We start from the raw sequence: 56425 nt of genomic DNA, 5'->3' as shown, positions 1-56425 counted from the left end.
ACCGTACGGCGGTTGGCGACGGAGGCGACGGGGTTGGTGCAGATGATCCAGCACGCCTTGATGTCCCCGGCCGCCATCCGCTCGAACATCTCGACGGTGCCCCGGCCGCACTCGTCCTTGCGCAGGGTGCCGGGGGCCAGCCCCCACAGCTCCTCCGTGAAGGCCCGGTCCTCGTCGTCCAGGAGTGAGCGCTGCCCGGGGAGCCCCGGCCCCATGTAGCCCATCTCGCGGCCGCCCATGGCGTTGGGCTGACCGGTGAGCGACAGGGGGCCGCTGCCCGGGCGGCAGATCGCGCCGGTCGCCAGGTGCAGGTTGATCAGCGCGTTGGTGTTCCAGGTGCCGTGCGTGGACTGGTTGAGCCCCATCGTCCAGCAGCTCGTCCACTCCCCCGCCTCGCCGATCCACCGGGCGGCGCGGCGGATGTCCTCCTCCGGGATGCCGGTGATCGCGGCGACCGCGTCCGGCGGGTAGTCCGCGAGGAACTCCGGCATCGCCTCCCAGCCCTCGGTGTGCTCCGCGACGAACGCTGGGTCGGTGTGGCCGTTCGCGTGGAGCAGGTGCAGGAGGCCGTTGAGGAGGGCCAGGTCGGTCCCGGGGTTGATCCGCAGGAAGAGGTCGGCCCTGTCGGCGGTGGCGGTGCGCCGGGGGTCGACGACGATCAGCTTGGCGCCCGCCTTGACCCGGTCGAGCAGCCGCAGGAAGAGGATGGGGTGGCAGTCGGCCATGTTGGCGCCGATGACCAGGAAGACGTCCGCGCGGTCCAGGTCGTCGTAGGAGCCGGGCGGGCCGTCGGCGCCGAGCGACAGCTTGTAGCCGCTGCCCGCGCTCGCCATGCACAGCCGCGAGTTGGACTCGATGCGGCTGGTCCGGACGAACCCCTTGGCCAGCTTGTTCGCCAGGTACTGCGCCTCCAGGCTCATCTGCCCGGACACGTACAACGCGAGCGCGTCCGGCCCGTGCTCGTCGACGATCGCCCGCAGCCGCCGCGCGGTCGACGCGACCGCCTCGTCCACGGCCACCGGCACCGGCTCCGCGCCCCGCTCGGGCCGCATCAGCGCGGTGGTCAGCCGGCCGGGCGCGGCGAGCATGTCGGCGGTCGTCGCGCCCTTGGTGCAGAGCCGCCCGGAGTTCGCGGGGTGCGCCTTGTCCCCCGACGCCTTGAGGACCTTACGGCGCCCGTCGGGCCCGGACGCGATGTCGAGGACCATGCCGCAGCCCACCCCGCAGTACGAGCAGACCGTACGGACCTGAGTGGCGTCGGCCGACGAGCTCTGTGGGGGCACCGGGGAGACCTTCCGTGAATCGGATCGTCCCCCGACCGTAGGAAGGCGCCGTTACGCCGGTGTGGCCCCGGCCGATCATGGGCGGTAACGCTCGCCGCACACCGCGCGGGCGGGCGGTGTGAGAAGCCCGGCGCGTCAGGTCTCCTCGGTGAGCTGTTCGTCCAGGTCGTCGAAGAGGAGTTCCGCGTGGTCGACCTGGCCGGTGCGGTAGGCGGAGCGGGCGACCAGGTGAGCCGCCACCGGGCCGGTCATCATCTGGAAGAAGCCGATCAGCGCGAGCGTCGCCAGGTCCATGCCGCTGCGCAGCCGCAGTGCCACCCCGGCGAGCACGATCAGCATGCCCAGCGCCTGCGGTTTGGTCGCGGCGTGGCTGCGGGAGAGGACGTCCGGCAGTCTCAGCATGCCGACCACGCCGAGCAGGCAGATCGCGGCGCCGAGGAGCACCAGCGCCGCGCCCGCCGTGTCGAGGATCTGGAGCCAGACGCTCATGGCCCCTCCTCCCCGCCGTGCCCGGCCCGCTCCCCTTGCGGACTGCCCGGCGGCCGGTCGCGTACGGCGATGAAGCGCGCGATGCCGACCGAACCGGTGAAGCCGAGGAAGGCCAGCACCAGCATGATCGGGAAGTAGAACGGGTCGCGGGCGAGTGCCGACTTGGCGCCGAGTCCGGCGATGATCAGGGCGGCGCAGACGTCCAGGGCGATGGCCCGGTCCAACATGGAGGGCCCGCGCCAGACGCGGGCGAGCAGAGCCGCCCCGGCGATCAGGATCAGGACGACGGCTGCGACGATCAGCACCCGGTCCACGGTCTGGGGCGCGCTCATGGCCTGTCCTCCTGGTCGGCCTGCGGTGGGCCGGTGTGCGGTGCGGGCGGGGGCGGGGCGGCGACGCGCTCGATCTCGTCGCGGGTGCCGAAGGCCCGTACGATCAGCTCTTCCGTGCGCCAGACGGACCGCTGGGCCGCCGCCAGTTCGGCGGGCCGGCCGTCCAGGATGTGCACGAAGACCGTGGCGGTGGCGCGGCGCACCTCGACGACGGAGCTGTCGGGCGCGTTGGACACCGCGACGGCGACGGCGGTCAGCATCAGGTCCGAGCGGCAGCGCAGCGGTACGGCGATGACGGCCGCCCGGCGCGGCTGCCGGCCGTGGATCTGCCGGGTGACCTTCAAGCCGGAGGTGTACATGTCGTAGAGCAGATAACCGGCCAGCCGCACGATGCCCCAGGGGTGCAGCCGCAGCCCGAGGTCCACCGTGGGCAGCGGGAAGGCCAGGCAGACGATCACCGCGACCACGGCCCCGGTCAGCAGGTTGGCCCAGTTGAGGCTGGACCAGAGCAGCACCCAGATGACGGTGAGCCAGGCGATCAGCGGGAGGTCGAGCACCCGCCGGCGCCGCCCGCGGAACGCGGCGCTGAACGGCGGCAGGTCCTTGTTCCGGAACGAGAAGGTGATCAGGCGCCTCACCGGCCGAGGGGGTGTCTGACAAATTCCCGCGGCGTCGCGTCGCCTGGCACGCACGCTCGCGGCGTTGCCGAAAAGCCCTAGTAGCTCCGCTACAAGGACTCTCCGGCGCCTTGCGATCGCACGCACCAGACGCCGCTCCTTCCTCCACGGGCATTTGTCAGACACCCCCGAGCACCTCCTCGATGTAGGGCCTGCGGGCGATGAGTTCGGCGGCCGAGCGGTCGGTGTACGAGGTCAGCGGGCCGGCGAACACGGTGAAGGCGAGGCCGAGGGCGACCGCGGCGGCCGTGGCCCAGGTCATCGGGCGGGGCAGCACGCTGGTGGTGGTGACGGCGTGGCCGTGGAGGGTCGCGGCGACGGCGAGCCCGGCGGGCTGGTGGCGGACGCGGACGCCCTCGTCGCCGGTGCCCGCCATCCGGTCGGGCCCCTCGTCGGCATCGTCGTCGTCGCTGTCGTCGTCCGACTCCAGGACCGTGCCGGCGGCGGCCTGGCCCGGGGGCGCGGCCCGCCAGAAGGCCAGGTTCCAGACCTTGGCCATCACGTACAGCGTGAGCAGGCTCGTCGCGGTCGCCCCGGTGACGAGGATCCACGCCCACACCCCGCCGTCGGCGACACCGGCGCGCATGAGGCCGAGCTTGCCGATGAAGCCGGAGAGCGGCGGGATGCCGGCGAGGTTCATCGCGGGGACGAAGAAGAGGACGGCGAGGGCGGGGGCGGCGCGGGCGAGGCCGCCGATCCGGGTGAGCTCGGTGGTGCCGCTCCGGCGTTCGATGAGCCCGGCGACCAGGAACAGCGTGGTCTGGACGGTGATGTGGTGGACGACGTAGACGATCGCTCCGCCGTACGCCTGCCGGGTGGCGAGGCCGATGCCGAAGACCATGTAACCGATGTGGCTGATGAGGGTGAAGGAGAGCAGCCGCTTGAGGTCGGTCTGCGCCACGGCCCCCAGAATGCCGACGATCATCGAGGCGAGCGCCGCCGCCATCAGCAGGTCACCGAGCCGGTTGCCGGGGAAGAGCAGGGTCTCGGTCCGCAGCATGCAGTAGACGCCGACCTTGGTCAGCAGCCCGGCGAAGACGGCGGTGACGGGGGCGGGCGCGGTCGGATACGAGTCGGGCAGCCAGGCGGCGAGCGGGAAGACGGCCGCCTTGATCGCGAAGACCGTCAGCAGCATCGCCTGGATCAGGGTCTGGACGCCGAGCGGGAGAGCGCCCAGGCGTTCGCCGAGCTGGGCGAAGTTCGCGGTGCCGGTCGCCGCGTACGTCATGGCGATGGCGGTCAGGAAGAGCATCGAGGAGAACAGCGAGATGATCACGTACGTGGAGCCCGCCCGGATGCGCGGTCCGGTGCCGCCGAGGGTCAGCAGGACGAAGCTCGCGACGAGCATGATCTCGAAGCCGACGTAGAGGTTGACCAGGTCACCGGCGAGGAAGGTGCAGGAGACGCCCGCGACCAGGATCAGATAGGCGGGGTGGAAGACCGCGACGGGCGTCTCCTCGTCCCGGTCGGCCATGCCCTGGCCCAGGGAGTAGACGAGCACGCACAGGGTGATGGCCGAGGAGACCGTCAGCATCAGCCCGGAGAGCCGGTCGGCGACCAGGGTGATGCCGAGCGGCGGCGCGAAGTCGCCCAGGTGCACGGAGAGCGGGCCGTCCCGGTCGGCGGCGATCATCAGGGCGACCGAGAGGCCGAGTACGGCGGTGAGCACGACGACGCTGATGAAGCGCTGGATCTGTTTGAGCCGGGTGCCGAAGGCGAGGCTCAGTCCGGTCGCGCAGAGCGGCAGCAGCACCGGCAGCGGGACGAGGGCGTTCATCCGGTGTCTCCTGGGTTCTGGGCGTCGGTGCCGGGGCCCTGCGGGTCCTCGGTGCTCGCGTAGTCCTCCGGGTCCGCCCCCAGCACGTCGTGCCACAGGTCGCCGGTGGCGTCGCGGCCCCTGGCCTGGAGGGCGCGGTCGGCGCGCAGCCGGGCCCGCAGGCGGCGGCGCTCCTCGCGGTAGGCGTGGCGGGCCTCGGCGCTGCGGTCGCCGTCGGCCCGGAACCGGGCGCGCAGTTCGTCGCGTTCGTCCAGCACTTCGGCGCGGAGCACGATGCGCCGGTCCTCCAGGTCGTCGTGGACCTCGTCGGTGCCGGTCAGCTGGTGGCTGCGGTAGGCCATGGCGAGCAGGAACGCGGTGGTGGCCAGGGTGATGACGATCGCGGTGAGGGCGATGGCCTGGGGCAGCGGGTCGGTGACCCTGGCGAGGTCGACCCCGTACAGCAGCGGTTCACGGCCGGCCGTGCCGGTGGCGGACAGGATGAACAGGTTGATGCCGTTGCCGGCGATGACCGCGCCCAGCAGGATGCGGGTGAGGGGCCGGGTCAGCATGAGGATGCCGCCGACCGCGCAGAGGACCGCCGCGGTGGCCAGGAGCGAGGCGCTGACGGTCACGGGGTGGCCTCCCCGGTCTCCGGTCCGGCCCCGCGGGCGGCCGCCTTGTCGGCCGCGGCCCGCTCGATCTGGCGGTCGATCTTCGCGCCGAGGGCCCGCACGATGTCGAGGACGACGCCGAGGACCAGCAGGTACACCCCGCAGTCGAAGATCACCGGGGTCCCGAACTCGAAGTCGCCGATGAACGGCAGATGGCCGTGGTACGTCCAGGCGTGCAGGACCGTTCCGTCGGAGAGGCCGAACAGGGCGACGCCGGTGGAGACGAAGAGCCCCAGCCCGGTGAAGAGGCCGGGCTGCAGGGGCGCGGCCTCGGCGAGTTCGAAGCGCCCGCCCGCCAGGTAGCGGGTGATCAGGGCGAGGCCCGCGACCAGCCCGCCGACGAATCCGCCGCCCGGCATGTTCTCGGCGCAGAACAGCAGGTAGACCGAGAGCACCAGGATCGGGTGGAACAGCAACCGGGTCACCACCTCGAAGACGACGGACCGGTGCTCGGGCGCCAGCGTGGCCCCGGCCGCCAGCCAGCCGCGCTCGGGCGCCCCCTCGTCGCCCTGCGGCACCCCGGTCAGCGGCTCGGCGGTCACGGACCAGGCGGTGCGGCCCCGTGCCTCCGTGGGCGTCGCCGTCCCCTCGGCGCGGCGGTGCAGGTAGATGAGGCTGGTCACGCCGACCGCGGCGGCGGCGAGGACCGCGGACTCCCCCATCGTGTCCCAGGCGCGCAGGTCGACCAGGATCGTGGCGACGACGTCCTTGAGGCCGTGGTGGGCGGTCTCCTCGACCATGGCGGCGCCGGCCGGGGGCGCGGTGCGCGCGGCGGCGGCGACCCAGACCACCACGCCGAGGGTGGCCGCGGCGGCCAGGGCGACCGGGATGCGCACGGCCCGCCGCCAGGTGCTGACGGACTCCTGGAAGTGCACCGGCATGCGCCGCAGCACCAGCACGAACACGATCATCGACACGGTCTCGACGCAGAACTGGGTGAGCGCCAGGTCCGGGCCGCCCTGGACGACGAACAGCAGCGCGGTCCCGTATCCGGTCAGTCCGGCCAGCACCACGGCCTTCATGCGCCGTCTGACGGTGAGACACAGGAGCGCCGCCGCACAGGTCAGGGCGGCGACCGCGCCCTGGAGCGGTACGTCCCATAGCCGGGGCGCGGACGCGCCCTGCCAGGGCCGGTCCGCGATGAGCACGGCGAGCTGTCCGGCGAGCATCACCAGCAGTGTGGTGGCGAGGTACACGGAGAGCGAGCCGCGCTGGACGAAGCCGGTGGCCTGGAGGGAGAGGCGTTCCAGGCCCAGGAGCAGCCGGCCGAAGACGCCGTCGGCGGTGGGCCAGGCGACGCGCCGGGAGAGCCGGGCGACCCGGTCGCGCGCGGCGAAGAGGACCGCGCCGCCCAGGGTGGCGACGGCGGAGAGGAGCAGGGCGGTGCCCCAGCCGTGCCAGAGCGCGAGGTGGTACGGGTGGGCGGGGGCTGGGAAGGCGTCGGCGTAGGCGCTGAGCAGCCGGTCGGTCCAGCCGACGCCGGGTCCGAGCGCCAGGCCGCAGAGGGCGAGTACGGCGGGCGCGGCGAGGAAGGCCGGGCCGACCCGGTGCACGGGGGTGTCGGCGACCCCGGGTTTGCGCAGGAAGCCGCCCCAGACGAAGCGGGCGGTGTACGCCACGGTGAGCGCCGAGCCCGCGACCGTGATGCCCAGCGCCCAGCGGTCCGCCGTGTCGCCGTGCAGCAGCGCCTCGAACGCCGCCTCCTTCGCGGCGAAGCCGAGCAGCGGGGGCAGGGCGGCCATGGAGAGGGCGGCGAGGACGGCGACGGCGCACACGTGGGGCAGTGCGCGTCCGACGCCCGAGAGCTTGCGCAGGTCGCGGGTGCCGGCCGCGTGGTCGACGATGCCGGTGACGAGGAAGAGCGGGGCCTTGAAGAGGGCGTGGCCGAGGATCATGACGGCGGCGGCCAGCGCGGCGTCGCGGTTGCCGACGCCCGCGAGGAGGGTGAGGAAGCCGAGCTGGCTGACGGTGCCGTAGGCGAGGACGATCTTGAGGTCGTGCAGCCTGAGGGCCCGCCAGCCGCCGAGGAGCATCGTCGCGGCGCCGAGGACCATCACGACGGGCCGCCAGCCGGGCACGTCGGCGAAGGCGGGCGCGAGCCGGGCGACCAGGTAGACCCCGGCCTTGACCATCGCGGCGGCGTGCAGATAGGCGCTGACGGGGGTGGGCGCGGCCATGGCGTTGGGGAGCCAGAGGCTGAACGGCCAGACGGCGGACTTGGACAGGGCCCCGCACAGGATGAGCAGGACGGCGACCTGGACGGCGGTGGTCGCCGGGGGCGGGTCGGCGAGGATCGCGGAGATGCGGTAGGTCCCGGCTTCCTGACCGACGATCAGGAAGCCGACGAGCATGGCGAGGCCGCCGAGCGTGGTGACGGTCAGCGCCTGGAGGGCGGAGCGTCTGCTGTGGCGCTGCTCGCTGTCGTACCCGATGAGCAGGTACGAGAAGACGGTGGTGAGCTCCCAGAAGACGTAGAGGGAGATCAGGTCGTCGCTGAGGACGAGGGCGAGCATGGCACCGGCGAAGGCGAGCAGGTTCCCGGCGAATCCGGCCAGGCGGGGTGTCGTGTCGTTGAAGTAGGAGGCGCAGTACAGCAGGACGAGCGTGCCGACGCCGGAGGCGAGCAGCACCATGAGTTCGGCCAGCGCGTCCAGGCGCAGGTCCACGGAGACGCCGTAGTCGGGCATCCAGGCCCACGACCAGTCGACCGAGGAGCCGGATGCGGCCGTGTCCCACTGGGCGAGGGCCCAGCAGGTGGTGGCGGCCGGCGGCAGCGCGAGGACGAGGAAGGCGCGCGCCCCCAGCCCTCGCACCAGCGGACGCGCGAAGGCCGCGAGGACGAAGTGGCAGACGATGAGCGCGGTCATGCGGCGGGGCGGTGGGGCGCGGCGGCGGGTGACGGGGTGCGCGGGGCTGCGGAACGGACGAGGGGCACTAAATACAGATATATCCCCGGCCGTGCTTCACCCGTACGGCGCGCCGCGTCCGGGCCGGATCAACGGGTTCGTGGCGATCATGTGCGTGACCGGTGTTGCACATGTGAGCCCGCTTCCATTCCGTTTTTGCACTGTGACTAATATCTATCCGTCCTGGTACTCAATGGATTTGACCGGTCGTGAGACTGGCACCACGTCAAGGAGCATGCCCTGCGCACGCGCGTGTCACGGCGGAGCAGCTCGACCACAATGTCGCTGCGGACGGCCCTGCTCGTACTGGCAGTCGTCCCCGGTGTAGCCCTGGCAGCCCTCTGGGCCGTCACCAGTGGTCAGACTCTGCTCGACTTCCAGAAGCAGGCGGCCCAGGGGCAGTTGGCCCAGAAGGCCGGCCAGCCGTCCAACATCGTGTACTACAACCTCCAGGAGGAACGGCGGCTCAGCGCCGATGCCCTGGCCCGGGGCGGAGGCCCCACCGACGCACTGCGCGAGCAGCGCAAGCTGACCGACAAGGCGATCGCCGACTTCCAGTCGCTGTCCGACATCGCCACCGACGACGCCCCCGGCGAGGTGCGTGACGCGGTCCGCTCGGCGCGTACGGCGATCACCCAACTCCCGGCGCAGCGCACGCTCGTCGACGAGGGCGACAACGACCAGCAGAAGGCCGTGTACGGCTACTACACGGACCTGATCGCCGTGGACATGAAGCTCTTCACCGCACTCAGCCATGTGGACAACGGCCGGATCACCACGATCTCGCAGCCGCTGGTCGACCTCTTCTGGGCCAAGGAGATGATCTCCCGCTCGGACGCGCTGCTCGCCCGCGGCTGGACCAAGGGCAAGCTGAGCACCGCGGACCTTCAGGAGGTCCGGCAGGCCGTTTCCGCCCAGTCCCTCCAGTACTCGACGCAGATCATCCCCTTCCTCTCGGCGGACGAGAAGGCCAGGTGGGAGGAGCTCTTCGACGGCTCCGCCTGGAAGGCCAAGACCCGGGTGGAGAAGCAGGTGCTGCGGCCGGCCGGCCCGGACGGGTCCGGCTACGTCTCCCTGGGCGCCAAGGAGGCGGACTGGCGCGGCGCGATGGACGAGCTCACGCCCCAGCTGGTGAAGCTGATGGAGCAGCGCACCGACCTCGTGGTCGCGGAGGGCAAGGACAGCGTCGTCTCGCTGCTGATCAAGGTCGTCGTCACCACGGTCGTCGGCCTCGCCGCCGTCGTCGCGGTCATCTGGTTCACCTGGCGCCTCTCCCGCACCCTGCGCCGCCGGATCAGCCGGCTCCAGGAGCGGGCCGAGGAGCTGGAGCGCGCGCTGCCCGACGTCGTCGAGCGGCTCGGCAGGGGCGAACGCATCGACGTCGAGACCGAGGCCCGCGCCATCGGGCACAAGAGCGAGAGCGGTACGTCGGACGAGCTGGCGCAGCTCGGCAACGCGCTCGACCTGGCCCGTACCAGCGCCCTGCGCGCGGCCGTCGAACAGGCCGACCAGCACCGCGGCTTCGAGCGGCTGCTGCAGCGCATCGCGCGACGCACCCAGCAGCTGATCGGCCAGCAGCTGAAGAAGCTGGACGAGCTGGAGCGCAAGCACGAGGACCCCGAGGTGCTGGACGGCCTCTTCGACCTCGACCACCTCACCGCCCGCCTCCGGCGCTACGAGGAGAACCTCGTGATCCTCGCGGGCGGTGCCCCGCACCGGCGGTGGCGCAAGCCCGTACCGCTGCTGGACGTCATGCGGTCCGCCCAGGGCGAGGTGCAGGACTACCGGCGCGTGGTGCTGGACCTGGACGGCTCCCCGTGGCTCGCCGAGCGGGCCGTGGGACCGGTCTCCCACGTCCTGGCGGAGCTGATCGAGAACGCCCTCACCTTCTCCGGGCCGCCCAGCCCCGTCGAGGTCAGGGCGGCCCACGTGAGCCGGGGCCTGGCCATCGAGGTCGAGGACCGCGGGCTCGGCATGGACGAGGAGCAGCTGGCCGCGGCCAACGAGCTGATGAGCCGGCCGCCCCGGATGGACGTCCTGGCGCACGCCGACGACATCCGGCTGGGCCTGTACGTGATCGCGCGCCTCGCCGGCCAGCACGGCCTGCGGGTGGAGTTCCGGCAGTCGGCCTTCGGCGGCACCCGGGTCGTCGTGCTCGTCCCCGACGAGCTCACCGTCCCCGGTCCGCACTCCGGTCCGGTCGCCGTCCCGGCCCCCGCGGCCGAGGACGCCGCCCCCGCGCCGGCCCCCGCCCCGCTCCGCGACACCGACGCCCTGCCCAGCCGGGGCCGCGGCCAGGCGCTCGCCGGGGTCACCGCCCTGCACACGTCCCGGGCGCCGTTCGAAGCGGACGCCCCGCCCCGCCCGGCGGCGCAGGAGCCCTTCCCGGACCGGGAGGAGCAGGCACCGCCGGCCCCCGTCGACCATCCGTTCGGCGACCTGGAGCACCCGGACCCGCAGTACGCGGACGGGTACGGCCACGGCGCGGACGGCCGGGGCTACGCACCCGGCGGCGCCCACCAGGAGGGGTACGACAACACCTCGTACGGCGACAACGCGTACGCGGGCGCCGGGCAGCCGTACATGACGGCCGAGGGGCAGTACCCGGTGGCGCACCAGGCGTACCCGGAGCCCGGGGCACCGTACGGCGCGCCGCAGCAGTCCTACCCCGACACGTATCTGCCGGGCGCCCTGGACGCGGACGGCTTCCCGCTCACCCTGCCTCCGCAGCCGGAACCGGCCGCCGGGCACCCCGGGCAGCCGCAGGCCGGGCCGGGCCTCCCGGTCTCCCCCCAGATGGCCTCGCCCGGCACGGGTTCGCCCGGCGCGGGTGGCACCGGTCCGGAAGCCGGTCCGGGGAGCCTCGCGCTGCCGGTGGCGCCCGGCGGAGAGCCCCCGCTGCCGCGCCGGGTCCGTCAGGCGAGCCTCGCGGACGAACTGCGGATCACCCCCGCCGCCCCGGCCGCCGCCGGCCTGCAGCCGGGCCGGTCCGACAGCCCGCCGCAGCCCCGGACGGCCCCGCATCGCGCCGGTGCCGCCATCGGAGCCTTCCAACGCCGGTCCCGCGCCGCCCGCGGGACCGAAGAGCCGCCGAAGCAGCCCGATCCCTCCGCCCCCCTCTTCATGGGAGAAGAACGGACATGACACGCACAACCGCCACTCGCCAGGACCTCGACTGGCTGCTCGACGGCTTGGTGGACTCGGTGGCCGAGACCAGGAACGCCGTGCTGCTCTCCGACGACGGCCTGGTGGTCAGCCACTCGCGCACGGTCGAGCGGGCCGACGCCGAACGGCTGGCCGCGATATGCACCGGCCAGCAGAGCCTGGCCCGCGGTGTGGGCCAGCTCTTCGGGGGCGGCGGCGTGCACCAGGTGATCGTCGAACTGGCGGACCTGTGGCTCTTCATCATCTCGGCGGGCCAGGGCACGCACCTGGCCGTCGTCGCCTCCCAGGAGGTGGACGCCGAGGTCATGTCGCTCGCCATGCACAACCTCGTCCTTCAGGTCGGCCAGAAGCTCAGCACCCCGGCCCGGAGCGACTTCGACGCCTTCGGCACCGGAACCGGGCCGCGCGCGTGACCGCGCACTGGCCCTACCGCGAGGACGAGTTCGAGGACGAGGAGGACGGGGCGGGCACAATGGTGCGCCCGTACACCATCACCCACGGCCGGACCGCGCCCGAGCGGGACGACCTCACCCTCATCACCGTGCTGACGACCGCGGACGATCCGCGGGACGCACACGGGGCGGCGGTCCGGCCGGGCCGGCTCCAGCCGGAGCACCGGCTGATCCTGGAGCGCTGCCGGCGCCCCGCCGCGGTCGCCGAGGTCTCCGCGGGCCTCGACCTGCCGGTCTCGGTGACCAAGATCCTGCTGGCGGATCTGGTCGCCTCCGGCCTCCTGATCGCCCGGGCGCCGCTGTCGGTGGCCCGGGCGTCCGGCGGGGCCCACATGAGCGTACTGGCCGCTGTTCGCGACGGACTCCGGAGACTCTGAGCCAAGATGACCACCAGTCAGACGGCGCCCACCGCCGTGAAGATCCTGATAGCCGGCGGCTTCGGCGTCGGCAAGACCACCCTCGTCGGTGCCGTCAGCGAGGTCGCCCCGCTGCGCACCGAGGAGTTGCTCACCCAGGCCAGCGTCGGCGTCGACGACCTGGCCGGCGTCGGGCAGAAGGAAACCACCACCGTGGCCCTGGACTTCGGCCGGATCACGGTCAGTCCGGAGCTCGTCGTCTACCTGTTCGGCACCCCGGGCCAGGAGCGCTTCTGGTTCATGTGGAACGACCTGGTCAACGGGGCACTCGGCGGCGTCGTGATCGCCGACACCCGGCGGCTGGAGACCAGCTTCGCCTCGATCGACTTCTACGAGAGCCGGGACATCCCGTTCGTCGTGGCGATCAACTGCTTCCACGGCCACAACACCCGTACCGCGGAAGAGATCCGGGCCGCCCTCGACCTCGATCCGCACGTCCCGCTGCTGGTCGGTGACGTACGCGAGCGGCCGTTCGGCCGTGACGTGCTGCTGGCCCTCGTGGACCACCTGATGAGCCTGCCCGTGGCGGCCGGCTGAACGCCGCCCTCCCCCTTTCCCTTCCTCCCTATCTTCTCGCTCTGGAGAGAATCCGACATGGCTACACCCCTGCGCGTCCTGATCCACGGCGGCGGCATCGGCGGGCTGACGCTCGCCACCGCGCTGGCCCGGCGCGGTCACACCGTCGAGGTCGCCGAACTCCGCGACGAGCTCGACGCCCTCGGCGTGGGCATCATCCAGCCGTCCAACGCCCTGCACGTCATGCGCGAGATCGGGGTGCTCGACGACTGCCTCAAGGCGGGCTTCGAGTGGGAGATCCTGACCATCGCGGACCCGGCCGGCAACACAGTGGCCGCGATACCGCAGCCCAGCATGGGCGACGTCCCGTCCAACAACGGCATCCCCCGCCCGGCGCTTGCCCAGGTGCTGGGCGCGGCGGCCACCTCGGCCGGTGCGACGATCCGGTTCGGCACGACCATCACCGGACTCACCGACGACGGCGAGGGCGTGGACGTCACCCTGTCCGACGGTACGGCCGGCCGCTGGGACCTCGTCGTCGGCTTCGACGGCATCGGCTCGCCGCTGCGCACCCGGCTGTACGGCGACCGCTACACCCCCGAGTACACCGGCTTCGCCAACTGGCGTGTAACCGTGCCCCGCCAGGAGCAGGTGCGGGGAGTCGTGATGGGCACCGCGGGCCAGGCCGCGAAGGCGCTGCTCACCCCGATCACGGACGAACTGATGTACCTGGGCACGGTGTTCCCCGAGGCCGCGGACTTCCGGCCGGACCCTTCGAGCGCGCACGAGCAGCTCAAGGAGCGGCTGGTGATGTTCTCCGGTTCGGTCGCCGAGGCGCTCGACGCGGTCACCGGGCCGGAGGCGGTCGTGTACTCGCGGATCTCCCAGGTGACCGTCGAGGAGCCGTGGCACGTCGGCCGGGTCGTCCTGGCCGGGGACGCCGCACACGCCAGCACCCCGCACATCGCGCAGGGGGCGGCGATGGCCGTGGAGGACGCGCTGGTGCTCGCCGAGTCGCTGGACGCCGAGGCGGACGTCGCGGCGGCCCTGGACGTGTGGGAGGCCCGGCGCCGCCCGCGCGCCATGTGGGTGCAGGCGATGTCGCGCGCCGTGCTCAAGCAGGAGACGGGCGGGGAGACGACGCCCGAGGAGGACGAGCTGCTGAAGGTCGGCATCCCGGGCGCGGCCCACGTGCTGGTGCAGCCGTACTGATTCTCTCTCCGTACGCCCCCGCCGGGCCCGGTTTCCGGAGCCGGCGGGGGCGTACGTCGCTCAGGGCAGCACCGCCGTGCCGTCGATCTCGACCAGGGCCTGCTCGTCCCAGAGCCGTGCCGCCCCGATGACCGCCATCGCCGGGTAGTCGCGGCCCGCCAGCCGGCGCCAGATCCGGCCCAGTTCCGGGGCGTGCGCCCGGTAGTCGGCGACGTCGGTGGCGTACACCGTGACCCGGGCCAGGTCCGCCGGGGAGCCGCCTGCGGCGCGCAGGGCGGCGAGGAGGTTGCCCAGCGCGGTCGCGAACTGCTCGGGCAGGCTGTCGCCGACGACGGTGCCGTGCTGGTCCAGGGCGGTCTGTCCGGCCAGGAACACGAGCCGGCCGCCGGTGGCGGTGACCGCGTGGGAGAAGCCGGTGGCGGGCGAGAGTTCATGCGGGTTGATGCGGTGGATCGGGCTCATGCGGTCGGCTCCCGGTTCGCGTACAGCTCCTTGGCGATGATCGTGCGCTGGACCTCACTGGCGCCCTCGTAGATGCGCGGGGCGCGGACCTCCCGGTAGAGGTGTTCGAGCAGGTGGCCCCGTCGCAGGGCGCGGGCGCCGTGCAGCTGGACGGCCGTGTCCACCACGAACTGCGCGGTCTCGGTGGCGTACAGCTTCGCCATGGCGGCCCGGCGCGGCACCCCGGGCTCCCCCGCGTCGTGGGCGGCGGCCGCCGCGTAGACCAGCAGCCGGGCGGCCTCGGTGCGGGTGGCCATCTCGGCGACCTGGTGGGACACGGCCTGGAGGCCGGACAGGGGCCCGCCGAACGCGGTACGGGTCGCGGTGTGCTCCACCGTGGCGTCGAGGGCCGCCCGGGCCATGCCGAGGGCGAAGGCGCCGACGCTGGGGCGGAACAGGTTCAGGGTGTCCATGGCGACCGCGAAGCCCTTGTCCGGTTCGCCGAGCACGTCGTCGGCGGTGACGCGGACCCCGTCGAAGGCGAGGGCGCCGATGGGGTGCGGGGAGAGCATCTCCAGGGCGGTCCCGGTCAGGCCCGGGCGGTCTGCGGGCACCAGGAACGCGGTGACGCCACGGGCCCGGGCGCCCGGGGTCGTGCGGGCGAAGACCGTGTAGAAGTCGGCCTCCGGCGCGTTGGAGATCCAGCACTTCTCGCCGGTCAGCCGCCAGCCGCCGGAGTCCGGGGCGGCGTCCAGCGCGAGGGCCGCCGCGTCGGAGCCCGCGCCCGGCTCGCTGAGCGCGAACGCGGCGACGGCCCGGCCGGCGCGCACCTCGGGCAGCCACCGCTCGCGCTGGACGGCGGTGCCCGAGCGGAGGACCGGGAAGCCGCCGAGGCCCTGGAGGGCGAGGGCGGTCTCGGCCTCCGTGCAGCCCCGGGCGAGCGATTCGCGCAGCAGGCAGAGGTCCAGGGCGCCCGAGCCGAACAGCCGGTCGAGGAGGCCCAGCTCGCCGAGAGCGGCGAGGAGCGGGCGGTTGACGTGCCCCGGCTCACCGCGCGCGGCGAGCGGGGCGAGCCGGTCCCGGGCCAGGGTGCGCAACTCCTCGCACCGGGCGGTCTGTGCCGGATCGAGCGAGAATGCCGTCATACCGGCGCCTCTCTGGTCGAATCGATTGCTCCTGAGCATCTTTATCGCGGACCGTTGACTACCGTCACCCAAACGATACGCTCCAAGAGCGACAAGGGGGCTACAAGGGGGCGATCCTTCATGGACCCGAAAACCTCAGCGCACATCGACGGCTTCGCCGGGGAGCACCTGCCACCCGTGGAGCAGTGGCCGGACCTGCTCTTCGACCTGCCCGAGCTCCAGTACCCGGACCGGCTCAACTGCGCCGCCGAGCTGCTCGACCGCACGGCCGACCGCCTCGGCCCCGGCCGCCCCGCCTTCCGCACGCCCGACGGCGGGGTGCTGAGCTACGGGGAGCTGCGGGATCTCGTCGACCGGATCGCCCACGTCCTCACCTCGGACCTGGGGGTCGTCCCCGGCAACCGCGTCCTGCTGCGCGGCCCCACCACGCCCCGGCTGGCCGCCTGCTGGCTCGCGGTGCTGAAGGCGGGGGCGGTCGCCGTCACCGTACTGGCGCAGCAGCGGGCCTCCGAGCTGGCGGCCGTCTGCTCGATCGCCCGGGTGAGCCACGCCCTGTGCGACGCACGGTCGGTCGACGACCTGGCGGCAGCGCGGGTGCCGGGGCTGCGGATCACGGCGTACGGGGGTGGGGCGCCGGACGATCTGCTGCGGCTGGCCGCCGCCCGGCCGGGGCCCTACCGGGCGGTGGACACGGCTTCGGACGACGTGGCGCTGATCGCGTTCACCTCGGGCACCACCGGCCGGCCCAAGGGCTGCATGCACCTGCACCGCGATGTGCTGGCCATTGCCGACACCTTCTCGCGGCACGTGCTGCGGCCGGTCCCCGACGACGTGTTCGCGGGCAGTCCGCCGCTCGGGTTCACCTTCGGGCTCGGTGGCCTGGTGGTGTTCCCGCTGAGGGTGGGTGCGTCGGCGCTGCTGCTCGAACAGGCCGGGCCCAAGCAGCTGCTGCCCGCCCTGGCGGAGCACCGCGTCTCCGTGCTGTTCACCGCGCCGACCGCGTACCGGGTGATGCTCGACCAGCTCGACGGGCACGACCTGTCGGCGCTGCGGCGCTGCGTCTCGGCGGGCGAGAACCTCCCGGAGGCGACCTGGCACGCCTGGCACGAGCGGACCGGGCTGCGGATCATCAACGGCATCGGCGCGACCGAGCTGCTGCACATCTTCGTCTCCGCCTCCGACGACGCGATCCGCCCCGGCACCACGGGTGTCCCGGTCCCCGGCTGGCAGGCCCGGGTGGTGGACGCCGACGGGGCGCCGCTGCCGGACGGCGAGCCGGGGCTGCTCGCCGTGCGCGGCCCGGTCGGCTGCCGCTACCTCGCCGACGAACGGCAGGGCGACTACGTACGGCACGGCTGGAACATCACCGGCGACACCTACGTGCGCGACCCGGACGGCTACTTCCGGTACGTCGCCCGCGCCGACGACATGATCATCTCCTCCGGGTACAACATCGCGGGCCCCGAGGTCGAGGAGGCCCTGCTGCGCCACCCGGACGTGGCGGAGGCCGCGGTGGTGGGGCAGGCGGACGAGCTGCGCGGCCGGATCGTGGCGGCGTACGTGGTGCTGCGGGAGGGTTCCGCGCTGTCGGCGGACGAGCTGCGCACGTTCATGCGGGCGGAGCTGGCCCCGCACAAATGCCCCCGCCGCATCACGTTCCTGCCCGCGCTCCCCCGGACCGCCACGGGGAAACTGCAACGGTTCCGGCTCCGCGCGGGCGAACCGGGTGCGGCGGGCCGCGCGCCGGGCCGAGAATGATCACATGGCCGAACCGCACACCCCCCGCTCACTGATCGTCACCCTGTACGGGGCGTACGGCCGTACCCCCGGCGACGGGCCGATGCCGGTGGCCGGTCTGGTCCGGCTGCTCGGCGCCGTCGGCGTGGACGCGCCCGCCGTACGCTCGTCCGTCTCCCGGCTGAAGCGGCGCGGGCTGCTCGTCGCCGCGCGCACGGCGGACGGGGCGGCCGGGTACGCGCTGTCGGCGGACGCCCGCCAGCTCCTGGACGACGGCGACCGCCGCATCTACCGCCACCCGGAACCGGCGGAGGCGGACGGCTGGGTGCTCGCGGTGTTCTCCGTACCCGAGGCGGAGCGCCACAAGCGCCACCTGCTGCGCTCACGCCTGTCCCGGCTGGGGTTCGGCACGGCGGCCCCCGGTGTCTGGATCGCCCCGGCATGGCTGTACGACGAGACCCGGCACACCCTGGACCGGCTGGAACTCGCCCCGTACGTCGACCTGTTCCACGGCGACCACCTGGGCTTCGCGCCGACCCGGGATGCCGTGGCCCGCTGGTGGGACCTGGACGCGGTGGCCCGGCTCCACCACGACTTCCTGGAACGCCACGAACCGGTGCTCAGGGCCTGGGAGGCGCGCGGAGACGGGCCGGCGGACCCGGAGGCGGCCTACCGGGACTACCTGACCGCCCTGGACTCCTGGCGCCGGGTGCCCTACGCCGACCCGGGGCTGCCCCGGGAGCTGCTGCCCGAGGAGTGGCCGGGCGCCCGGTCGGCCGAGGTGTTCCGGGCACTGCACGAGCGGTTGCGGGACGCGGGAGCGGAGTTCGTGCACCACGCGGCCCCGCACCCGGACCCGTGCCCGTGCCACGAGTGCCTGCCGGTCAGCCCAGCCTGAGCCGCGGTTTCGGCGCGTCCGTGCGGCCCGTCGGCGGGGTGCGGCTGCCCGCGCGGTACGGGAGGGGCCAGGGCGCGCCCGGGCCCGTGTAGCCCTGCTCGGCCGCCGCGTGGAGCGTCCAGTGCGGGTCGTACAGGTGGGGGCGGGCCAGTGCGCAGAGGTCGGCGCGGCCCGCGAGGAGCAGGGAGTTGACGTCGTCCCAGGAGGAGATCGCGCCCACCGCGATCACGGGCACGCACAGGGCGTTGCGGATGCGGTCGGCGTACGGGGTCTGGTAGGAGCGCCCGTACTCGGGCCGCTCGCCGGGCACGACCTGGCCGGTGGAGACGTCGATGGCGTCGGCCCCGTGCGCGACGAAGGCGCGGGCGATCTCCACGGCGTCCTCGGCGGTGGTGCCGCCCTCCGCCCAGTCGGTGGCGGAGATCCGGACGGTCACCGGCCGGTCGTCGGGCCACAGCGCGCGGACCGTGTCGAAGACCTCCAGTGGGAAGCGGAGGCGGTGGGCCAGGGGCCCGCCGTACGCGTCGGTGCGCCGGTTGGTGAGCGGGGAGAGGAAGCCGGACAGCAAGTAGCCGTGGGCGCAGTGCAGTTCGAGGAGGTCGAACCCGCAGGCGTCGGCGCGCCGGGCGGCGGCGGCGAACTGCTCACGGACCTCGTCGAGCCCGGCCCGGTCGAGGGCGTGCGGGACCTGGTTGACCCCGGGCGCGTACGGGAGCGGGGACGCGGCGGTCACCGGCCAGTTGCCGTCGTCGAGGGGCTGGTCGATGCCCTCCCACATGAGCTTGGTGGAGCCTTTGCGGCCGGAGTGGCCGAGCTGGACGCCGATGGCGGTGCCGGGGGACGCGGTGTGCACGAAGTCGGTGATCCGGGTCCAGGCGGCGGCCTGTTCGTCGGTGTAGAGGCCGGTACAGCCGGGGGTGATGCGGCCCTCGGGGCTGACGCAGACCATCTCCGTCATGACGAGCCCCGCGCCACCGAGGGCCCTGGCGCCCAGGTGGACGAGGTGGAAGTCGCCGGGGACGCCGTCGGTGGCCGAGTACATGTCCATCGGCGAGACGACGACCCGGTTGCGCAGCTCCAGGCCGCGCAGCCGCAGCGGGGTGAACATCGGCGGGGTGGCGGGCGGGCAGCCGAACTCCTCCTCCACACCGGACGTGAACGCCGGGTCGCGCAGCCGGAGGTTGTCGTGGGTGACGCGGCGGCTGCGCGTGAGGAGGTTGAACGCGAACTGCCGGGGCGGCTGGTCGACGTGACGGCCCAGCTCCTCGAACCAGCGCAGGCTGGCCGCCGCCGCGCGCTGCGTCGACTCGACGACCGGCCGGCGCTCGCTCTCGTACGCGGCGAGCGCGGCCGGCAGCGAGGGCTGCTCCTCGACGCAGGCGGCGAGCGCGAGGGCGTCCTCCACGGCGAGCTTGGTGCCGGAGCCGATGGAGAAGTGCGCGGTGTGCGCGGCGTCGCCGATGAGGACGGTGCTGCCGTGCGACCAGTGCTCGTTGACGACGGTACGGAAGGTGAGCCAGGCGGAGTTGTTTGAGCGCAGCGGCCGGTGGCCGAGGGCGCCCGCGAAGATCTTGGCGCACTGGTCGATCGACTCGGCCGGGTCGGGCACGTCGAAGCCGGCCGCCCGCCAGACCTCCTCGCGCATCTCGACGATGACGGTGGAGGCGTCCTGTGAGAACGGGTAGGCGTGGAGCTGCATCACGCCGTACGCGGTCTCGGCGATCTCGAAGCGGAAGGCGTCCAGGGCGAAGTCGGCGGCGAGCCAGATGTAGCGGCAGCGGTGTCCGGTGACACGGGGGCGGAAGCTCTCGGCGTGGGCCTCGCGGGTGGCGCTGTGCACGCCGTCGGCGGCGATGACCAGGTCGTGCGTGGCGGCGAGTTCGGCGGCGGGCGGTGCCTGGGTGCGGAAGCGGAGGTCGACGCCGAGCCCGGCGCAGCGCTCGTGGAGGATCTCCAGGAGCCGGCGGCGGCCGAGGGCGGCGAAGCCGTGGCCGCCGGAGGTCTGGGTGTGGCCCCGGTGCACGATGTCGATGTCGTCCCAGCGGACGAACTCCCGCTGGAGGGCCCGGTGGACGACGGGGTCGGCGTGTTCGATGCCGCCGAGGGTCTCGTCGGAGAGGACGACGCCGAAGCCGAAGGTGTCGTCGGGGGCGTTGCGCTCCCAGAGGGTGATCCCGCGCTCGGGGCCGAGCCGTTTGAGCAGGGCCGCCGCATAGAGCCCGCCGGGGCCGCCGCCGATGACCGCGATCCGGTGCGGGCCGGCGCCCGGGGCGGTCATTTGCCGCGCCAGGCGGGCGGCCGCTTCTCGCTGAACGCGGCGTGGAATTCGGCGTAGTCCTCGCCGTGCATCAGGAGGGCCTGGGTCGCGGCGTCCATCTCGACGGCGGCGGCCAGCGGCATGTCCAGCTCGGCGGTGAGCAGCGCCTTGGTCTGGGCGAGGGCGAGCGCGGGCCCGTCCGCGAGGCGGCGGGCGAGCGCGGCGGCGGCCTCACCGGCCCGGCCCTCGTCGGTGAGCTCGCTGATCAGGCCGATCCGCTCGGCCTCGGCGGCGCGGACGGGTTCGCCGAGCATCAGGAGCCGGGTGGCGTGGCCGAGGCCGACGACCCGGGGCAGCAGGTAGGCCGCGCCCATGTCGCCGCCGGAGAGCCCGACCCGGGTGAAGAGGAAGGCGAACCGGGCGGTGGGGTCCGCGACGCGGAAGTCGGCGGCGAGGGCGAGGACCGCACCCGCCCCGGCGGCGACCCCGTGGACGGCCGCGACGACGGGGAACGGGCACTCGCGCACCGCGCGGACGACCTGGCCCGTCATCCGGTTGAAGTCCAGGAGCTGTGCGGTGTCCATCGAAAGGGTGGCGCCGATGATCTCGTCCACGTCGCCGCCGGAGCAGAAGCCGCGCCCCTCGCCGGCCAGCACCAGGGCCCGCACGGCGCGCTCGCGGGCCAGCTCGGCGAGGAGGTCGCGGAGGTCGGCGTAGGCGCCGAAGGTCAGGGCGTTGAGCTTCTCGGGCCGGGCGAGGGTGACGGTGGCGACGCCGTCCTCGACGGTGACCCGCAGGTGGCGCCAGTTCTGCGTACGCGGTACGGAGCCGGTGAACGGGCTCATGGCGGGGTATCCCCTTCAGCCGTCGCTGCTGCCTGGCCTCGAATTTATCACCGTTACGTGACTGCCGTCACGAGTACGCGATAGACCTGGTCCCGACGGAACCAGTGACGAATGTCCCCTTCCTGCCGGGCGGCAGGCTCTTGTCCGCGTCGCCCTGCTTCGTAAGGTGGGAGGAAGAAGTCTTGAGCGCGGAACCGTCTGAGCCCAGGACCCCCGTGCTCGTCCCCCCGAACGGAAACCTCGTGCCCTCCGACGGACCGCCAGCCCCCTCCTGGCGCATCACCCTGCCGCACTCCACGGCGGCCGTGCCGATCGCCCGCGCGCTGATCCGCTCGGTGCTGACGGACATCGAGGCCCCGGCCGACAGCGACACCGCCGAGCTGCTGACCGCCGAGCTGGTGGCCAACGCGGTGGAGCACACGCCCGGCGACGACCCCATAGAGCTGGTGGTGGACCTGCTGCCGGCCGGCTGCCAGGTGGAGGTCCACGACGGCGATCCGGCCCCGCCCGGCGACCTGTCCCGCCCGGAGCCCGACGACGTACCGGACCCGTGGCAGGAACACGGCCGCGGCCTGCTGCTGATCCGCACGCTCAGCTCGTCCTGCGGCCACCGCCCGACGGAACGCGGCAAGGCGGTGTGGTTCCGGCTGCCGCCCGTCTAGGTCCTACCGCTGCGCCAGCCGCGAGCGGCGGTGGCCGTAGAGCGCGTACACGAGCACGCCCACCGCGAGGAACACCGCGAACTGCACCCAGGTCGTCCAGCCGGTGCCGTACATCAGATAGAGGCAGAAGCCGATGCCGATGAGCGGGCTGAGCGGATAGAGGGGCACCCGGAAGGAGCCGCGGACCTCGGGGTTGCGGCGGCGCAGTACGAGGACGGCGGCGTTGACGGCGACCATGGTGGCGAGGGTGCCGATGGTGGTCAGGTTCACCACCATGCCGAGCGAGGAGAAGGCGGCCGGGACCGCGAAGACGACGGCGACGATCCAGGTGTTGGCGACCGGGGTCGCGGTGCGCGGCGAGACCCGCTCGAAGACCCTCGGGACGAGGCCGTCGCGGGACATGGACATCAGGATGCGGGTCTGCCCGTACATCACCGCCAGGACGACCGAGGCGATGGCGACGACCGCGCCGAAGGCGATGACGCCGCCGCCCACGGAGGAGCCGGTGACCTGGTCGACGATGAGTGAGAGCGCTGCGGGCTTGTCGGAGACGGCGTCCGGGCCGAGCGCGCCGATCGCGGCGAGGGCGACCGCGCAGTAGAGCAGCGTGACCAGGCCGATGCAGATCATGATCGCGAGCGGGATGTTGCGCCGGGGGTTCTTGACCTCTTCCCCGGCGGTGGTGATCGCGTCGAAGCCGATGTACGAGAAGAACGCCAGGGAGGCGCCCGCCGTGACGCCGCCCGCGCCGTGGGTGGCGAACGGGGTGAGGTTGCCGCGCTCGAACGCGGTGAACGCGATGACGCAGAACAGGGCCAGTACGACGAGCTTGAGGATGGCCATGGCTGCGGTGGCGCCGGCACTCTCCCGTACCCCGCGCACCAGCAGCGTGGCGGCCATCATGACCACGATGACGGCGGGCAGGTTGATCACGCCGCCGTCGGCCGGCCCGGCGGAGAGCGCGGCGGGCAGCTGGTGCCCGAAGAGGCTGTCGAGGAGTTCGTTGACGTACTGGCTCCAGCCCACCGCGACGGCGGAGACCGAGACGCCGTACTCCAGGAGCAGGCACCAGCCGACGAGGAAGGCGAGGCGTTCGCCGAGCGTGGCGTAGGCGAAGGAGTACGAGCTGCCGGAGACGGGGATCGCGCTGCCCAGCTCGGCGAACGAGAACGCCGTGAAGACGCAGGTGACGGCCGCGAGGACGAAGGAGACCACGACGGCGGGGCCGGCCTCGGCCACGCTGTCGGACAGGCCCACGAAGATGCCCGTCCCGACGACGGCGCCGATCCCGAAGCAGACCAGCTGGAACAGGCCCATGGTGCGCTTGAGGCCGTGGCCCTCCAGGTCGGCGCCCGACTCGGCGATCAGCCGGTGCGGGTCCTTGACGCGGCGTGGGGGGCCGGGGAGGCGCAGGGGGCTCACGGCGGTGTCTCATCTCTGGCGGTACGCGTGGGGGGGGGTGCGGCTCGGGCGGTGGGGGCCGTCGCACGCACGAAAAGGGGGTTCGAGCGTGCGAGCTCGAACCCCACCAATCAGCACCATCATAGACACCTGTCCGCATATTCACCCAATTGGATGCATGAACATGCGGGGCCGGACTGCCCGGACTACTTCCCGGCCATCGTCGCCACCAGGACGGCCTTGATCGTGTGCATCCGGTTCTCCGCCTCGTCGAAGACGACGGAGTGCGCGGACTCGAACACCTCGTCGCTGACCTCCAGCTCGCTCAGCCCGTGCCGCTCGTGGATCTCGCGCCCCACGCCGGTGCCGAGGTCGTGGTACGCGGGCAGGCAGTGCATGAACTTCACCCCGGCGTTCCCGGTGGCCCGCAGGACGTCCATCGTCACGGCGTACGGCGTGAGGGCGGCGATGCGGGTGTCCCACACCTCCTTGGGCTCGCCCATCGAGACCCAGACGTCGGTGGCCACGAAGTCCGCGCCGCGCACCCCCTCGGCCACGTCCTCGGTGAGCGTGACCCGGGCGCCGGACTTCTCGGCGAGCACGCGGGCCTCGGCGACGACCGTCTCGGCGGGCCAGTACGCCTTCGGCGCGACGATGCGCACGTCCATGCCGAGCAGGGCGCCGGTGACGAGGTAGGAGTTGCCCATGTTGAAGCGGGCGTCGCCGAGGTAGGCGAACGCGATCTCCTCCAGCGGCTTGTCGCTGTGCTCGGTCATCGTCAGCACGTCGGCGAGCATCTGGGTGGGGTGCCAGTCGTCGGTGAGCCCGTTGAAGACCGGCACTCCCGCGTACGAGGCCAGCTCCTCGACGACCGCCTGACTGTCGCCCCGGTACTCGATCCCGTCGAACATCCGGCCGAGGACGCGCGCGGTGTCCTTGACCGACTCCTTGTGCCCCATCTGGGAGCCGGAGGGGTCGAGGTACGTGGTCGACGCGCCCTGGTCGGCCGCGGCCACCTCGAACGCGCACCGGGTGCGGGTCGACGTCTTCTCGAAGATCAGCGCGATGTTCCGGCCACGCAGCCGCCGCGTCTCCGTCCCCGACTTCTTGGCGGCCTTGAGCTCGGCGGCCAGGTCGATCAGGCCGCGGAACTCCGCCGCCGTGAAGTCCAGCTCCTTGACGAAGTGGCGGCCTGCGAGGTCTATGGCCATGGTGACTGCTCCTGGGTCGGGCGGGGGGACGCATACGGTAACGCTGGAACCCTATACGACGCAATGCATCGCTATACACGGGCGTCGCTGTGCAGGGCGTCGCTGTGCAGGGGCCTCGTCGCCCACCCTCTCTCCGCTACCGGACCGGGTCCCGGACCACCGGGCAGCTCATGCAGCGAGGCCCGCCCCGGCCCCGGCCCAGCTCGCTCCCCCGGATCTCGATGACCTCGATGCCCTCCCGGCGCAGATGCGTGTTGGTGGTGGCGTTGCGCTCGTACGCGACGACGACCCCCGGTTCGACGGCCAGCACGTTGCAGCCGTCGTCCCACTGCTCCCGCTCCGCCGCGTGCACGTCCTGGGTGGCGGTGAGCACCCTGATCGAGTCGAGACCCAGCGCCTGCGCGACGGCCGTGTGCATCTGCTCCGGCGGATGGTCGGTGACCTTGAGGTCGCGGGGGCCGTCGCCGGGCTCGATGGTGTACGAGCGGAGCATGCCGAGGCCCGCGTACTTGGTGAAGGTGTCCCCGTCGACCATCGTCATCACGGTGTCCAGGTGCATGAACGCCCGGCTCTTGGGCATGTCCAGCGCCACGATGGTCCGGGCCGAGCCGGCGTCGAAGAGGCCCCGGGCCAGCATCTCCACGGCCTGCGGTGTGGTGCGCTCGCTCATGCCGATGAGCACGGCGCCGTTGCCGATGACGAGGACGTCACCGCCCTCGATGGTGGAGGGGTAGTCGTCCTGCCCCTCGGACCAGTGGTGGAAGGCGCCCGCCTCGGGGCCGGTGAACAGCGGGTGGTGGCGGTAGATCGCCTCGAAGTGGACGGTCTCGCGCTGCCGGGCCGGCCAGCGCATGGCGTTGATGGACACCCCGTCGTAGATCCACGCCGAGGTGTCCCGGGTGAAGAGGTGGTTGGGCAGCGGCCCGAGCAGGAAGTCGTCCAGGTCCATGACGTGGAAGCGCACCGAGACCGGCTCCTTGTACCGGTCCAGGAACTCGCGCTTGGTCATCCCGCCGACCAGCGCCTCGCACAGCTCGGCCGCGGGCAACTCCTCGAAGGCGGCCCGCAGATGCTCGGTGGCGAGCGGGCCGTACTCCTTCTCGGCGAAGACCCGGTCCAGCACGAGCCGCCGGGCGACCGGGATCTCCAGCGCCTCCCGGAGCAGGTCGCCGAAGAGATGCACCTCCACCCCGCGGTCGCGCAGCACGTCCGCGAAGCCGTCGTGCTCCTGGCGGGCCCGGCGCACCCAGAGCACGTCGTCGAAGAGCAGCGCGTCCTTGTTGCTCGGTGTGAGCCGTTTCAGTTCCAGATCGGGGCGGTGCAGGATGACGCGGCGCAGCCGCCCGGCCTCGGAGTCGACATGGAATCCCATGCCCACATCCTCACCGCGCGGCGCGCCGTTCACCCGGCGAATCGCCAGCCTGTTCTGTCGGCGCTCCTAGAGCCGGGGGTCCACCGGCTCTGACTCCAGCGCCAGGACGGCGAACACCGCCTCGTGGACCCGCCACAGCGGCTCCCCGTCCGCGAGCCGGTCCAGGGCCTCCAGGCCGAGGGCGTACTCGCGCAGGGCCAGCGAGCGCTTGTGGCCGAGGAAGCGGCCGCGCAGCCGGTCCAGGTTGTCCGGGCGGGTGTACTCGGGACCGTAGATGATCCGCAGGTACTCCCTTCCGCGCACCTTGATGCCGGGCTGCACCAGCCGCCCCTTGCCGTCCCGGACCAGCGCGCCGAGCGGCTTGACGACCATGCCCTCGCCGCCCCGGCCGGTCATCTCCAGCCACCAGTCGACGCCCGCCCCGACCGACGCCTCGTCGGCGGTGTCCACGACGAGCCGCCGGGTGACCTGGAGCAGCCCGCTGAGGTCGTGCTCCACCAGCCGGTCCAGCCAGGCCAGCTGCTCGTCGTGCGGTACGGAGGCCAGTGAGCGGCCCTGTACGGCGAGGATCTGGAACGGCGCGACGCGCACGCCGTCCAGCCCCTCGGTGCTCCAGCAGTAGCGGCGGTACGCCTCCGTGCCTGCCGCCCGGTACTCGCCGAACGCCTCGGCCGGGTGCTCCAGATAGCCCTCCTCACGCGAGGTGGCGGTGGGCGCCATGGTCGGCGGCAGGTACGGCAGCAGCCGGGGGTCGACCGCGAACCGGCTCATGACCTCCAGGGCCGCGGCCGCGTTCTCCTCGCGGACGGCGAGACGGCCCATGTGCCGGGTCTCCACGGTCCGGCGGCCCTGCACGTCGTCGAGGTCCAGCGGCCGGCCCTCCCGGCCCCCGGGCGCCTCGGTCGCCAGCGGCTTCACCGGCTCGTACCAGACCTGCTCCGCCGGTACGTCGACGAGCTCGCGCTCCGGCCAGCGCAGCGCGGTCATCTTCCCGCCGAAGACGGCACCGGTGTCCAGGCAGACGGTGTTGTTGATCCACGACGTGCTGGGCACCGGCGTGTGGCCGTAGACCACCGCGGCGCGGCCCCGGTAGTCCTCCGCCCACGGGTAGCGCACGGGCAGCCCGAACTCGTCGGTCTCGCCGGTGGTCTCCCCGTACAGCGCGTGCGAGCGGACCCGCCCCGAGGTGCGTCCGTGGTATTTCTCGGGCAGCCCGGCGTGGCAGACGACGAGGCGTCCGTCGTCCAGCACGTAGTGGCTGACGAGCCCGTCGATGAACTCCGCGACCCGCTTGCGGAACTCCGGGTCCTTCGCGTCCTCCCGCTCCAGCTGCTCGACGGTCTCGGCGAGTCCGTGGGTGAGCTGGACCTTGCGGCCCTTGAGGTAGCGGCCGAGCTTGTTCTCGTGGTTGCCGGGGACCTACAGCGCGTTCCCGTCCGCCACCATGGGAGTTTCCCGGGTCGGCTCCTCGTGCCGAATGGGCAGGATGCGCGGGTCCACCCGGCCCTCAATCTTGAACGGCGGCAGCACAGGCATCCCCGCCGGAAACGTGCCCTCGCTCGGAATCGCCTTCATGATCTCGTCCCAGACGCCAGCGCGGAGCCAGCGGTTGAACCGAGTGTGCACGGTCTTCCAGAGGACATCGCCCGAGACCTCGATGCCATACCACCCGCACCCGGTGCGCGCCTTGAACAGGATGCCGTCGACCACCGCGCGGCCGTCGATCAGCCGATGGTTCGGCGGCTCCCACGCCTTTACGACTGGTTCCACCAGGGCCCACACCTCGTCGGTCAGCGGCGGTGGCACCAGCCGCCCCGACTCGGCGAACCACTTGGTGAGCGTGCACCCCTTGTTGGTCTTGCGCTCGGGCATCGGCCCCGTGACCGTGACGTGCACGTCCAGCAACGCGAGGATCTCGCCCTGTTCCTCGGGCGTCATGTCGGCCAGCCGAGTGCGCGCCAGCTCGGCCAGCGCTGCGAGGTCGTTCGCACGCTGCTCGGCGGCCTGGGTCTCGTCCATCCAGCGCTGCGCCTCGTCGCGCATCTCCTTGAGCTGTTCCAGTTCCCCGGTCAGCGTCGTGACGACCTCCTTGATCGTGGAGGCGGGCACGTTCAGCTTGGCATACGTGGTCAGGGTCTCGGTCATGGCCTTCTCACGGTCGGCCACCTGCTGATTGAGGTCGGCCACCCGGGCGCGCTGCGCATCCTGGTCCGTGTCGGCCATCCCCACCCACTCAGCCGCCATCACCCGGAGCTGGTCAGGGTCACCGAGAAGGCTGACGACCTCGGCCCAGACTGCGGCCTCAAGCTCGTTGGCGGGAATCTGCGGATCGTCGCACGTCGGCGCGTGAGCGTACTCCTCCTGCCGGCCCTTGCAGCGATACCAGCGACCGGGCCCCTTGTGACGCTTGCCGCCGATGTAGTGCTTGCCGCACTGGGCGTGCACCCGACGCGACAGCGGATAGACCCCGGATTGCCCCTTTGGCTTGCCCGAGGGTTCGCCCACGGCGGCCTTCAGGTCGGCCACCTCTCCCGGCGTGAAGATCGGGTCAAGCTCGATGCGGACGGTTTCGCCGTAGAGCGGCTGGCCGTTCCGGTCGAGCTTCGGCCCCCGGCCGTTCTTCACCTTGGTGTTGCGGAAGATGAAGACCGCTTCGAGGACTGCGGTGGACATCAGCCGGGCGCGCAGGTTCTGATGCGACCACGGCTTGCCGGAGCGGGTGAACAGACCCTCGGCGTTCAGACGCGCAGCGGTCTGGCGCATGGTCAGCCGGAACTCGACCAGCAGCTCACGGGCACGGCGCAGCACCTTGACCTCAGCCGCGCACTGGATGAGCCGGGAAAGACCCTTCTTGCCCTGGTCCTCGATCTCATAGCCGTACGGGGGCGGACCGCCGACCCAACCACCCTCCTCGGCCTTCTCCTGCAACCCGCCTTGGGTGCGCTGCCGGATGGTCTCCCACTCGGTCTCGGCGTAGTCGGCGTCACGGCGCATCTTTTTGCGGCCCTCGACCGTGGTGTTGTCGTAGTCGTCCTGGACAACGCCGACGTAGATGCCCATGTCTTCGAGTTCCCAGACCCACCGCCAGAAGGCGCGACCGGTCCGCCCGATGGCGCGGCCCTCATTAACGACGACGATGTCGAACGGCTTGGGCTTCTCCCGGGCCAGCTCCATCACCTTGTTGAGGTCTTCGCGCTGGTGCGCCTCAAAGCTGCCGCTGATGCCCTCGTCACAGAAGGTGCCGACGTGCCGCCAGCCCTTGCGCTCGATGTGGCGCAGGATCTTCTTGGTCGAGTACTGGACGCCGTAGCCCTTGGCCTGGTCCTCGGTCGAGACGCGGGCATAGGCCACCGCTCGGAGCTGACCGCCGGACGTCACCCGCTCGATTACACCCGTGGCGATGGCTGTGTTTTGCTTGTTCACACTGGGCTTCGCTTTCTCTCAGCACTTCGGCCCGGTCGGGGGTGCCACCTCGACCGGGCTCATTCGTGTCAGACGAATGCGGCGGTCACGTCGGCCCAGATGTGATCCAGGACGATCGGACAGGTAACGAGCTGGCGGACCCCCAGGTTGTGAAGCTCGGGGTTGGCCTCGATTGCGTTGCTGACGAGGTGACGGACGGTGTCGGCGTCGTAGGTCTTGGCCATCGCCGCGTGGCCAGCCGGAGCGCGCCAGTTGATGCGGTACATGTGGGGCTCCTCAGGGGAGCCGGGCGGTCGCTGACGTTGTGCCTGTTGATAATGAGTTCGCTCGGCGTGCTGTGACTCACTCCAGCCGACCCGTCAACGCAGGCTCAGCGCACGGCGAGCGGCATTGATGACGTTGTGGGCGTCGGCTCCGTACACGGCCGACTCGCGCAGGGTGGCCCAGACCTTCGAGTACAAGCCGATGTTGTCGGCGTCGTCCAACCACATCTCGGCGTGCCAGTCCTCCGCGACCACCAGGCGGTCATCGAGGACCCAGAAGCCGTTGGCGGGCACGATCTTGACAGAGGCCGTGAACGGGATGACGCCCAGCTCCACCGTGTTCATGCCGAGCATCCCGGTAAGGCGGTCGAGCTGAGCGGCCAGCACGGAGGGCGGGCAGATCAGCGACCTCAACGCGGCTTCCCATATCAGGACGTGCAGCTTGCGGCCAGGGCGGTACAGCCACTCTTGCCGCTGCGCCCGGGAGCGCACGGCGGCCTCAACGTCGCTGGCTCCGCCCAGCAGCTCGGAATAGCGCTGAATGACGTGGCGCGCGTACTCGGGGGTCTGCAACAGACCGGGGATCACCGACTCTTCCCAGATCCACATTTTCGAGGTGCGGTCGATCTCCGCACTCAACCCCTCGTGCTGCGGCTTGAAGCCGTTCGCCAGCGCTCGACGCCATGACCTGATGTGGGACTCGAACCCCTCCAGCCGGGCGGCAAGCTCGGCGTACACGCCCGGCTGCTCGGTCGCGTCGGCCCACGCCCTCAGGTCCTCGGGGCTGGCGGTCTGTTTGCCGTTCTCCAGCTTGCTGACCTTGGAGCCCTGCCAGCCGAGCCGCTGGGCGAGCTGCTGACCGGTGAGCCGACCACCAGGACAGGTGAACCGCAGTTCGCGCAGTCGCGCGCCCAGGGCCACCCTGGCTTGCTGATAATCGGTGCTCACCGGTCGCACGTCATTCGGTCGCGGCGAACTGGTCGAACGGCACAGCGTGGTGCATTGCCGCGTCACGCACAATGGCGTAGCGAACGACCTCGGCCGGTTCTGTGATCAGCTCGATGTCCGTAATGTTGTCGGCGTCATCGAAGTGCAGGACGGCGACGATCCGTGAGTCGAAGATCCAGAAGTCTTCGGCGGGCAGGTCGGCGGCGTCCTCGCGCCACAGGTAACGGATGTCCTCGCCGACCGCCGCGTTGTGCCGGGCGTAGTCGAGCAAGAACCGCTGTTCGGTGGTCATCGGGCGGTCGGCCAGGCGCACACGTCCGACGCGCTTGCCTGCCTCGGCCTGGGCCTTGATGTTGACGAACCAGGGCTCGTTGGGGTCGCAGGGCGAGGAGCCGGTGGCGAGGAAGGCCTGAAAGTCAGGGTCCTCCCGGTCCGAGGCGTAGCCGCGTCGGGTCTCCAGCCGCCAGGCGGTGTGCTTGAAGGTCTCGAATAAGCGGCGGAAGGTGGCCCGGTCGACCATCTCGGGCACCCGCTCCATCTCCTTCGGCCCCCAGTTCACAAGCAGTTCGCGCGGCACGGCCACCGCTGCATCGTCCGGCCCGAAGTGCTTGAGCTGCGCGAGGTCTGCGGGGTCAGTGACGGGCGTGCCTTGAACGATGATCTCGCCGGTTCCCTCGTCCGTGTGCAGGGCGGGGCAGCCGTCGACCTTGCTGTCTGTGCCGGTAAAGCGAAGCTGACGAGCCATGGACTCTCTCCCTTCCAGGGGGCTTGATCCAACAGCATGAACCGGGGGCGGTGCGCGGTTCTACGGGGTCAGGCAGGGTCCAGGAGAAAATATCAGCAAGGTTGACGCAGTGTGGAGCAAATTCGAGAAAACAGCGTACCGCCGGACAACTACCAACTTCTAGCGTCCGGTTCATGGCGACCAAAGAACAGCAGGACATCGATCCATTCACGGCGATGGAGTCCCTAAGGTCAGCGCTGGCCGATGCCGGAATCGCCCTCCCCTCCCTTGCCGTTGACGCTGCTTCCCCACAACTGCGGCTGGTGGAGCTGGGGCGAGTTCGCGCCGACGTGGCCGCTCGCCTCGCGGTGGCTCTGCAACGAGGAGGCCAGGAGTGAACACCTTCGAGAAGTCACCGACGATGCTCAGCCACGGCAAACTGCCGTACCCGGCTGGCACGTTGGTGATGGACACCATCTCGGGACGCACGGGCAACCTGATCGGCGTGATCGAGGAGCGCACCAAGGAGGGCAACAAGGTGGTCAGCCGACAGGCGTTCATGCGTCCGGAGGGTGGCGGCATCGAGTGGGACGTGCCGCTGGAACGCGTCAAGCTGGTCAGGTAGTTCAGCCGTACACAACAGCACCCCGAAATCGGCAAGTTGACTTCGGGGCGCTTGTGCATGTCGTGCGCTACTATCAGTAGCAGTGGGCAAGTTGCTCCGCGCGTCTGTGCGCCCCGGGTTGATAACGGGAGGGCAGGACAAACCAGCCTAAGTGACTGGGCACGGTGCATTTCGCAGCCGCCGTGTCGATGATGTCAGTCATGACTCCGGGTTGGTGGGTAGGGCAAGACCGCACGACTGCACAACCCGGGCCGCACGTCGGCCCACCCGAGAACATTTACGCGCCGCATCAGCGTAGGTGTCTCGGTCCCGACCGAAAGGGACGGATCGAGGCTGCCTACGCCACCGATTCCGACCCATGACAGGGAAGGTAAGGATCGGTGGACGGCACCGCCATCATCATTCTCGCCATCGCTGGCGTGGCTTCCGTGCTGCTTTTTGCAGTAAAGGGGCTGCTGGACCAGGTTCCGGACGTGATCGACTCCGCCGGGCGAGCACGCGACGCCTGGCAGCGCTTCAAGAAGCCTGAGCAGCCGCACCGGGCGCACGACCAGGAGCCACCCATAGCCGCATAGGGCGGTCATTGGGTCTCCGCCGCTCTCCCTGGACGCAGAAAACCGCTCCGGGTGCTCGGGATGCCCGGCGCGGCCTTCTGTGCGCCGGTAGGGCCCTCCGTAGCCGTGAATCCCGCCCCCGGCCGCCTCTCACCGCCGCGTCATCCGGCCCCCCTGTCGCCCCCCGCGATCTCCCCGATCTCCGCCGGCCCGACCCGGCAGCAGCCGCCGACGAGTCGGGCGCCGGCCCGCTGCCACGCCTCCACCCGCCCGGGGTCGAACGTGGCGCCCCCGGTCCAGCTGCCGGACGCCGCGTCCCAGTGCTCGCCGCTGTTCGGGTAGGCCACGGCAGGCCTGCCCGTCGCCTCCACCGCCGCCCGCACGGCGGTCTCCGCCTCGGCGGGGTCGCAGCAGTTGACGCCGACCGCGATCACCTCGTCGCGCCCCCGCGCCAGGCCGAACGCCTCGTCCAGCGGCTGCCCGGCCCGGGTCCGGCCCCCGGACACGGTGTAGGAGAGCCAGACCGGCAGGCCGTACTCGCCCGCCACCCGCAGCAGCGCCCGCGCCTCGTCCATGTCCGGCACCGTCTCCAGGGCCAGCGCGTCCGGCCCTGCGGCGGCCAGCGCCTCGATCCTGGGGCGGTGGAAGCGTTCCAGCTCACCGACCGTGAGCCCGTAACGGCCCCGGTACTCCGCGCCGTCCGCCGTCACCGCCCCGTACGGCCCGACGGACGCCGCCACCCAGACGTCCCGGTCCACCGCGCCGGCCGCCCGCCGGGCCAGTTCGACGCTGCGGGCGAACAGCCCGGCCGCCCCCTCCCTTCCGATCCCGCGCCGCGCGAACCCCTCGAAGCTCGCCTGATAACTGGCCGTGATGAGCACCTGGGCGCCCGCCCGCACATACGCCGTGTGGGCCGCCTCGATCTGTCCGGGCCCGTCGGCGAGCAGCCGGGCGGACCACAGCGCGTCGGACAGATCGCAGCCCTGCGCCTCCAACTGGTTGGAGAGCCCGCCGTCCAGCAGGACCGTGCCCTCGGCGAGCGCCGCGGCGAGGGGGCGGCCCGGCCCAGGCGTCATCGCGACTCCGTTCTCAGCTCAGCTGGGACTGGACCTGGGACGAGATCAGCTCCAGCTGGTCCAGGTCGTCCAGGTCGAGCACCTGGAGGTAGATGCGCGACGCCCCGATCGCCGCGTACCGGCCGATCTTGTCGACCACCTCGGCGGGCGACCCCGCGAGCCCGTTGGCCTTCAGCTCGGCCACGTCCCGGCCGATGACGGCGGCCCGGCGCGCGACCTCCGCGTCGTCCCGGCCGACGCAGACGACCAGCGCGTTGGAGTACACCAGGTCGTCCGGCTTGCGGCCCGCCGCCTCGGCCGCCTCCCGGACCCGGCCGAACTGCTTCTCGGAGTCCTCCAGGCCGGCGAAGGGGATATTGAACTCGTCGGCGTACTGAGCGGCGAGGCGCGGCGTGCGCTTCGCGCCGTGCCCGCCGATCAGCACCGGGACCTTGGCCTGCGCCGGCTTGGGCAGGGCGGGCGAGTCCGTCAGCTGGTAGTACGTGCCGTCGTAGCTGAACGTCTTGCCGACCTCGGTCGCCCACAGCCCCGTGACGATCGCGAGCTGCTCCTCCAGGCGGCCGAACTTCTCCTTCGGGAAGGGGATGCCGTACGCCTTGTGCTCCTCCTCGAACCAGCCTGCGCCCAGGCCCAGTTCGACCCGGCCCCCGGACATCTGGTCGACCTGTGCCACCTGGATGGCGAGGACGCCGGGGAGCCGGAACGTGCCCGCCGTCATCAGCGTGCCGAGGCGGATGCGCTTCGTCTCGCGGGCCAGCCCGGCCAGCGTGATCCAGGCGTCCGTCGGACCGGGCAGGCCGTCGCCCTGCCCCATCCGCAGATAGTGGTCGGAGCGGTAGAAGGCGTCGAAGCCGAGGTCCTCCGTGGCCTTGGCGACGGTGAGGAGGGTGTCGTAGCCGGCGCCCTGCTGGGGCTCGGTGAAAATGCGAAGATCCATGCCTCCATCCTGCACCCGCGCGGCCCGCGCATCCCTCCCCGACCCCTTCCGCGTCGCCGCGTCCGCCGGGCAGCGCTCACTGAATGCCGGTCACCGGGCCGACCGGATCGTGCAGTACCCCGTGCGGGCCGTCCCGCTCCCTGGCGCGCTCCCGGTCCTCCCGCTGCTCGCGCTCCCGCTCGTCGAGCAGGCGGAGCATGCCGCGCACCCGGTCCGTGGACTCGTCGGCGGCGTCGATCGCCTCCATGCACTGCCAGTACAGGCTCTGCTCATCGGTCTCGCAGGCCACCCCGACCAGGGCTATGCCGACCTCTCCGAGCAGCGCGGCCAGACCCGTCAGGGCCGCGCGGGGATCGGCCACTTCGGTCAGCCGCGCCGCCCGGGCGACCCCCGCGCGGGCCGCCGGGTGGTCCAGCGCGCCGCTGCTCCTGCCGCCGATCTCGCTCAGGGCGCTCGCCTCGCCCCGTAACGCCTTGGGACCGCTCGCCGCCAGCCGGCTGCCGACCGCCTGAGCCAGGGCCTGGGCCTGCCACGCCTCGGCGATGATGTCCGGTGTGCCCCGGCTCTCCGCCAGCGCCTGCCTGATGACCGTTACCAGCCGCTCCGCTTCCATCGTCTTCCCCCGTTCGACCGCGAAAACCCGCTCACCACATTCACTACCCACAGTGAGGGTGGCCGCACCGGAACGCCAGAGGATTTCGGAAATCTGTGGACACTCAATCGAGTGTGGACAAGTCGATCACTCCGAAGAGTGACGATCTTGGCCGTTCGTTGATCCGTGGGCCGGTCCCGGCGCGGGGCCGGAGGCGGATTCCGGGACCGGGAAGCGCGACTCGTTGCGTTCGATCTTGGCCGCGAGCGCCGCCAGGACGTCGATCCCCAGCGCTTCGCAGAACTGGAGGAGGTACGCGAGCACGTCCGCGACCTCGTCGGCGACCCTGGGCGCCGTCGCCGGGTCCTCCATGACCCGCGCCGACTGCTCGGGGGTCAGCCACTGGAAGATCTCCAGGAGTTCGGCGGCCTCCACGCTCAGCGCCGCGGCCAGGTTCTTCGGGGTGTGGTACGGCCCCCAGTGGCGCGCGGCCGCGAAGCCGGCCAGCCGCTCCTGGAGGGTCCGTACGTCGAGTTCGGTCACCGGTCTCCTACGCTCCCGGCACCCCGGCCGCCGTGACGCCCTCGACCTCCATGCCGACGGGCGACAGGAGGAAGACGTTGCGGTCCACCCGGTGCATTCCGCTGCCGAGGCCGAAAACGACACCGCTGGTGAAGTCCAGGATGCGCTTGGCCACATCGCCTTCGGCGCTGGTCAGGTCGAGCAGCACCGGCACCTGGGCCACCAGGTATTCGGCGACCTCGCGGGCGTCGGCGAAGACCTGCACCCGCAACACCACCATGCGCCGCTGCTCGGCGGCCTCCGGCTCGTCCTGGACGGTGCGGTGATCCACCCTGGAGGGCCACTCGTTGCGGCTGCGCAGCGGTACGACCTGGGCCAGCCCCTCCCACTGCTCGTCCGTGACGTCGTACCTGTCGTACCTGCTCACCGGACCACCCCGTCCGCACGTCGGTCGGCGTTGTGCCGGCTGCGCTCACTGTTCATCGGGCGATTGTCCCCCGGCTCACCCGTTCGGCCTACGAGCGACACGGCTCAGGAATCGATCGCGCCCGCCGGAATCACGTCCGAGGGGTCCGCGACCGTGACGGGCCGGTTCGGGGCGGTGCCGGCGTCCAGCGGGGTGAAACGGATCGGGAGGTGTGCCAGCGCGCGGTGGAACGGGCCGGGCCGCCACAGCAGTTCTTCCGCCGGGACGGCCAGCTCCGCGTCGCACAGGAGGCTGGTGAGCTGTTCGATGGCGGTCATCGCGATGAGCAGGGCCGGCTGCTTGGCGGGGCAGCGGTGGGGCCCCGCCGACCAGGCGAGGTGGGCCCCGGCCCCGGACCGTACGCCGTCGTCGGAGACGGGCGGGGCGGACTGCGTGTTGGCGGCGGCGTACGAGACGAGGACGAGCTGTCCGGCGCGCAGCCGCACCCCGTGGAACTCGGTGTCGTGGCGCGGGTAGTGGGCGGCGAGGTTGGCGAGCGGCGGGTCCCGCCACAGCACCTCGTTGATCGCCTCGTGGGCGGTCATCGCGCCGCCGTGCAGGGAGCCGGCGTAGCGCTCGTCGGTGAGCATGTGGAGGGTGGCGTTGCCGATGAGGTTGGTCATCGGGTCGTTGCCCGCGCTCATGACGAGGGTGATCTGGCGTACCGTCTCGTCGTTGTCGAGGCCGGCCGGGTGGGCGAGGAAGTACGAGGTGAGGTCGCGGCGCGGTCTGGCCCGCCGTTCGGCGACGAGGCGGGTGACGACGTCGACGAGGTCGGCGTACGCGGCGGCGGCGTCCGCGGCGGAGTTCATCATTCCGGCGACGCCGTCGACGATGCGGTCGCCGTCCCCGGGGTCGGCGCCGAACCAGGTGACGAAGATGTGCATCGGGAGCCGGCGGGCGTACTGGGCGATGAGGTCGCCGCTGCCGGTGCCGGCGAACCGGCCGATGAGCTGGCGGGCGACGCGGGCCACCTCGGCGCGCAGGACGTGCGGTTCGATGAGGGCGAGGCTGTCGTTGATGGCCTGGCGGTAGCGGGCGTGCACCGCGCCGTCGCTGAACAGCGCGGTGGGACGGTGGCCGAGGACGGGCAGCACCGGCGAGTCGGGCGGGACGGTGGCCTGCCAGGCGCGGGGGTCCTTGCTGAAGGTGTGGGTGTCGCGCAGCAGGTCGATGGCGGCCTGGTAGTCCGTGACGAGCATCGCGTCGATGTCGGGGGCGATCCGCACCGGTGCGAGCGGGCCGTGCTCGCGCAGGGCGCGGTAGTGGCCCTGGGGGTCGGCCGCGAAGGCCGGGCCGAACAGCGCGAGGGGCTGCGGCGGCGGTGCGTACGTGGTCATGAGGCGTCCTCGGGCTGCGGCATGCGGGTCAGCACGTGTTCGGCGAGTGCGATCAGGGCGTCGATGCTGCCGCGGCGTTCGCGCGCGTCGCACTGGATCAGCGGGGTGGTGTCGTCGAGATCGAGGTGCTTGCGCAGGATCTCGTCGCTGTGCGCGGGCGCGTCGGGGAAACGGTTCACCGCGACCGCGTACGGCAGTCCCTGCTCCTCGACCATGTCCATCACGGCGAAGGAGTCGGCGAGCCGGCGGGTGTCGACGAGGACGAGGGCGCCGAGCGCGCCGCGGGCGATGTCCTCCCACAGCGGCAGGAACCGCTCCTGGCCGGGCGTGCCGAACATGTAGAGGACGAGGTCGTCGGGGACGGTCAGGCGGCCGAAGTCGATGGCGACCGTGGTGGTGGTCTTCTCGGGGAGTCCGGCGGTGGAGTCGATCCGGGTGCTGGACTGGGTCATCGCCTCCTCGGTGTGGAGGGTGGCGATCTCTGAGAGCGTACGGATCAGGGTCGTCTTGCCCACGCCGAAGGGACCCGTGACGACGAGTTTCATCAGGGTCCGGGCGGCGGCGGGCAGGTAGCCGACGCCGGTCCGGTCAGGGGAGGGAGCGGAGTCCAACGAGCAGCCTCTCGACGAGCGACCTGTCGATCTGCCCGGCACTGGGTATCGGCGGTCGGATGAGCAGTAGTCCGGTGGCCGCGAGGTCCGTGGCCAGGAAGACGGTGGCGCTGACCGGCAGGTCCAGGTGGGCCGCGCACTCGACGACGGTGAGGGCGCCCGGTTCCAGCAGGGCGCAGAGCCGGCGTGCCTGTGTTCCGGCGTCGTCGGGTACGGGCGCGTCGGTGCGTACGAGTACGGCGAGCCGGTCGAGCGCGGGGCCGGCGGGGCGGGGCCGGCCGCCGGTGACCAGGTAGGCGGGGATCAGACGGCGTGCTGGGCCGGGGGTCATGGCCGGGCGGCGGTGTCCGGCTGCCGGGTGGGTGCGTGCATCGCCCGGGTGAGCGCGGTGACCTGGACCTGCATCTGGTAGGCGATGTCGCCGAGTTTGGCGCCGGGTTCGGCGAACAGGGCGAGGGTGGTGTTGCGGCCGGCCGGTACGACGATGGCGAAGCCCAGGTCCGATTCGACGACGGTCTGGGCCAGTTGGGGGGTCTCGACGTCGGTGAAGGCGGTGGTGAAGGCGCGGGCGGCGGCGTGCAGGGTGGCCGTCATCGCGGCGACCCGTTCGCCGGAGGCCCGGTCGAGGCCGGGCGAGGCTCCTTCGACGAGGCCGTCGCCGGTGGCGACCACGGCGTGCTGGACTCCGGGCAGTTCCAGCAGCGGGGTCAGCACCCATGCGAGGTCGCCTGAGTTCGGGCTGGGGGCGCTCACTTCTCGTCGTCTCCTTGGTCGTCCTGGTGGTCGCGGGCGCCGGTGTCCGGTGCGGGGTGCCGCCCGGTGACGCTCCTGCCGTTGAGGGTGCCCTGCTGGAGGGCCGCCCAGGAAGCCCCTGCCGCTTCCGGTGTACGGGACAGCTGTCCGGCGGACGGCTCGGCGGCCCGGGCCGCGGGCGCCGCGGCGGGGGTGCGGCGTGGTGCGCGACGGCGGCGGCTGGGCAGTGCGGCGGGCTCGGTGGCGGCCGTGGTGGCCGCTCCGGCCGGGGCGGCGGGCTGTGCGGGGGCGGCGGCGGACACGGGCGCGGGGGCGAGGGCGGAGAGGTCGCGGTCCTCGTCGAGCACGGTCAGGAGGTGGGCGGGGACCCGCAGGATGGTGCGCATGCCGCCGAACGGGGACGCCTCGATGTGGCAGTCGAAGCCGTACTGCACGACGAGCCGGCCGACGACCGCGAAGCCCGTCTGGGGCGGGTCGCCGAGTTCGGTGAGCAGCACATCGGCGGGGCCGGCGAGGAGGGCGCGGGCGCGTTCGAGCGCGTCCTCGTCCATGCCGATGCCGGCGTCGTCGACGACCAGGAAGGCGCCTCGGCCGCCGCTCTGCTGGACGGTGACCTGCACGTCGGTGTCGGGGTGGGAGTACGCGGTGGCGTTGGCGAGGAGTTCGGCCAGGGCGATGGCGAGGGGTTCGGCGGCCCGGGCGGCGAGCGCGAGGCGTTCGTCGCGCAGGTGGTTGGCGACCTTGATCCGTTCGTAGCCGGCGACGCGTGACTGGGCGCCGAGGACGATTTCGACGAGCGGCGAGTTCTGCCGGGCGAGGCCGGGCCAGGCGTCGCAGAGCACGGCGGTGGACTGGGTGCGGCGCAGGGCGAGTTCGTTGCGGAAGTCGAGCTGGAGGATGCGCGGGTCGTCGTACTCGTGCTGGAGCTCGTGCAGCAGTTGCTGGGACTGGTTGAGCAGCGACTGGATCTTGGCGGAGGTGCCGCGCATCGCGGCGCGGGCCGCCGCGTCGACGCGTCCGCGTTCCTCCAGCACGGCGGTCCGCGCGGCCTGGACGGCCTCGGTGAGCAGGAGGGCGGCGCCGCCGTCGACCTCGGCCGCCTCGCGCAGTCCGGGGACGGTGGCGCTGGGGTGGGAGAGGGCGAGGGCGGCGGCGGGTATCCGTCTGCGCGCGAGCTGCCGGATCTCGTCGAGGAGGGCGGCCGTGCGGGCCTCGGCGGCCTTGGCCTGGCGCTCGGCGAGTTCGGCGCGGGTGACGGCCTGCTGCTCGGAGAGGCCGGTCCGGTACGCGCGGGTGAACCCCGCCACCGCGGCGACGACGGCGATCACTGTGACGATCCATGCCATGTCGTTACCGCGTTTCTGTCGTCGGGTCGGTCCTCCGGTGCGCGCGGCGGACCGGGAGGTCAGCCGGCGCTGCCTGCCGTTTCACCGGCCTGCTCCACTTCCTGTGCGACCGTGGCCACGTCGGTGATGACCTGGACCACACTGGGTCGTTCGGAGCCGTCGAGCTGCCGGTACTCGCTGCCGATGGTGATCACGAGCCGTTCGGGGAGCCCGAGTGCGGGGTAGCGGCCCTCGGCGATGATCTGCCGGGCGGCGTCGATGGAGGGGACGCCGGCGGCGTGGAGGGCGTGGGAGCGCTCGCGGATGTACTCCAGGTACGCGATGTGCTCGCGGACACCGGCCCGGTCGATGACGGGTCCGTGGCCCGGGACGATGGTCTCGGCGCCGGTGGCGAGTACCTGTTCGCAGGCCGCGATGACGTTGCTCAGCGGGCCTTCCCAGTGGCACGGGTGGTCGCCGGGCTGTTCCGGGGACGACGCGAAGACGATGTCGCCGCTGAACACCACGCCCTGGGCGGGCAGGTGGACCATCAGGTCGCCGGTGGTGTGGGCGGGTGCGAGCGAGGTGATCTGCACCGGGTAGTCGCCGAGGGTCAGTTCGAGCTCGCCCGTGAAGTAGGTGGTGGGCCGGACCGGTTCGGTCTGTGACCAGTCGAACGGGCCGAAGTGCCGGGCGAGGTAGGAGCCGAGCGGGGTGGCCGGGTCGCCGCCGATGACGAGGGCGTGCTGCTGCTGCGGCGTGGGCTCGTAGTGGATGTGCTCCCTGGCCTCGCGCGTGACGATGATCTCGGCGTCCGGGAGCACGCCCGCGCCCCAGAAGTGGTCGCCGTTGGCGTGGGTGACGATGACCCGGTCGATGGTGACGCCGTCGGGCAGCCGCTTTCCGGACTCGGCGAGGAACTGTCCGGCGAGCACCGGGTCGTACGGGGTGTCGATCCACAGTGCGCCGCGGGGCGAGACGAGCAGGCCGCAGTTGGCCAGCCCCCAGCCACGCTTCGGCGGGAGCCATGCGTAAAGGCCCCTGCCAAGGTCAACGACATCCCCACCTGTGATCGACATGGACGCGATTATGCCGACCCCTTTCCGGTCGCGCGTTCGAACCTGGACATCCGGTCCCGCCTTTGGCTTGAAACAGCCCTTGACCGGTCATGGGGGTGTACGAGCAGTGACCGTACGAGAGCATGCGCGACCGTCCCCGTACGGAATCTTCCGGTTCAAGCGGGTATACCAGCCCGAACCAATCCGGCTCCGTCACCGGTACGGAAGGGGGCACCGTCAAACCGGAAGGCGTCGATTACCCACTGAGCATGGCCGAAAACAGACCCCACGGGCCCCCGGCACGGCCGCTTGAAGCGGTGTGCCGGGGGCCCGTGGCTCAGATGCGCCTAGAAGGTGGCGGGCACGTTCCACTGCTGGTTGGCGCCGCCCGCGCAGTCCCACACCACGAGCGCGGTGCCGTCCGTGGTGTCACCGCCCGGGACGTCCAGGCAGCGGCCCGACGCCCTGTTGACGAGGGTGTGCGCACTCGTGCTGTACGTCCACTGCCGGGCCGCGTCCGTGACGGCGCCGCCCGTCCCCGTACCGGCGCAGTCGCGCACGCGCACCGCCGCGCCGTTGCCCGTGCCGTCGGCGGTCAGGCAGTAGTCGGACGGCAGTCGCAGCGAGCCGTCGGCCGCCCGCACCCAGGCCTGGTTCGCGCCGCCCGAGCAGCGGTAGAGATCGGCCACCACGCCGTCGGCGACGCCCCCGGAGGCGTCCAGGCACTTTCCGGCCTGCCCGGTCACCGCGCCGCGCACCGAGTTGCCGACCGCGAGGTTCTGCACCGTCGCACCGGCCGAGACGTCGGTCCGGGTCATCGGCGCGCAGGCGTTGCCGCTGTCGGACGTCCCCGAGACCGAGGCGGTGACCGTACCGCCGTTGCCCGTCGGCACCCCGAACCGGGCGTCGCTGAACGGCTGGTCGTAGCAGGTGGCGCGGGGGTCGTTCCACTCGAAGTACTCGGTCCAGTCGACCATGCCGCCGGGTGAGATGGCGGTGGCCGGGGTCTTGATGGAGCCGAGTTCGTACGAGGCGCCGGTGGCGGTGTCCGCGACGGTGGCGCCGAACCAGCCGCCGCCCTCGGCTGCGACCGTGAAGGTGTAGCGGTGGCCGGCGGTCCAGTCGAGGTTCATCCGGCAGCTCATGCCCTCGCCCTCGCCGCCGAAGGACTGGCACCAGCTGCCCGTCGAGCCGGCCTTCGCCTCGGAGACGTCCCAGACGGAGAACAGGAGCGTCCGCTTCGAGCCGCCGTTGGACTGCATTCCGAGGTAGGCGCCGTTGCCCTTGTCGAAGCCGAACTGGTGGCTCCAGAAGACGTTGGCCCGGTAGCCGGGGTCGTGCTGGACGGTGGTGGACCAGGTGACGTCGGTCAGGACCGGGGCGCCGGAGAAGGAGTAGTTGGTGTAGGTGCCGGGAGTCGTGCCGAGCTCCGCGGCCTGGGTGGGGGGTGCGGTGCCGAGCAGCGCGAGCGCGGCTGCTGCGGCGGATGCGGTGAGCGTGCTGAACAAGTGGCGCAGTCTCATGCGGTGCACCTGCTTCTGATGGGGGGAAGGGGGCCTCGGCCCGGGGCCGTGCGGCCCTGGGCCGGTCTTTCCCGGTCAGATCCTCAGGAACGGACCTGACCGCGCTCGAAGTACGCGATCAGCTCGGGGTCGAGGGCCGGCACCTCGTGGGGCGCACCGCCCTCGCGCAGGGAGCGGGTCGCGAGGACGCCGGCGGCGACGCTCATCCGGGCGGCGACCGGGGAGGTGTCGGTGACTCCCCCGTCGCGCACGAACCGGCAGAACTCCTCCATGATCCGGCCGTCGCCGCCGCCGTGGGAGCCCTTGGCCTCGGGCACCCGGTAGGTGATGTCGGCGTCGGCGCGGTAGCCGCTGGGGCCGGTGTTCCAGACCTTGACCTCGTCGCCGGGGCCGTCGCCGAAGTTCTCCAGCCGGCCCTCGGTGCCGATGACGGTGTAGTTGCGCCAGTAGTCGGGGGTGAAGTGGCACTGCTGGTAGGCGGCCACGACCCCGTTGTCGAGCTGCATGTTCATCACCGAGACGTCCTCGACGTCCACGATGTGATGCAGGTCCTTGCGGGCCGTCGGCGGCCAGTCGAACTCGCGCAGCCAGTTCTCGGGGCGCGGGGTGTCGGGCTCGCGGCGGGGCAGGTTGCCGTAGACGAGCAGGTCGCCCAGCGCGTTGACGCGCTGGGTGTAGCCGCCCGCCAGCCAGTGCAGCACGTCGATGTCGTGCGCGGCCTTCTGGAGGAGCAGACCGGTGGTGCGGGTGCGGTCGGCGTGCCAGTCCTTGAAGTAGTAGTCGCCGCCGTAGCCCACGAAGTGGCGTACCCAGACGGCCTTGGGCTCGCCGATGTCGCCGCGCGCGATGATGTCGCGCATCAGGCGGACGACGCCCATGTGGCGCATGTTGTGGCCGACGTAGAGCCGGGAGCCGGTCTCGTACGCGGCGCGCAGGATGTTGTCGCAGCTCTCGACGGTGATGCCGAGGGGCTTCTCGACGAAGACGGCCTTGCCCGCGCGCAGGGCGTCGATGGCGATGACCTCGTGGGTGTCGTCCGGGGTGGCGACGATGATCGCGTCCAGGTCGTCCCGGCCGAGGAGCAGCTTGTAGTCCTCGACCGCGATCTCGGCGCCGAAGCGTTCGGCCTCGCGCCGGCGCACCTCCGGGTCGAGGTCGCAGACGGCGGTGATCGCCGATCCCTGGCCGGGGTGGTGGGCCGACATCGCGATGGACCGGCGCAGGCCGAGCCCGATGACGCCGAGTCGCAGGTCTGACACGGGGGTCCCTTCGGTTGGTACGGGTGGTGCGGGCGGAGACTACTTACCGGCGAGCGAGGCCTCGAACTCGGCGCGCATCTTGTCGCCGCCGCCGGAGCGCCACTTGCGCAGCTGGTCCTTGAAGGCGGAGACCGGCTTGCGGCCGGCGACGATGTCCAGCTGGATGTCGCTCATGGCGGTGGTGAGCGAGGCGCCCTTGCTGGTGGACGTGTCCGAGAAGTGGCCGCTCGTCGGGTTGGACTGGGCGATCTTGAGGAGGTCCTGCTGCCAGCCGTGGATCTTGCCGGCCAGTTCGCCCTGGCCCGGCAGGTAGACGTACTCGGGTCCGGCGGCGAGGAAGGCCAGCGGCATCGCGGTGGTGACGGCCTCGGAGTTGCCCTTGCGGGTGAGCTTGACGTCGCCCTTGGCGGTGCGGGTCCAGTGCTTGCCCTCGATGCCGTTGTCGAGGAAGAGGCGCTCCTCCGTACCGAAGGGGGCGGCCAGGTAGTCCAGGACGCGCAGCAGCATCTTGACGCGCTTCGCGTCGGCCTTCTTGTTGATCGCGGTGTAGCCGACGGAGCCGTAGCCCATGCTGTAGTGCGGCGTGGCGCCTTCCTTGGCGGCGAACGGCACGATGACGCCGAACGGGAAGTCGTACGTCTTGGCGTCGACCAGGAAGCTGGGGAAGGACTGGACGTAGGCGCCGAGGGAGCCCTGCGCCATCTTCTCCATGGTGGTGCTGAGGTTGGGGTCCGGCCAGAAGAGGCCGGCCTTGGCGACCTTGACTGCGAAGGCCAGGGCCTCCTGGTACTCCTCCGTCTCGTACTGGTGGGTGAGCTTGCCGCCTTCGAGGCGCCAGGCGGCGGGGGCGCCGAACCACTGGGCGAACTGGCCGATGTGGTTCACGTACGCCGGTTCCAGGACGTACTTGTTGCGCTTGGCGTCCAGCAGTTCCCTGCCCTTGGCGAGGAAGTCCTCGGCGCTGGTGAAGTGGGCGCCGCCTACCGGCTTCCAGAAGTCCTGGTTGACGACGTAGACCTGGCCCATGGAGCCGTAGGCGACGGTGACGCCGCGGATCCTGCCGTTGACGACGGCGGTCTTCCAGGCGGTGGTCGGCAGGTTCGCCAGGTTCGGGTACGCCTTGACCGCGTCGCCGGAGAGGTGGGGGGTGAGGTCGTGGAACTTGGCGTCCAGGAGCTCGGGGACGCGCTGGATGCCCTGGTTGGGCGGGAACCAGACGAGGTCGGGTATGTCACCGCCGGCCATCATGGCGTTGAACTTGGTGAGGTAGGCGTCGACGCCCTGGTCCACGACGATCGTCATGTCGAACCGGGCGCCCAGGCGCTTGTTCAGCTCCTGCCAGTAGGCGTTCTTGCCCTGCGGCGGGGCGGGGGTGGTGAACGTCTCGGTGAGGGCGGTGATGCGGCTGCCGTCGCCGGGCGTCCTGGCCACGGACTTGGTGAGGTCCTTGGGGTAGCGCAGGTAGGTGGCGTCGAGGCCCGCCGCGTTGCCCGCGAGGTCGGCGGGGGCGGTCTGGGCCGCCACGTACGTCGGGAGCTTCAGCTTGGCCGACGCCTTGGCGCCGCCCTTGCTGACCGTGGCGCCGCTGCCGCAGGCGCTCAGGGTCGAGAGGCCCGCGACGGTGAGGCCGGCGATTCCCGCGGCGCCCATGAAACCGCGTCGGGAGAGGTGGGTGGACATGGGGCTCCTTGAAGTGGGTGGCGGGCGGGGCGGTGGTGCGGGGCGGGCGGTTCAGCCCTTGATGGCCCCGGTGAGGACGCCCTTGACGAAGAACTTCTGCAGGAAGGGGTAGACGCAGAAGATGGGCACGATCGCGATGATCAGGACGGCCATCTGCAGCGAGGTCGCGGGCGGTATGGAGTGGACGCCCATGGCGGAGGCGTTGATGCTCTGCCCGTTGAGGACGTAGCTGCGCAGGATCACCTGGATGGGGAACTTGCCGGCGTCGTTGAGGTACAGCACCGCGTTGAAGAAGCTGTTCCAGTACCCGACGGCGTAGAACAGGCCGACCACGGCGAGGACCGCCTTCGACAGCGGCAGGACGATCCGGAAGAGGACCGTGACCTCGCCGGCGCCGTCGATGCGCGCCGCGTCGTACAGCTCTTCCGGAATGCTCTGGAAGAAGGAGCGGACGACGACGATGTTGAAGGCGTTCAGCAGGACCGGAAGGATCAGTGACGCGTACGTATCCAGCATGTGGAACTGCTGGACCGCCAGGTACGTCGGGATGATGCCGGGCGCGAAGAGAAACGTGCCGAGTACGAGCAGCAGGATCGGCTTGGCGAGGACCGTGCCGGGGCGCGAGGTGCCGTACGCGATCATCACCGTGCAGGCCAGGCTCAGCGCGGTGCCGATCAGCGTGATGAAGATGGACACCACGGCCGCCCGGGTGACCACGCCCCCGGACAGGATGACCCGGTAGGCCTCCAGCGTCGGGTGGTGCGGGATCAGTACGTAACCGCCGTTGGCGTTCAGCTCCTCGCGGCCGGCGAGGCTGGTGCCGATGGCGAGGACGAACGGGTAGAGCACGATCACGGTGAGGACGACGAGCGCGAGGCCCTTGGCGCCCTGCCCGTACCAGTGCGGGCGCTCCATCCACGGCGGCCTGCCGTCGGACTTGCGGGGACGTGGACCGGACCGGGCGGCGCGCAGCCGGGTCGCGAGGGACTGGCTCATCGGTACACTCCCTGCTCGCCGAAGCGGTGGGCCAGCTTGTTGGCGGCGAGGATGAGGGCGAATCCGATGACGCCCTTCATCAGTCCGGCGGCGGTGCTCATGCCCCAGTCGCCGTCCACGACGCCGTGGAAGTAGACGTAGGTGTCCATGACTTCGGCGGCGTCCGGGCCGACGGCGTCGCGCTGGAGCAGGATCTGCTCGAAGCCGACGGAGAGGATGTCGCCGAGCCGCAGGATCAGCAGCATCAGGATGACCGGCCGGATGCCCGGCAGGGTGATGTGCCAGATCCGGCGGAGCCAGCCGGCGCCGTCCATGGCGGCCGACTCGTACTGGCCCATGTCGATCGAGGCGATGGACGCCAGGAAGATGATCGTGCCCCAGCCGCAGTCCTTCCAGATGGCCTGCGCGGTGATGAGGAACTTGAAGGTGCCGGGGTCCGTCATCACGTTGCCGATGCTGACCCCGTGCTCCATGAGCAGCGTGGTGACCGAGCCGGCGCCGCCGAGTACCTGCTTGAACATCGCGACGACGACGACCCAGGACAGGAAGTGCGGGAGGTAGACGACGGTCTGGATGAACCGCTTGATCTTCTCGCTGATGAGCGAGTTGAGCAGGAGCGCCAGGGCGATCGGTGCCGGGAAGTACAGGAGGAGCTGGATCGCCGTGATCTGGAGGGTGTTGGACACCGCGCTCCAGAATTCGGGCTCGGCCAGCAGCGCGGTGAAGTTCGCCATCCCGACGAACGGACTCTGCTTGAAGCCCAGGAACGGCTGGTAGTCCTGGAATGCGATGACGTTGCCCGCGAGCGGCAGGTAGAAGAAGAGCGCGAAGTACAGCACGCCGGGCAGGCAGAAGAGCAGAAGTGCTTTGTCCCGCTTCAGGCGCTGGCGGAGCGGCTGCCGTATTCGGTGTTTCTTGCCCTTCCTCCCTGCGGGGCGGTCCGCGTCTTCCGGATCGCGGGGCTGCGGCACGGGCGGCCGCGCAGCTGTGACCGGCGTGTTTGCCATCGTCACAGGCACCTCCAGGGCTGATGGAGCGAGAGAACGTCCCGCATGCGTGGAGGACGGCGCGCACTACGGGAAGTGCGGCCGCTGCTCCTTCGCGGCGACAGGCACATAGTTCACGACCGTGCGCCCGTATGGCAAGAGTTGTTCGTTTCGCAGAGGTAACGAACATCTATGGGCAAGCAAAAGTCGCTTCGCGCAGCACCGCAGGGCGTCCCAGACCCGGCAATCGCCGCATAAGGGGCGGTTGATGCTCACGGACCGGCTCCGGATCGCACTGTTCCCCCGTCAGAACCGACCCATCCGTGCGTGGTTGTGCTTGGTTGTGCACGCTTCATGCACGGTCCGGCACATCGAACCGGTTTGAGCGCACACGGAAAGGCGGGCCGCCGCGCACTCGGTGCGCGGCGGCCCGCCGTGGGGTGCTGCGAGGGGTCAGACGGCGACGACCGTGACGCCGGCCTCCGTGAATCGGGCGGACGCCTCGGGCGAGATGCCCCGGTCGGTGACCAGGAAGTCGACCAGGGAGAGGTCGCAGACCCGGGCGAAGGCCCGCTTGCCGATCTTCGAGGAGTCGGCGGCGATCACCACGCGCTGGGCCTGCTGGGCGAGCAGCCGGTTGATGCTGGCCTCGCCCTCGTGGTGCACGTACGCGCCGCGCTCGGTGTCGATGGCGTTGACCCCGAGCACGGCCACGTCCAGCGTTATCTCGCCGAGCACCCCGCTCGCCAGCGGACCGGTCAGCTCGTACGACTGGGGCCTGGCCACACCGCCGGTGACCACCATCTTGATCTGCGGCCGGATCACCAGCTCGTTGGCGATGTTGAGGGCGTTGGTCACCACCGTGAGCGTGGGCTGCCCCGGTGCCCCGCCGGCGCCCTCGCCCACCAGGTCCGCGCGGACGGCGAGCGAGCGGGCCACCTCGGTGATGGTGGTACCGCCGGTGAGCCCGACCACCTCGCCGACCGCGACCAGTTCGGCGACGGCGCGGCCGATGGCCTGCTTCTCGGGGGCGTTCCGGCCGGTCTTGTACCGGAGGGCCAGCTCGTAGCTGACGCCGTGGGCGATCGCGCCGCCCCTGGTCCGGGTGAGCAGTTGCTGTTCGGCGAGCTGGTCCAGGTCCCGTCGGATGGTCGCGGCCGAGACGTCCAGCGTCTTCGCGGCGTCCTCGACGTCCACCCGGCCGTTCTTACCTACGAGTTCCAGCAGTGCGTTCCACCGGGCGTCCCTGGACAAGAGAGTTCTCCTCACACGTCCGGGCTGCGTGCGCCCATCCCCTTGGGCGCGATCACCGGACAGGCGCAAGGGTCGCACAAGGCTCCAGCGAGTCAAGCCTCCTGCAAGCAGAATGCTTGATAATGCTCGCTCGTCGCGGGTAACGTGCGTAAACGAGCATCCCATCACCAGTACGGAGTGCAAAAGTGTCATTTGTCGAGATCGAGATCGCCAGTCAGCCGGATTGCTGGCGCCGCGCCGCGGAGCTGGCCCCGAGTCACGCGGCCGCGCTGCCCGCGCCCGGCGAGCGCGTCGCCGTCGTCGGCTGCGGCACCTCGTTCTACATGGCTCAGGCATACGCCTCGCTCCGCGAGGAGTCCGGGCAGGGCGAGACCGATGCCTTCGCCGCGTCCGAGTTCCCCACCCGCCGCCGCTACGACCGGGTCGTCGCGCTCACCCGCTCCGGCACCACCACCGAGGTGCTCGAACTCCTCGGCCGGCTGCGCGGCACCACCCCCACGGTGGCCGTCACCGCCGACCCCGGGACCCCGGTGATGACGGCCGCGGACGCGGTCGTCGTCCTGGACTTCGCCGACGAACAGTCCGTCGTCCAGACCCGGTTCGCCACCACGCTGCTGACGCTGCTGCGCGCCCACCTCGGCCTGCACACCGACGCCATGGTCCGCGACGCGGAGCAGGCACTGGCCGAACCGCTGCCGCAGGGCCTCGTGGACTGCACGCAGTTCACCTTCCTCGGCCGCGGCTGGACGACCGGCCTCGCCAACGAGGCCGCGCTCAAGATGAAGGAGGCCTCGCTCTCCTGGACCGAGTCGTACGCCGCGATGGAGTACCGCCACGGCCCGATCTCCATCGCCACCGACACCACCGCCACCTGGATGTTCGGCACCGCCCCCGAGGGCCTGCGCGAGCAGCTCCTGGAGACCGGTGCCCGCTGGGTGGAGAGCGGCCTGGACCCGCTGGCCGACCTGGTCCGCGTCCAGCGCCTGGCCGTCGCCCGCGCCGCCGCCCGCGGCCTCGACCCGGACGCCCCGCGCCACCTGACCCGCTCGGTGGTCCTGGCCGACGCCTGATCGGGGGCGTTGCCCCCGAACCCCCAGTCCTCAAACGCCGGACGGGCTGAAATTCAGCCCCGCCGGCGTCTGAGGCGCGGGGTCCGGGGCAGAGCCCCGGTTCGGGGAGGGGAGGGCTGGGGTGAACTCAGCCCTCGCGCTTGCGCGGCGCTCAGGGCGGCCACCGGAGCCCCCGGTCAGGACTCCTCGAAGTAGGCGTCCAGGACCGCGTCGAAGCCCTCGGCCCACTCCTTGAGGCTGCCGCGGGACTCCGCCTCCACCTCGCCGTTGAACCAGCGCTTGGACGAGAGGTGGACGGTCACGGTGAACCTGCGGCCGAAGCGGGCCGGCTTCAGTTCGACCGCGCCGATCTCGTCCCAGCCGAAGTCGGCCTGCTGGTCGTCCAGCGTGAACCGGACGCCCGCGGGGCCGGCCGAGATCGAGCCACGCCGGTCGCTCACCTCGAACGAGGTCCCCTCGGCGGCCTCTTCGCCGCTCTCGTCGTTCTCCTCCTGCTCCTCCTGCTCCTCCTCGTCCTGCGCCACCGGCGCCTCGTCGGCCGACGGCTCCACGACGGCGTCGGCGACTGCGGGCTCCTCGGTGTTCTCCGGCTCCTCCTCCGCCTTCGCGGCGGGTCGGGGGGCCGTGAGACCGGGGATGTACGCCGGGTCGGTCCCTGCGGCGTACGCGGGCTGGGTCTTCGGGTCTATGCGCTGCTCCACGGCGGGCAGTATGGCCGACGAACCTGTACAGGGCCAGTAAGAGGGTGTCGGGGGCGGGCCCGGCCGCCAGGCCCGCCCCCGACCGCGGGGCCCCGCACCCCACGTCAGCCGGTGGCGCAGACCTCGTCGCCCAGGGTGAAGGCGTTCGGGGACGTGTTGCCGCCGCTCAGTGTGCCGGTGAAGCCGAAGCCCGCGGAGGCGCCGGGTGCGACCCTGCCGTTCCACGAGACGTTGGCGGCCGTCACCTTCGCCCCGTCCTGCGTGGGCGTCGCGTTCCACATCTGGCCGACCTTCTGCCCGTCCGGGAAGGTCCAGGCGAGTTTCCACCCGTCCAGCTCGCCACCGCCGGTGTTGGTGAGGGTCACATCGGCCTGGAAGCCGCCGGACCACTGGTTGGTGACCTTGTACGTCACCGAACACGCGGCGTCACCGGGGTCGGTGCCGGGGTCCGTGCCCGGATCGGTGCCGGGGTCGGTCCCCGGGTCCGTACCGGGGTCGGTGCCGCCGCCGTCGCCGTCCGAGGAGTCGCCGTACATGATCCCGCGTCCGTTGGTGGAGACGTAGACCCGGCCGAAGACACGCGGGTCACCGGTGATCGCGGCGCCGGTCCAGCCCCACTGGTGGGCGTCGTCGTTGATACGGGTCCAGGTGACGCCCGCGTCCGTGGACCGGAAGATGCCGCGCACCCCGCCGATCTTCGCGGAGACGAAGAGCGTCCGGTACGAGGCGCCGGCGGCCGCCTTGCCGAAGCCCACCGAGTCCGCCTGGTCGATGCCGGTCAGCTCGGTGAAGGTCGCCCCGGAGTCGGTGGAGTGCCACAGGCCGTACGCGCCCGTGGTGGCGCCGCCCGCGAGCCAGATGTCGCCCTCGGTGCCGGGCACCGCCTTGAAGCGGACGTTGCCCTCGGTGGGCAGGCCGCTCGACGCCTTCGCGGTGAAGGTCGCGCCGCCGTCCGTCGAGACGTAGAAGGTGCCGGCCTTGTACCCGTAGAACTTCTTCGGGTTCTTGCGGTCCGACTCGACCGTCGCGCCCTGCGGAATCCCGGTGGACGCCGACCACGAACTCCCGTACCCCGTCGTGTGATACACCCCGGTGCCCTCCGGGCTCCAGACGAAGCCGCTCGCGTCGGCCGCCGCGGCGACCGTGCCGCCGCCGGTCACCCCGGACGGCTCGGAGCCCTGGAACCAGTTGGAGCCGTTGTCCGTGGAGAAGCCGATGTGCGGGGCGGCGTCGGCGCTGCCGACCCGGACCACCGTGTCCGGGCTGCCCTCGGCGAAGTCGAGGCTCGTGGTGGAGGTGAGGTTGGGCGAGGTGAACATCATGTCCGGCACGGCGTCGAGGTCGGTGTGCCGGAAGCCGCCGATGTCACCGAGCGCGCTGAGCAGCGGTGCTCCGGACGGCGGGCTGGCCAGGTCGTTGACCGCGGTCTCCTCCAGGCCCTTCACCATCGGGGTGATCTCGAACTGGCTGCCGGAGTCCCAGTTGGTGAGGTTCTCGGTGCCGTAGACCGTCGCGCCGGTGCCGTACATCATGCGGTTGGAGTCGAACGGGTCGATCTCCAGGGCCTCCGTCATCCAGCCCAGCTTGGGCGTGGTCTCCGGCGGCGTCGGGTTGGCGCCCCAGGTCAGCCACGGCACCGAGGAGACGTCCTGGGTGAAGCGGTTGGAGCGGTTGGGGTAGCTGGTGTAGTCCCATGCCTGGGTCCAGGTCGCCCCGCTGTCCGTGGAGCGGAAGATCTGGGTGTCCGGCCACCAGGAGCTGTACGCGGTCGCCATCACCGTGCCGGGGTGCTGCCGGTCCACGGTGAGTCCGCTGAAGCCGTAGAAGGTGTCCGCCTCGGCGACCGGGCTGACGTCCTTCCACTCCCCCGTCGCGGTGGCGTACCGCCAGATCTGCCCCTTGCCGCCGTCGTACGGGCCGCCGGTGTCGCTCAGGGTGAGATAGAGGTAGCCGTTCTCGGAGTCGAGTACGCCCTTGTGGGCCAGGTATCCGGTCGGCTGCCCGGCGATCCGCGACCAGGTGGCCCCGCCGTCCGTGGAGCGGTAGACGGTGTTCTCCTTGTCGGCGACCCCGACGTAGATGTCCTGGGTGGCGCTGCCCTTGCTGCCGCTGCGCTCGTCGAACGTCACCCAGACGATGCCCTGGTTGTCGTTGCCGTAGCCGCTGGTGTCGGTGGGGTCCTGGGAGTAGTCGCCCGGGTTGGGGAAGGCCGTGACCTCGGACCAGGTGGCGCCCGAATCGGTCGACCGCCACAGGCCGTTGCCGCTGGGCGCGCCGAGGTAGAGCACGGAGTTCTTGTTCGGGTCGACCGCGAGGCGTTCGCCCATGCCCCGGCCCGGCATGTTGCCGCCGAGCTTGAACGGCAGCGTGCTCGCCTTCCAGCTGGCGCCCCGGTCCGACGAGCGCAGTACGGCTCCGTTGGTGGGGTCCCAGTCGTTCGTGTACGTGCCCACGGCGGCGTACACGTTGTCCGGGTCGACGGAGTCCGAGGCGAGGCTCACCACCCCGGTCCAGCCCCAGTGGTCCCAGTCCACCCAGTCGAGCAGCGGCGTCCACCGCTTGCCCGACTGGTCCCAGCGGTAGGCGCCGCCGATGTCCGTACGGGCGTAGGCGAGGTTCTTCTCGGTCCGGTTGAAGACGATCCCGGGGACGAAACCGCCGCCGTCGATGCGGACGTTCTTCCAGTCGTACGTGTCCGCCGCGAGGGACACATCGGATGCCTGGGTGGCGGGCGCGGCGTCGCTGTCCTTCGCCGACGCCGGGGCGCCGGCGGCGAAGAGCCCCGCTGTGAGGGTGAGTGCCGCCACCAGGGTGGCAAAGGGTCTTGCGCTTGAGCGCACGGAAACGTCCTCTCCGAACAGGGCCGCCGACAAAGGCGGTTAAGGGCGTGAACGGATGTGGGAGCGCTCCCATTTCGCGTCCCGATGGTAGCGGCGCCGCCCCTCCGGGAGAAGGGCGGGCGCAAAGTTCATCGGATGAATCCTGGACGCGTCGGGGCGACCGATGCGGGGCGGCAACCGGCCCCGCGCGCGTCAGTACCAGCCGGCCGAGCCGGGCGGGTCGCAGAGTTCGAGCACGACCTCGCCGGCCACGGAGGTCCTGCCGCCGGCCGGCCGTACCCGGTCGCCGACGTTCACCAGGTGCGGGGCCGCGCCCACGATCCGGCACCGGTAGACGAAGCCTTCGGGGAAGCGGACCAGCGACTCGTTGCGCATCACGCGCGAGTAGCGGTTCACGACGTTGGAGCGCACGACGACGCCGTAGCCGTCGCTCTGCTCGGACTCCAGGTCGCTCGACGCGCAGACGGGGCACAGGAGTTTACGGAAGGAGGCGGTGTGGCACCAGCGGCAGACCTGGTAGACGAGCCCTTCCTGGCTGTCCGGCTCCACCGTCTCGCGGGCCGGCCGCCCCACGTCGATTCCGGTACTGAACACGTTCCGCCTCCCGCGCTCGACTCGGTACGCCGCACCTTCGGCAACGGCACACCGGCACCGTATGGCACTTAGTTCCAGGAGTAAAGGCACTGAGTGCCGCGAGGTGGTGAGCCGGGACCTCAGGCGCTGCCGAGCGCGGACTCGATGTGCTGCACCACGCGCCACATCGGAGCGCCCTTGCGCGCGACCATGACGATCACCTCGTCGTCGCTCACGCTCACGGCCTGCGGCGCCCGGACCTGCGCGGCGGGGCGTTCGTCCGCCGCGCCCCACACCGCGCGCACCAGCTCGAGCGCCCGGTCCACCTCGGCCCCCGCGTCCCCCTCGCCGCCCGAACGCAGCCAGGACCGCAGGCCGTTGTTGTGCGCGGCGACGACCGAGGCCGCGATCACCTCGGCACGCAGCGAGGCGTCCGGTCCCGCGTCCGGGTCCTCGGCCCACCGCCGCTCCAGATGGCCGGCGAGGGTCCGCTCGTAGCGGCGCACCACGGACAGCTCGTACGTGCGCAGCCCGGGCACCTCGCGGGTGAGCCGGTAGCGCTGTACGGAGAACTCGGGGTTCTCCGCGTACATCCGCAGTACCAGACGGGCCGCGTCGCACACCGTGGCGACCGGGTCGCCGCCCTCGGCGGCGCTCAGGAAGGCGGTCATGTCCGCGAGGCACCGCTCGTGGTCCGGGAAGACCGCGTCCTCCTTGGAGGGGAAGTAGCGGAAGAAGGAGCGCCGCCCCACCCCCGCCCTGGCGACGATGTCGTCCACCGTGGTCCGCTCGAACCCGCGCTCCAGGAACAGCGCGAAGGCCGCCTCGGCGAGCACGTCACGCATGGGGGGCTTCTTGGCCGGCCGCCGGTCTTCGGTCATGCCGGAAACGTAACACCGAAAGCAGCACCCCGGCACTGGGTACCTTTACGAAGGGTACTGAGTGCCATAGGATTCCCGCAGGAGACCACCAGGTACAGGGAGAGCCGGCGTGAGCTTGAGGATCGTTGTCTGTGTGAAGTACGTGCCCGACGCGACCGGTGACCGGCATTTCGCCGATGACCTGACGTTGGACCGTGAGGATGTCGACGGTCTGCTGTCGGAGCTGGACGAGTATGCGGTCGAGCAGGCGTTGCAGATCGCGGAGGCGGCTGATGATGCGGAGGTCACCGTGTTGACGGTGGGTCCGGAGGATGCCAAGGACGCGTTGCGCAAGGCGTTGTCGATGGGTGCGGACAAGGCTGTTCACGTCGAGGACGACGATCTGCACGGCACGGACGCGCTGGGTACGTCGTTGGTGCTGGCGAAGGCGATCGAGGAGACCGGGTACGACCTGGTTGTTTCGGGGATGGCGTCGACGGACGGGACGATGGGTGTGGTTCCGGCGCTGCTCGCGGAGCGGCTGGGTGTGCCGCAGGTGACGCTGCTGTCGCAGGTGTCCGTCGAGGGCGGTGTCGTGCGTGGGCGTCGTGACGGGGACAGTGCGTCGGAGGAGCTGGAGGCGTCGCTCCCGGCGGTCGTGTCGGTGACCGACCAGTCCGGTGAGGCGCGCTATCCGTCGTTCAAGGGGATCATGGCGGCGAAGAAGAAGCCGGTGAAGTCCCTGGACCTGGACGATCTGGGTATCGACGCCGACGAGGTGGGTCTGGCGGGTGCCTGGACCGCGGTCGACTCCGCGACCGAGCGTCCGGCCCGCACCGCGGGAACGATCGTGAAGGACGAGGGCGAGGGCGGCAAGCAGCTGGCCGAGTTCCTGGCCGGCCAGAAGTTCATCTAGTCCGTTTCGTTTGTTCCTCGTTTCGCTGATGTGCAGGAGTAGGTCTGATGGCTGAAGTTCTCGTCTTTGTCGATCATGTGGATGGTGCGGTCCGCAAGCCGACGCTGGAGTTGCTGACGCTCGCGCGCCGGATCGGTGAGCCGGTCGCGGTCGCGGTGGGCGCGGGTGCGGCGAGTACGGCGGGTGTGCTCGCCGAGCACGGCGCGGTCAAGGTGCTGGTGTCCGAGGCCGCCGAGTACGCTGACTACCTCGTCGTACCGAAGGTGGACGCGCTGCAGGCCGCCCACGCGGCGGTGTCGCCCGCAGCGGTGCTGGTGTCGTCGTCGGCGGAGGGCAAGGAGATCGCGGCGCGGCTCGCGGTGCGGATCGGGTCGGGGATCATCACGGACGCGGTCGACGTCGAGGCCGGGGGCGAGGGTCCGGTGGCGACGCAGTCGGTGTTCGCGGCGTCGTTCACGACGAAGTCCCGGATCTCGCACGGCACCCCGGTCATCACGGTGAAGCCGAACTCGGCCCCCGTCGAACCGGCCGCGGGCGCCGGGACCGTGGAGGAGTTGGCGGTGGAGTTCTCCGCCGCCGCGACGGGCACGAAGGTGCTGTCGCGAACACCGCGTGAGTCGACGGGCCGTCCGGAGCTGACGGAGGCGGCGATCGTGGTCTCCGGTGGCCGTGGTGTCAACGGTGCGGAGAACTTCGCGGTCAT

General features: G+C 71.5%; 52 protein-coding genes and 2 pseudogenes (2 of these 54 running past the window's edge). 14 read left to right on the top strand and 40 right to left on the bottom strand.

The annotated features are described in order from the left end of the window. The 7 genes from OG242_RS25895 to OG242_RS25865 all read right to left on the bottom strand — a co-directional run. Positions 1 to 1283, bottom strand: the start of a protein-coding gene (locus OG242_RS25895; protein ID WP_405900427.1) for a molybdopterin-dependent oxidoreductase. The gene continues 2767 nt to the left of window position 1, outside the view; 1283 of the gene's 4050 nt are visible here — the first part of the coding sequence; the start codon lies at positions 1281 to 1283; the stop codon falls past the left edge of the window. A gap of 135 nt (positions 1284 to 1418) precedes the next feature. Beyond that, on the bottom strand, positions 1419 to 1772 hold the full coding sequence (gene mnhG, locus OG242_RS25890) for a monovalent cation/H(+) antiporter subunit G (protein ID WP_405900426.1): 354 nt from the start codon (positions 1770 to 1772) through the stop codon (positions 1419 to 1421). Continuing rightward, positions 1769 to 2104: a monovalent cation/H+ antiporter complex subunit F gene (locus tag OG242_RS25885; protein WP_405900425.1), complete on the bottom strand. Its 336-nt coding sequence runs from the start codon at positions 2102 to 2104 to the stop codon at positions 1769 to 1771. The genes mnhG and OG242_RS25885 overlap by 4 nt, the downstream gene beginning before the upstream one ends. Next, complete coding sequence (locus OG242_RS25880) at positions 2101 to 2742, bottom strand: Na+/H+ antiporter subunit E (protein ID WP_405900424.1); 642 nt, start codon at positions 2740 to 2742, stop codon at positions 2101 to 2103. Before OG242_RS25880 ends, OG242_RS25885 begins: the two co-directional genes overlap by 4 nt. Before the next feature lie 157 nt (positions 2743 to 2899). Then, on the bottom strand, positions 2900 to 4558 hold the full coding sequence (locus OG242_RS25875; protein WP_405900423.1) for a Na+/H+ antiporter subunit D: 1659 nt from the start codon (positions 4556 to 4558) through the stop codon (positions 2900 to 2902). Further along, the gene (locus OG242_RS25870) at positions 4555 to 5172 is read right to left on the bottom strand and encodes a Na(+)/H(+) antiporter subunit C (RefSeq protein WP_405900422.1); all 618 of its coding nucleotides are present in this window, start codon (positions 5170 to 5172) and stop codon (positions 4555 to 4557) included. Before OG242_RS25870 ends, OG242_RS25875 begins: the two co-directional genes overlap by 4 nt. Continuing rightward, positions 5169 to 8078, bottom strand: a complete 2910-nt coding sequence (locus tag OG242_RS25865) for a Na+/H+ antiporter subunit A (protein ID WP_405900421.1) — start codon at positions 8076 to 8078, stop codon at positions 5169 to 5171. The genes OG242_RS25870 and OG242_RS25865 overlap by 4 nt, the downstream gene beginning before the upstream one ends. 318 nt (positions 8079 to 8396) lie before the next feature. Here OG242_RS25865 and OG242_RS25860 point away from each other — a divergent pair, with 318 nt between their 5' ends. Genes OG242_RS25860 through OG242_RS25840 form a run of 5 tightly spaced genes read left to right on the top strand, consistent with a single transcriptional unit; the run spans position 8397 to position 13878 of the window. Then, entirely contained in the window at positions 8397 to 11261 is a 2865-nt protein-coding gene (locus OG242_RS25860; RefSeq protein ID WP_405900420.1) for a nitrate- and nitrite sensing domain-containing protein, read from the top strand. Continuing rightward, positions 11258 to 11695 (top strand): roadblock/LC7 domain-containing protein, encoded by a 438-nt coding sequence (locus OG242_RS25855; RefSeq protein WP_164644042.1) that lies wholly within the window; start codon positions 11258 to 11260, stop codon positions 11693 to 11695. The genes OG242_RS25860 and OG242_RS25855 overlap by 4 nt, the downstream gene beginning before the upstream one ends. Next, positions 11692 to 12111 carry a DUF742 domain-containing protein gene (locus OG242_RS25850; RefSeq protein WP_405900419.1) on the top strand — a complete coding sequence of 140 codons (420 nt, stop codon included), beginning with the start codon at positions 11692 to 11694 and terminating at the stop codon, positions 12109 to 12111. The genes OG242_RS25855 and OG242_RS25850 overlap by 4 nt, the downstream gene beginning before the upstream one ends. 6 nt (positions 12112 to 12117) lie before the next feature. Then, positions 12118 to 12687 carry a GTP-binding protein gene (locus OG242_RS25845; RefSeq protein ID WP_405900418.1) on the top strand — a complete coding sequence of 190 codons (570 nt, stop codon included), beginning with the start codon at positions 12118 to 12120 and terminating at the stop codon, positions 12685 to 12687. Positions 12688 to 12744: 57 nt separating this feature from the next. After that, the gene (locus OG242_RS25840) at positions 12745 to 13878 is read left to right on the top strand and encodes an FAD-dependent monooxygenase (RefSeq protein ID WP_405900417.1); all 1134 of its coding nucleotides are present in this window, start codon (positions 12745 to 12747) and stop codon (positions 13876 to 13878) included. A 60-nt stretch (positions 13879 to 13938) separates the two neighbouring features. On the opposite strand, the gene OG242_RS25835 is transcribed toward OG242_RS25840, so the two are convergent. Together OG242_RS25835 and OG242_RS25830 are read right to left on the bottom strand one after the other, a co-directional pair. After that, a complete protein-coding gene (locus OG242_RS25835) occupies positions 13939 to 14340 on the bottom strand; it encodes a RidA family protein (protein ID WP_405900416.1) in 402 nt (133 codons plus the stop codon). Continuing rightward, positions 14337 to 15464: an acyl-CoA dehydrogenase family protein gene (locus OG242_RS25830; protein WP_405900415.1), complete on the bottom strand. Its 1128-nt coding sequence runs from the start codon at positions 15462 to 15464 to the stop codon at positions 14337 to 14339. The genes OG242_RS25835 and OG242_RS25830 overlap by 4 nt, the downstream gene beginning before the upstream one ends. 120 nt (positions 15465 to 15584) lie before the next feature. On the opposite strand from OG242_RS25830, the gene OG242_RS25825 reads away from it, so the two are divergent. Further along, positions 15585 to 17222 carry an AMP-binding protein gene (locus OG242_RS25825; protein WP_405900414.1) on the top strand — a complete coding sequence of 546 codons (1638 nt, stop codon included), beginning with the start codon at positions 15585 to 15587 and terminating at the stop codon, positions 17220 to 17222. Positions 17223 to 17226: 4 nt separating this feature from the next. Next, positions 17227 to 18099 carry a PaaX family transcriptional regulator C-terminal domain-containing protein gene (locus OG242_RS25820; protein WP_405900413.1) on the top strand — a complete coding sequence of 291 codons (873 nt, stop codon included), beginning with the start codon at positions 17227 to 17229 and terminating at the stop codon, positions 18097 to 18099. Here the strand turns inward: OG242_RS25820 and OG242_RS25815 are convergent. Next, positions 18086 to 20377, bottom strand: a complete 2292-nt coding sequence (locus OG242_RS25815) for a bifunctional salicylyl-CoA 5-hydroxylase/oxidoreductase (RefSeq protein ID WP_405900412.1) — start codon at positions 20375 to 20377, stop codon at positions 18086 to 18088. The two genes, OG242_RS25820 and OG242_RS25815, sit on opposite strands and share 14 nt — an antisense overlap. Continuing rightward, on the bottom strand, positions 20374 to 21201 hold the full coding sequence (locus OG242_RS25810; protein ID WP_405900411.1) for an enoyl-CoA hydratase family protein: 828 nt from the start codon (positions 21199 to 21201) through the stop codon (positions 20374 to 20376). Before OG242_RS25810 ends, OG242_RS25815 begins: the two co-directional genes overlap by 4 nt. Before the next feature lie 242 nt (positions 21202 to 21443). On the opposite strand from OG242_RS25810, the gene OG242_RS25805 reads away from it, so the two are divergent. Beyond that, positions 21444 to 21863, top strand: coding sequence for an ATP-binding protein (locus OG242_RS25805; protein WP_405900410.1), 420 nt, complete (start codon positions 21444 to 21446; stop codon positions 21861 to 21863). A 3-nt stretch (positions 21864 to 21866) separates the two neighbouring features. Here OG242_RS25805 and OG242_RS25800 read toward each other — a convergent pair whose 3' ends face one another. From OG242_RS25800 to OG242_RS25765, 8 genes and pseudogenes are all read right to left on the bottom strand, one after another. Beyond that, positions 21867 to 23285, bottom strand: a complete 1419-nt coding sequence (locus tag OG242_RS25800) for an amino acid permease (RefSeq protein ID WP_405900409.1) — start codon at positions 23283 to 23285, stop codon at positions 21867 to 21869. 185 nt (positions 23286 to 23470) lie between these two features. Further along, positions 23471 to 24475 carry an ornithine carbamoyltransferase gene (gene argF / locus OG242_RS25795; protein WP_405900408.1) on the bottom strand — a complete coding sequence of 335 codons (1005 nt, stop codon included), beginning with the start codon at positions 24473 to 24475 and terminating at the stop codon, positions 23471 to 23473. A 136-nt stretch (positions 24476 to 24611) separates the two neighbouring features. Continuing rightward, positions 24612 to 25847 (bottom strand): arginine deiminase, encoded by a 1236-nt coding sequence (locus OG242_RS25790; protein WP_405900407.1) that lies wholly within the window; start codon positions 25845 to 25847, stop codon positions 24612 to 24614. Between the two features lie 66 nt (positions 25848 to 25913). Continuing rightward, positions 25914 to 27305 (bottom strand): annotated as a pseudogene (locus tag OG242_RS25785) (hypothetical protein); the annotation flags it as partial. A 126-nt stretch (positions 27306 to 27431) separates the two neighbouring features. Then, positions 27432 to 29198: pseudogene (locus OG242_RS25780) on the bottom strand (recombinase family protein); the annotation flags it as partial. A gap of 140 nt (positions 29199 to 29338) precedes the next feature. After that, positions 29339 to 29536, bottom strand: coding sequence for a hypothetical protein (locus OG242_RS25775; RefSeq protein ID WP_405900406.1), 198 nt, complete (start codon positions 29534 to 29536; stop codon positions 29339 to 29341). Positions 29537 to 29629: 93 nt separating this feature from the next. Then, on the bottom strand, positions 29630 to 30481 hold the full coding sequence (locus OG242_RS25770) for a helix-turn-helix domain-containing protein (protein WP_405900405.1): 852 nt from the start codon (positions 30479 to 30481) through the stop codon (positions 29630 to 29632). Between the two features lie 10 nt (positions 30482 to 30491). Further along, positions 30492 to 31226 carry a DUF6879 family protein gene (locus tag OG242_RS25765; protein WP_405900404.1) on the bottom strand — a complete coding sequence of 245 codons (735 nt, stop codon included), beginning with the start codon at positions 31224 to 31226 and terminating at the stop codon, positions 30492 to 30494. A 173-nt stretch (positions 31227 to 31399) separates the two neighbouring features. Here OG242_RS25765 and OG242_RS25760 point away from each other — a divergent pair, with 173 nt between their 5' ends. The 3 genes from OG242_RS25760 (at position 31400) to OG242_RS25750 (ending at position 32405) form a co-directional block, all read left to right on the top strand. Then, on the top strand, positions 31400 to 31603 hold the full coding sequence (locus OG242_RS25760) for a hypothetical protein (protein WP_405900403.1): 204 nt from the start codon (positions 31400 to 31402) through the stop codon (positions 31601 to 31603). After that, positions 31600 to 31830: a hypothetical protein gene (locus OG242_RS25755; RefSeq protein WP_405900402.1), complete on the top strand. Its 231-nt coding sequence runs from the start codon at positions 31600 to 31602 to the stop codon at positions 31828 to 31830. The genes OG242_RS25760 and OG242_RS25755 overlap by 4 nt, the downstream gene beginning before the upstream one ends. Before the next feature lie 380 nt (positions 31831 to 32210). After that, a complete protein-coding gene (locus OG242_RS25750) occupies positions 32211 to 32405 on the top strand; it encodes a hypothetical protein (RefSeq protein WP_405900401.1) in 195 nt (64 codons plus the stop codon). Between the two features lie 140 nt (positions 32406 to 32545). On the opposite strand, the gene mmuM is transcribed toward OG242_RS25750, so the two are convergent. The 17 genes from mmuM to OG242_RS25665 form a co-directional block, all read right to left on the bottom strand. Beyond that, positions 32546 to 33460 (bottom strand): homocysteine S-methyltransferase, encoded by a 915-nt coding sequence (gene mmuM / locus OG242_RS25745; protein WP_405900400.1) that lies wholly within the window; start codon positions 33458 to 33460, stop codon positions 32546 to 32548. A gap of 13 nt (positions 33461 to 33473) precedes the next feature. After that, positions 33474 to 34397 carry an LLM class F420-dependent oxidoreductase gene (locus OG242_RS25740; protein ID WP_405900399.1) on the bottom strand — a complete coding sequence of 308 codons (924 nt, stop codon included), beginning with the start codon at positions 34395 to 34397 and terminating at the stop codon, positions 33474 to 33476. A 76-nt stretch (positions 34398 to 34473) separates the two neighbouring features. Beyond that, on the bottom strand, positions 34474 to 35010 hold the full coding sequence (locus OG242_RS25735; protein ID WP_405900398.1) for a DUF6099 family protein: 537 nt from the start codon (positions 35008 to 35010) through the stop codon (positions 34474 to 34476). Between the two features lie 126 nt (positions 35011 to 35136). Then, positions 35137 to 35532 (bottom strand): nucleotide pyrophosphohydrolase, encoded by a 396-nt coding sequence (locus OG242_RS25730; protein ID WP_405900397.1) that lies wholly within the window; start codon positions 35530 to 35532, stop codon positions 35137 to 35139. 7 nt (positions 35533 to 35539) lie between these two features. Next, positions 35540 to 35938 (bottom strand): cell division protein SepF, encoded by a 399-nt coding sequence (locus OG242_RS25725; RefSeq protein WP_018523534.1) that lies wholly within the window; start codon positions 35936 to 35938, stop codon positions 35540 to 35542. Between the two features lie 104 nt (positions 35939 to 36042). Beyond that, entirely contained in the window at positions 36043 to 37317 is a 1275-nt protein-coding gene (locus OG242_RS25720; protein WP_405900396.1) for a cytochrome P450, read from the bottom strand. Continuing rightward, positions 37314 to 37928 (bottom strand): GTP-binding protein, encoded by a 615-nt coding sequence (locus tag OG242_RS25715; RefSeq protein ID WP_405900395.1) that lies wholly within the window; start codon positions 37926 to 37928, stop codon positions 37314 to 37316. Before OG242_RS25715 ends, OG242_RS25720 begins: the two co-directional genes overlap by 4 nt. Continuing rightward, positions 37906 to 38259: a DUF742 domain-containing protein gene (locus OG242_RS25710; RefSeq protein ID WP_405900394.1), complete on the bottom strand. Its 354-nt coding sequence runs from the start codon at positions 38257 to 38259 to the stop codon at positions 37906 to 37908. The genes OG242_RS25715 and OG242_RS25710 overlap by 23 nt, the downstream gene beginning before the upstream one ends. After that, on the bottom strand, positions 38256 to 38681 hold the full coding sequence (locus tag OG242_RS25705; protein WP_405900393.1) for a roadblock/LC7 domain-containing protein: 426 nt from the start codon (positions 38679 to 38681) through the stop codon (positions 38256 to 38258). Before OG242_RS25705 ends, OG242_RS25710 begins: the two co-directional genes overlap by 4 nt. Continuing rightward, positions 38678 to 40027, bottom strand: coding sequence for an ATP-binding protein (locus tag OG242_RS25700; RefSeq protein WP_405900392.1), 1350 nt, complete (start codon positions 40025 to 40027; stop codon positions 38678 to 38680). Before OG242_RS25700 ends, OG242_RS25705 begins: the two co-directional genes overlap by 4 nt. Positions 40028 to 40086: 59 nt before the next feature. After that, the gene (locus tag OG242_RS25695; RefSeq protein ID WP_405900391.1) at positions 40087 to 41085 is read right to left on the bottom strand and encodes an MBL fold metallo-hydrolase; all 999 of its coding nucleotides are present in this window, start codon (positions 41083 to 41085) and stop codon (positions 40087 to 40089) included. Positions 41086 to 41411: 326 nt separating this feature from the next. Continuing rightward, the gene (locus tag OG242_RS25690) at positions 41412 to 42587 is read right to left on the bottom strand and encodes a ricin-type beta-trefoil lectin domain protein (RefSeq protein ID WP_405900390.1); all 1176 of its coding nucleotides are present in this window, start codon (positions 42585 to 42587) and stop codon (positions 41412 to 41414) included. A gap of 83 nt (positions 42588 to 42670) precedes the next feature. After that, entirely contained in the window at positions 42671 to 43846 is a 1176-nt protein-coding gene (locus OG242_RS25685) for a Gfo/Idh/MocA family protein (RefSeq protein ID WP_405900389.1), read from the bottom strand. 39 nt (positions 43847 to 43885) lie between these two features. Next, positions 43886 to 45526, bottom strand: a complete 1641-nt coding sequence (locus OG242_RS25680) for a hypothetical protein (protein ID WP_405900388.1) — start codon at positions 45524 to 45526, stop codon at positions 43886 to 43888. Between the two features lie 51 nt (positions 45527 to 45577). Next, positions 45578 to 46522, bottom strand: coding sequence for a carbohydrate ABC transporter permease (locus OG242_RS25675; RefSeq protein WP_405900387.1), 945 nt, complete (start codon positions 46520 to 46522; stop codon positions 45578 to 45580). Further along, complete coding sequence (locus OG242_RS25670) at positions 46519 to 47529, bottom strand: ABC transporter permease (RefSeq protein WP_405900386.1); 1011 nt, start codon at positions 47527 to 47529, stop codon at positions 46519 to 46521. Before OG242_RS25670 ends, OG242_RS25675 begins: the two co-directional genes overlap by 4 nt. Before the next feature lie 432 nt (positions 47530 to 47961). Next, positions 47962 to 48762: a DeoR/GlpR family DNA-binding transcription regulator gene (locus OG242_RS25665; protein WP_405900385.1), complete on the bottom strand. Its 801-nt coding sequence runs from the start codon at positions 48760 to 48762 to the stop codon at positions 47962 to 47964. Positions 48763 to 48947: 185 nt separating this feature from the next. On the opposite strand from OG242_RS25665, the gene OG242_RS25660 reads away from it, so the two are divergent. Next, positions 48948 to 49832: an SIS domain-containing protein gene (locus OG242_RS25660; protein WP_405900384.1), complete on the top strand. Its 885-nt coding sequence runs from the start codon at positions 48948 to 48950 to the stop codon at positions 49830 to 49832. Positions 49833 to 50008: 176 nt separating this feature from the next. Here OG242_RS25660 and OG242_RS25655 read toward each other — a convergent pair whose 3' ends face one another. From OG242_RS25655 to OG242_RS25640, 4 genes are all read right to left on the bottom strand, one after another. After that, entirely contained in the window at positions 50009 to 50533 is a 525-nt protein-coding gene (locus tag OG242_RS25655; protein ID WP_405900383.1) for a hypothetical protein, read from the bottom strand. A gap of 104 nt (positions 50534 to 50637) precedes the next feature. Then, on the bottom strand, positions 50638 to 53373 hold the full coding sequence (locus OG242_RS25650; RefSeq protein WP_405900382.1) for a cellulose binding domain-containing protein: 2736 nt from the start codon (positions 53371 to 53373) through the stop codon (positions 50638 to 50640). Between the two features lie 192 nt (positions 53374 to 53565). Then, positions 53566 to 53967 (bottom strand): hypothetical protein, encoded by a 402-nt coding sequence (locus OG242_RS25645; protein WP_405900381.1) that lies wholly within the window; start codon positions 53965 to 53967, stop codon positions 53566 to 53568. Positions 53968 to 54086: 119 nt separating this feature from the next. Next, positions 54087 to 54827, bottom strand: a complete 741-nt coding sequence (locus OG242_RS25640) for a TetR family transcriptional regulator (RefSeq protein ID WP_405900380.1) — start codon at positions 54825 to 54827, stop codon at positions 54087 to 54089. Between the two features lie 109 nt (positions 54828 to 54936). On the opposite strand from OG242_RS25640, the gene OG242_RS25635 reads away from it, so the two are divergent. Together OG242_RS25635 and OG242_RS25630 are read left to right on the top strand one after the other, a co-directional pair. Next, complete coding sequence (locus OG242_RS25635; RefSeq protein WP_405896540.1) at positions 54937 to 55722, top strand: electron transfer flavoprotein subunit beta/FixA family protein; 786 nt, start codon at positions 54937 to 54939, stop codon at positions 55720 to 55722. Between the two features lie 47 nt (positions 55723 to 55769). Next, on the top strand, positions 55770 to 56425 hold the 5' portion of the coding sequence (locus tag OG242_RS25630) for an electron transfer flavoprotein subunit alpha/FixB family protein (RefSeq protein ID WP_405900379.1). The gene runs 307 nt beyond the window's last position; the window shows 656 of its 963 coding nt (coding positions 1-656); its start codon is at positions 55770 to 55772; the stop codon falls past the right edge of the window.

The sequence above is a fragment of the Streptomyces sp. NBC_00727 genome (assembly GCF_045161745.1).
Lineage (GTDB): Bacteria > Actinomycetota > Actinomycetes > Streptomycetales > Streptomycetaceae > Streptomyces.
This window is presented reverse-complemented; position numbering and strand designations above follow the sequence as displayed.

Excerpts from the sequence above, each read along its gene's own strand:
- OG242_RS25835 (WP_405900416.1), bottom strand. The coding sequence starts at position 14,340 with ATGAGCCCGATCCACCGCATCAACCCGCATGAACTCTCGCCCGCCACC.
- OG242_RS25810 (WP_405900411.1), bottom strand. The coding sequence starts at position 21,201 with ATGAGCCCGTTCACCGGCTCCGTACCGCGTACGCAGAACTGGCGCCAC.
- OG242_RS25690 (WP_405900390.1), bottom strand. The coding sequence starts at position 42,587 with ATGAGACTGCGCCACTTGTTCAGCACGCTCACCGCATCCGCCGCAGCA.
- OG242_RS25760 (WP_405900403.1), top strand. The coding sequence starts at position 31,400 with ATGGCGACCAAAGAACAGCAGGACATCGATCCATTCACGGCGATGGAG.
- mmuM (WP_405900400.1), bottom strand. The coding sequence starts at position 33,460 with ATGACGCCTGGGCCGGGCCGCCCCCTCGCCGCGGCGCTCGCCGAGGGC.
- OG242_RS25740 (WP_405900399.1), bottom strand. The coding sequence starts at position 34,397 with ATGGATCTTCGCATTTTCACCGAGCCCCAGCAGGGCGCCGGCTACGAC.
- OG242_RS25855 (WP_164644042.1), top strand. The coding sequence starts at position 11,258 with ATGACACGCACAACCGCCACTCGCCAGGACCTCGACTGGCTGCTCGAC.
- OG242_RS25720 (WP_405900396.1), bottom strand. The coding sequence starts at position 37,317 with ATGACCACGTACGCACCGCCGCCGCAGCCCCTCGCGCTGTTCGGCCCG.
- OG242_RS25710 (WP_405900394.1), bottom strand. The coding sequence starts at position 38,259 with ATGACCCCCGGCCCAGCACGCCGTCTGATCCCCGCCTACCTGGTCACC.
- OG242_RS25680 (WP_405900388.1), bottom strand. The coding sequence starts at position 45,526 with ATGTCCACCCACCTCTCCCGACGCGGTTTCATGGGCGCCGCGGGAATC.
- OG242_RS25845 (WP_405900418.1), top strand. The coding sequence starts at position 12,118 with ATGACCACCAGTCAGACGGCGCCCACCGCCGTGAAGATCCTGATAGCC.
- argF (WP_405900408.1), bottom strand. The coding sequence starts at position 24,475 with ATGGCCATAGACCTCGCAGGCCGCCACTTCGTCAAGGAGCTGGACTTC.
- OG242_RS25670 (WP_405900386.1), bottom strand. The coding sequence starts at position 47,529 with ATGGCAAACACGCCGGTCACAGCTGCGCGGCCGCCCGTGCCGCAGCCC.
- OG242_RS25675 (WP_405900387.1), bottom strand. The coding sequence starts at position 46,522 with ATGAGCCAGTCCCTCGCGACCCGGCTGCGCGCCGCCCGGTCCGGTCCA.
- OG242_RS25815 (WP_405900412.1), bottom strand. The coding sequence starts at position 20,377 with ATGACCGCCCCGGGCGCCGGCCCGCACCGGATCGCGGTCATCGGCGGC.
- OG242_RS25830 (WP_405900415.1), bottom strand. The coding sequence starts at position 15,464 with ATGACGGCATTCTCGCTCGATCCGGCACAGACCGCCCGGTGCGAGGAG.
- OG242_RS25640 (WP_405900380.1), bottom strand. The coding sequence starts at position 54,827 with ATGACCGAAGACCGGCGGCCGGCCAAGAAGCCCCCCATGCGTGACGTG.
- OG242_RS25820 (WP_405900413.1), top strand. The coding sequence starts at position 17,227 with ATGGCCGAACCGCACACCCCCCGCTCACTGATCGTCACCCTGTACGGG.
- OG242_RS25695 (WP_405900391.1), bottom strand. The coding sequence starts at position 41,085 with ATGTCGATCACAGGTGGGGATGTCGTTGACCTTGGCAGGGGCCTTTAC.
- OG242_RS25860 (WP_405900420.1), top strand. The coding sequence starts at position 8,397 with ATGTCGCTGCGGACGGCCCTGCTCGTACTGGCAGTCGTCCCCGGTGTA.
- OG242_RS25735 (WP_405900398.1), bottom strand. The coding sequence starts at position 35,010 with ATGGAAGCGGAGCGGCTGGTAACGGTCATCAGGCAGGCGCTGGCGGAG.
- OG242_RS25875 (WP_405900423.1), bottom strand. The coding sequence starts at position 4,558 with ATGAACGCCCTCGTCCCGCTGCCGGTGCTGCTGCCGCTCTGCGCGACC.
- mnhG (WP_405900426.1), bottom strand. The coding sequence starts at position 1,772 with ATGAGCGTCTGGCTCCAGATCCTCGACACGGCGGGCGCGGCGCTGGTG.
- OG242_RS25790 (WP_405900407.1), bottom strand. The coding sequence starts at position 25,847 with ATGGGATTCCATGTCGACTCCGAGGCCGGGCGGCTGCGCCGCGTCATC.
- OG242_RS25865 (WP_405900421.1), bottom strand. The coding sequence starts at position 8,078 with ATGACCGCGCTCATCGTCTGCCACTTCGTCCTCGCGGCCTTCGCGCGT.
- OG242_RS25825 (WP_405900414.1), top strand. The coding sequence starts at position 15,585 with ATGGACCCGAAAACCTCAGCGCACATCGACGGCTTCGCCGGGGAGCAC.
- OG242_RS25775 (WP_405900406.1), bottom strand. The coding sequence starts at position 29,536 with ATGTACCGCATCAACTGGCGCGCTCCGGCTGGCCACGCGGCGATGGCC.
- OG242_RS25885 (WP_405900425.1), bottom strand. The coding sequence starts at position 2,104 with ATGAGCGCGCCCCAGACCGTGGACCGGGTGCTGATCGTCGCAGCCGTC.
- OG242_RS25765 (WP_405900404.1), bottom strand. The coding sequence starts at position 31,226 with ATGGCTCGTCAGCTTCGCTTTACCGGCACAGACAGCAAGGTCGACGGC.
- OG242_RS25700 (WP_405900392.1), bottom strand. The coding sequence starts at position 40,027 with ATGGCATGGATCGTCACAGTGATCGCCGTCGTCGCCGCGGTGGCGGGG.
- OG242_RS25840 (WP_405900417.1), top strand. The coding sequence starts at position 12,745 with ATGGCTACACCCCTGCGCGTCCTGATCCACGGCGGCGGCATCGGCGGG.